This window comes from Streptomyces cyanogenus, assembly GCF_017526105.1.
Taxonomy (GTDB): domain Bacteria; phylum Actinomycetota; class Actinomycetes; order Streptomycetales; family Streptomycetaceae; genus Streptomyces; species Streptomyces cyanogenus.
This window is the reverse complement of record NZ_CP071839.1, coordinates 2565100-2621382: the sequence shown is the minus strand read 5'-3', so window position 1 is coordinate 2621382 and position 56283 is coordinate 2565100. Positions and strand designations below refer to the sequence as shown.

The following is a 56283-nucleotide window of genomic DNA, read 5'->3' as shown; positions in this document are numbered from 1 at the left end:
CGGCCGGGAGAGCCGGATCACCCACGGCGTGACCAGCGTCGAGCACCCGCTGCCCGTCGACGGGCGGACCCTCTTCCACCTGGCCTCGGTCACCAAGACCTTCACCGCGACCGCGCTGATGCGCCTGGCCGGGCAGGACCGCCTGGACCTGGCCGCGCCGGTGCGCCGGTACGTCCCCGAGCTGCGGCTCGCCGACGAGGAGGCCGCCGGGCGGATCACCGTGCTGCAGCTCCTCAACCACACCGCGGGCCTGGACTGGAACCTGGTCGACGCCGACGAGGGCGACGGCTCGCTCGCCGCCTTCGTCGCCCGGCTCGGCCGGCTGCCGCTGATCGCGCCGCCCGGCGCCCGCGCCTCCTACAGCCAGGCCGGCTACAACGTGCTCGGCCGGGTGATCGAGAACGTCACCGGGCTGCCGTTCGAGAAGGCCATGGCCGAGCTGCTGCTGGAACCGCTGGGCCTGCAGGACACCATCTTCGACCTGGACGACGTCGTCGTCCGGCGCTTCGCCGTCGGCCACAACCGCACCCCGGACGGCACCCTGGCCCCGGCCCGCCCCTGGAAGTCCTGGCGGGCCGGGAGCCGGGGCAACAACCCCGGCGGCGGCATCGTCTCCTCGGTGAGCGATCTGCTGCGCTGGGCCCGGTTCCAGCTGGGCGACGGGGACGGCCTGCTGTCCGCCGAGGCGCTGGACCGGATGCGGCGGCCCACCGTCGAGCTGCGCGGCAGCACGCTCGGCGACGCCTTCGGCATCTGCTGGTTCGTGCGGGACGTCGACGGGGTCCGCACGATCGGCCACGGCGGTTCGGGCAACGGCCAGTTCGCCGAGCTGCTGCTGGTGCCGGAGCACCACTTCGCCCTCGTCTCGCTGGCCAACGCCGGCCCCGACGGCCACCTGTTCAACCAGGCCGTGCTGAAGCGGGCGCTGGAGCTGTACCTCGGCGTGGTCGAGCGGGAGCCGGAACCGCTGCACCACGACGAGCGGCGGGCACGGGAGGTCGCCGGGCGGTACGAGATCGACGCCATGAACCTCGACATCGTCGCCGAGGACGGCCGGCTCACGCTCGCCGTCGGCATCAAGCCGGAGATCCGCGCGGCCTCCGACGCGGAGATGCCCCCGGACCATCCGGCCGCCGCGATCGGCTTCCTGCCCGGCGCCGCCGACGAGTACGTCGTCACGGAGGGCGGCCTGAAGGGACAGCGCGGCTTCTTCTCCCGCGGGGCCGACGGCGCGGTGACCGGCGTCGACCTGGCGGGCCGCCTCTTCGGCCGCACGGCGTAGCCGCCCGCAGCGGTGCAGCCGGGGAGCCGCCCGTCCTGGACGCCTCCCACCGGCGCCGCCAGGGAGGCCCCCGTACCGGACGCCTCGGCGGGCCTGCGCCCGTCCTGGAAGCCTCGCGGCGGGCCTGCGCCCGTCCCGGAGCCTCCCGGTGGCCTGCGCCGTCCCGGACGCCTCCCGGCCGGCTTGCGCCGTCCCGGACAGCTCGCGGTGGCCTGCCGCCCGCCGTCCTGGAAGCCTCCCGGCCGGCCTGCGCCGGTCCCGGAAGCCTCCCGGCCGGCCTGCGCCCGCCCCGACACCTCGCGGGGGGCCTGCGTCGTCCTGGAAGCCTCCCGGCCGGCTTGCGCCGTCCCGGACAGCTCGCGGTGGCCTGCCGCCCGCCGTCCTGGAAGCCTCCCGGCCGGCCTGCGCCGGTCCTGGAAGCCTCCCGGCCGGCCTGCGCCGGTCCTGGAAGCCTCCCGGCCGGCCTGCGCCCGCCCCGGAAGCCTCGCGGTGGCCTGCGCCGGTCCTGGACGCCTCCCGGTCGGCTTGCGCCGTCCCGGACACCTCGCGGCCGGCTTGCCGCCCGCCGTCCTGGAAGCCTCGCGGTGGCTTGCGCCGGTCCCGGAAGCCTCCCGGTCGGCTTGCGCCGTCCCGGAAGCCTCGCGGTGACCTGCGCCGCCCCTCGGGGGCCTCCCGGCGGCCTGCGCCGTGCCGGAAGCCTCGCGGTGGGCAGCGCCCTGTCCGGTCGTCAGGCGCCTTCGGGGCGCAGCCCGGCGAGCAGCGCGCGCAACCCCGCCGCATAGCTGCCGTCGGGCGCGGCCGCGTACTCCGTGGCCGCCGACGTGTCCAGACGCGCCCGCAGCCGGGGGAACGCGGCGGCCGCCTCGGCCGCCTGCGCCAGGGTCGCGCGGAACCGCTCCTCGCTGTCGTCCCCCGCCCGCCGCACCTTGCGCGTCAGGGACGCCGTAGCGGACGCGCCCAGCGCGTTGCCGAGCACGTACGTGACCACCGCGCCAGCGGCGCGGTCGGCCTCCTCGGGCGTGAACCCGGCGGTCTCGAAGACGCCGAGGAGGTGGTCGTCGTAGCGCGCCTTGCCGGTGCCGTACAGCAGGTGGGAGCTGATGGCCTGGATCAGCCAGGGGTGGCGGACCAGCATCGCGTACAGGCCGTCGGCCATCGCCGTGGCGGTGCCGCGCCAGTCGGCCGGGCCCAGCGGCGGCAGGCCGACCTCCCGCCACACCGCGTCGGAGACCAGCAGCACCAGGTCGTCCTTGTTCTGGACGTGCCAGTAGACGGCCGTCGCGGCGACCCCGAGCCGCTTGCCCAGACTGCGCATGTTCAGGCCCTCGAGGCCCTCCTCGTCCAGCAGCTCCACGGCGGTCCGGACGATGGTGTCGAGGGTGAGCGTGTCGCGCGGCATGGGCCCACGATAGGTCACCGGCCCACGCCCTGTACAAAGTTCAGGTCGCGGTCCCGGTGCCCCGTCCGGCGTCAGACGACCGCCCCGCGCCCGGGGTCGTCGTCCTCCTCGTCGTCCGTCCGCATCCGCGCCACCAGCGTCGCGAAGCCGCCGAGGAAGCCGCCGATGCCGGCGGTCGCCAGCCACCAGGTCATCTCCCAGCCCAGCAGCACCGCCAGCAGGAGCAGGACGGGACCGCCGACCACCCCCAGCCAGGCGAACCTGGCGGTGGTGTCCGCGGTCGGCAGCGGCGGCGGCTCCGGCGGTACGAAGTGGCCCTCGTCGTCCTCGTCGAAGTCGTCGTCGGACGGCTCGGGCACCGTGTAGTCGCGCGGGCCGACGCCGGGCGCGAAGGAGACGGAGCCGCCCAGCGGACGGGCGGCCGGCCGGCCCGCGGAGTCCTCCGCGTCGCTCCCGGAGTCCCCGTCGGGCTCCGTCACCGGTTCCCGCGCCGGCTCCGGCACCGGCTCCTTCGCCAGGTGCTTCTCCGGCAGCGCCAGGTTCTCCACCGGCTTGAACGACCGGGCACCGGGAGGGTCCGGCTGCTCTTCGCCGTACCCGGCGACGATGGCCCGCCAGGCGGCGTCCTCGTCGAACGGCACCTCCTGCTCGTCCGGCTCGCGGACCTCGTGGCCGTCGCGGACCTCGGAGCCGTCGCGGTCCTCACGGCCCTCGCGGTCCTCACGGTCGGAGTCGTGCTCAGCCAACTGCGGCCGTCCCTTCCTTGCCGACACTGGGTGCGAGCCGGCCGATGAAGGCGAGGCTCTCCTCGAAGATCCGGTCCGCATCCTCGTCCAACGTCGCCACGTGGTAGCTGTGTTCCAGCACGACCTCCGTGACGTCCGTGGACGACACCCGGCTCAGCACCCGCGCCGAGTCGGCCGCCGGCACGACATGGTCCCGGGCGCTGCGCAGCAGCAGCAACGGCTGGGTCACCTGGGGCAGCTCGCCGTCCAGCCGGCGCAGGAACACCCGCAGCGAGTGCGCCGCGTGCAGCGGCACCCGGTCGTAGCCCAGCTCGGCCGCGCCCTCCTTGGCGATGTCGCTGGCGATGCCCCTGGTCGTCCGCACCAGATGCCGGGCCACCGGAAGCGCGTACGCGGACAGGCCGTGCACCCGGTTCGCCGGATTGACGACCACCGCGCCCGCGACCCGCTCGCCGTGCCGGGCCGCGAGCCTGAGGGCCAGCGCGCCGCCCATGGACAGGCCCGCGACGAAGACCCGGGAGCAGCGCTCGGCGAGCAGGCGCAGCTCGCGGTCCACCTCCGCGTACCAGTCCTGCCAGGTGGTCAGCTGCATGTCCTCCCACCGGGTGCCGTGGCCGGGCAGCAGCGGCAGGGACACGGTCAGGCCGTGGGCCGCGTGGTGCTCCGCCCAGGGGCGCAGCGACTGGGGCGAGCCGGTGAAGCCGTGGCAGAGGAGAACCCCCACCTCCCCGCCCTGGTGGCGGTACGGCTCGGCTCCGGGGAGAACTGGCATGTGCTTCACCGTACGCGACCGCACTGACACCGACCAGGGTCGTCGGGCTCATTGACGGTCCCCCGGGTTAAGGTCTCTCCGACGGAAACAGGAGGCACACGGGTGTTGTACGGCACGATGAAGGTCGCCATCGGAGGGCCGCTGAAGGTTGCCTTCAGGCCCTGGGTGGAGGGCCTGGAGAACGTTCCGGCCACCGGCCCGGCCATCCTGGCCAGCAACCATCTGTCCTTCTCGGACTCGTTCTTCCTGCCGATCGTGCTGGACCGCAAGGTCACGTTCATCGCCAAGGCCGAGTACTTCACCACCCCGGGAGTGAAGGGCCGGCTCACCGCCGCCTTCTTCAAGGGGGTCGGCCAGCTGCCGGTGGACCGCTCCGGGGCGCGCGGCGCCGGTGAGGCGGCGATCCGCAGCGGCATAGAGGTGCTGGAGCGCGGCGAGCTGTTCGGCATCTACCCGGAGGGCACCCGCTCGCCGGACGGGCGGCTGTACCGGGGCAAGCCCGGCGGCCTGGCGCGCGTGGCCCTCGCCACCGGCGCGCCGGTCATCCCGGTCGCCATGATCGACACGGAGAAGATCCAGCCGCCCGGCAAGGTGGTGCCGAAGCTGATGCGGCCCGGCATCCGCATCGGCAAGCCCCTGGACTTCAGGCGCTACCAGGGCATGGAGCACGACCGGTTCGTGCTGCGCGCCCTGACCGACGAGGTCATGTACGAGATCATGAAGCTCTCCGGCCAGGAGTACGTCGACATGTACGCCACCGCCGCCAAGCGGCAGATGGCGCAGGCGGCGAAGGCGGTGAAGGAAGCCGGGAAGGCCCAGAGGGCCGGGAAGAAGCAGGACGAGTCCTAGACGGGGGCACAAGGGGAGCCGGGGGGACCGGGGGACATGCCCAAGCGCGAGCGCGTCATGCGGATGTCGGTCGAGCTGCCGTTGTGGCGCGCGCTCGCCGGCTACCGCGTCCTGACCATGCTGTACGCCATCGGCCTGTGCGCCACCGCGTACGACCACTTCGTCCGGCCCTGGGTCGCCGTCGCCTACTACGCCTTCCTGGCGGTGTGGACCCTCGCCACGTTGCCCAAGGTGGCCAACGCGGCGAGCTGCACCCGGCGTTTCCTGGCCGTGGACCTGACCGTCGCTCTCGTCGGCATCCTGCTCACCCCGGTCGCCGACAGCCACGAGCGGATCGCGGGCGGCGGCCCCACGCTGCCGTCGATCTGGACGGCGGGCGCGGTGCTGGCCTTCGCCATCAAGGGCGGCTGGCGCTGGGCGGCCGCCGCCTCCACGGCCGTGGCCGTCGTCAACCTGGTGGAGCGCGGCCGCCCCGCCCGGGACACCGTGCACAACGTGATCCTCGTCTGGGTGGCCTCCATCGCGATCGGCTACGTCGTGGAGGTGGCCCGCGCCTCCGAGCGCACCCTCGCCCGCGCCCTGGAGATCGAGGCCGCGACCCGGGAACGGGAGCGGCTGGCCCGGGACATCCACGACAGCGTGCTGCAGGTGCTGGCGATGGTGAAGCGCCGGGGCGCGGCCCTCGGCGGCGAGGCGGCCGAGCTGGGCCGGCTGGCCGGGGAGCAGGAGGTGGCCCTGCGCACCCTGGTGTCGGGCGGTCTGGTCCCGGTGTCCCGGGTCTCGGAGGACCTGGCGGCCGGCGCCGTCGTCCGCGCGGTGGAGGAGCCGGACCAGGACGAATCGGCCGGCCCCGTCGACCTGCGCTCGCTGCTCGCCCGTTACGCCTGCGCCCGGGTCAGCCTCGCCGAGCCCGGCGCCCCGGTACTGCTGCCGCCGGCCGCGGCCCGCGAGGTGGCCGCCGCGGTCGGGGCCGCCCTGGACAACGTGCGCCGGCACGCCGGGGACGAGGCGCGGGCCTGGATCCTGGTGGAGGACGAGCCGGACGAGATCGTCGTCACCGTCCGGGACGAGGGCCCCGGCATCCCCGAGGGCCGGCTCGCGCAGGCCGAGGGGGAGGGCCGGCTCGGGGTGGCCCTGTCGATCCGGGGCCGGCTGCGCGACCTCGGCGGCAGCGCCGAGATCGTCTCGGTCCCCGGCCAGGGCACGGAAGTCGAACTGAAGGTACCGAAGGGCGCCGTGCGGGCGCGGGGGAAGAAGGCGGAGCAGCGATGACACAGCAGCAGGAACCGATCAGGGTCATGGTGGTGGACGACCACCCGATGTGGCGCGACGCGGTCGCCCGTGACCTGGCCGAGTCCGGCTTCGAGGTGGTCGCCACCGCCGGCGACGGCGAGCAGGCGGTCCGCCGCGCCAGGGCCGCCGCCCCCGACGTCCTGGTGCTGGACCTCAACCTGCCCGCCAAGCCCGGCGTCCAGGTGTGCAAGGAACTCGTCGCCCACAACCCGGCGTTGCGGGTCCTGGTCCTGTCGGCGAGCGGTGAGCACGCGGACGTGCTGGAGGCCGTGAAGTCCGGCGCGACCGGCTACCTGCTGAAGTCGGCCTCCACCGGGGAACTGCTGGACGCGGTGCGCCGCACCGCCGTGGGCGACCCGGTGTTCACGCCCGGGCTGGCCGGTCTGGTCCTCGGCGAGTACCGGCGGCTGGCCGCCGAGCCGATGCCCGCACCGGACGACGACGAGCCGGGGGCGCCGCGGCTGACGGACCGTGAGACCGAGGTGCTGCGGCTGGTGGCGAAGGGCCTGAGCTACAAGCAGATCGCCGAACGTCTCGTCATCTCCCACCGCACGGTCCAGAACCACGTGCAGAACACCCTCGGCAAGCTCCAACTGCACAACCGGGTGGAGCTGGTGCGGTACGCGATAGAGCGCGGTCTCGACGACGAATAGCGCACCGAAATCACCCTTCTCGCCTCTCCCGATGTGACTCGGATCACCACTAGCGTGACTCTCTGTCAGGAAAGCGCGGTGAAGGGACAATTCCATGCGGGTCGGAGTACTGACCGGAGGCGGCGACTGCCCCGGGCTCAACGCCGTCATCCGGGCCATCGTGCGCAAGGGCGTACAGGAGTACGGCTATGACTTCGTCGGCTTCCGGGACGGCTGGCGCGGACCTCTCGAAGGCGACACCGTGCGCCTCGACATCCCCGCGGTGCGCGGCATCCTGCCCCGGGGCGGCACCGTCCTCGGCTCCTCGCGCACCAACCCCCTCAAGGTGGAGGGCGGCATCCGCCGGATCAAGGAGAACCTGGCCAAGCAGGAGATCGACGCCCTCGTCACGATCGGCGGCGAGGACACCCTGGGCGTCGCCGCGCGCCTGTCCGACGAGTACGGCGTGCCGTGCGTCGGCGTACCCAAGACGATCGACAACGACCTGTCCGCCACCGACTACACCTTCGGCTTCGACACCGCGGTCGGCATCGCCACCGAGGCCATCGACCGGCTGCACACCACCGCCGAGTCCCACATGCGGGTGCTCGTCTGCGAGGTGATGGGCCGGCACGCCGGCTGGATCGCCCTCCACTCGGGCCTCGCCGGCGGTGCCAACGTCATCCTCATCCCCGAGCAGCGCTTCGACCTCGACCAGGTGTGCGCCTGGATCACCTCCCGCTTCCGGGCGTCGTACGCGCCGATCGTGGTCGTCGCCGAGGGCGCCATGCCCAAGGACGGCGACATGGTGCTCAAGGACCAGTCGCTCGACTCCTTCGGACACGTCCGGCTCTCCGGGGTCGGCGAGTGGCTGGCCAAGGAGATCGAGAAGCGCACCGGCAAGGAAGCCCGCACCACCGTCCTCGGTCACATCCAGCGCGGCGGCACCCCCAGCGCCTTCGACCGCTGGCTCGCCACCCGCTTCGGCCTGCACGCCATCGACTGCGTCCGCGACGGCGACTTCGGCACGATGGTCGCCCTGCGCGGCACCGACATCGTCCGTGTCCCGATCTCCGAGGCCACCGCCAGGCTGAAGACGGTGGACCCGAAGCTGTACGAGGAGGCCGGGGTGTTCTTCGGCTGACGGCGCCCCGGTCGGCTACACGGTCGTGCGGCGCAGCCGGCCGATCAGCTCCCGCACGACCGCGGCCCCGTTCAGCGTCAGCACCGACTCGGGGTGGAACTGCACGCCCGCGAAGCCGGGACCCCGCAGCGCATGCACCTCCCCGTTCCCCGCCCGGCTCACCTCCACCCCGTGCGCGGCCAGTTCCCTGGCCGCGCCGTCGTCGCAGCGCGCCACGAAGCTGTTGTAGAAACCGACGGTCTCGTTCCGCCCGAACAGGTCGATCCCGGTCTGCGCCCCCTGGTACGGCACCTGCTTACGGACGATCTCCAGGCCCAGCTCCGCGGCGAGCAGCTCGTGCCCGAGGCAGACGCCCAGCACCCCGTGCGGATGGGTCCGGACCACCTCGGCGGCGAGGCCGCGCAGGAACCGCATCTTGGGGTCGCCGAGGTCGCGGGGGTCACCGGGACCGGGTCCCAGGACGACCGGCCCCGCGTGCCCGAGCACCTCCTCCCGCAGTCCGGGCTCGTCGTACCGCCGGACGGTCACGTCGAGCCCGCCCGAACGCAGGACGTGCGCCAGCATCGCGGTGAAGGTGTCCTCGCCGTCCACGACGAGGGCATGGCCGGCCAGGGCGTCGGACCGCTCCTGCATCCGCAGCCAGAACGGCGCGAGCCCGGCCCGGCGCCCGTCCAGCGCGGCCCGCACCCGCGGGTCGTCGGCCAGCCGGGGCCGCTCCCGCTCCTGCCGCGGCCGGGCCGGCCCCACCCCGAGGGCGGCCAGCACGCCCGCCGCCTTCGCGTGGGTCTCCGCGACCTCGCCCGCCGGGTCGGAGCCGCGCACCAGCGTCGCCCCGACGGGCACGCGCAGCCGGCCGTCGGCGGAGATGTCGGCGGTGCGGATCAGGATGGGGGAGTCGAGGGTCTGCGCGCCCCCTGCGTCCCGGCCGAGCAGCGCCAGCGCACCGGCGTAGTAGCCGCGCCCGCCGGTTTCGTGCCGCTCGATCACCCGGCAGGCGTTCTGCACCGGCGACCCGGTGACGGTCGCCGCGAACATCGTCTCCCGCAGCACCTCCCGCGCGTCCAGGGAGGACTTCCCGCGCAGCTCGTACTCGGTGTGCGCCAGGTGCGCCATCTCCTTCAGCCGCGGGCCGACGACGACCCCGCCCATGTCGCCGACGGTGCACATCATCTTCAGTTCCTCGTCGACCACCATCGACAGCTCCTCGATCTCCTTGCCGTCGGCGAGGAACTCCAGCAGGTGCTCCGGCGTGGGCCCCTCGGCGGGATAGCGGTACGTCCCGCTGATCGGGTTCATCACCACGGTCCCGCCGCTCATCCGGACGTGCACCTCCGGGCTCGCCCCGACCAGCGTCCGGTCCCCGGTGTGCACGACGAACGTCCAGTACGCGCCCCGTTCGCCCGCCAGCAGCCGCCGGAACAGCGCGAGTGCGTCCGCGCGGCCGAAGCCGGGGATCGCCCCCTCGTACGTGCGCCGGATCACGAAGTTCGCGCCCTCGCCCCGGCCGATCTCCTCGCGCAGCACCCGCCCGACGATCTCGCCGTACTCCTCGTCGCCGACGTCGAAGCCCCCGCCCTCGACCCGTACCTCGTGCGCGGGCAGCCGGGAGAGCGCCTCGGCGAGCGGGATCTCGTACGACTCCTCGGGGGTCAGCACCAGCAGTGGGGTGCCGTCGTCGCGGACGTCGAAGCCGCGCTCGCGCAGCTGCCGGAACGGGACGAGGGCGAGCCCCTCGTCGGGCAGGTCGGCGAGCCGGTCCCGGCTGGTCACCGGGCCGATCAGCACCTCCACCGGGTGCTCGTCGCGGCCCGGGGCGCGGCGCCGCAGCAGGGCGAAGGGGCGGGGGTCGTGCAGCAGCTGTGCCAGGTCCATGGTTCCTCTTCCGTCGGTGACTCGGTGAGGAGGAACGGCCCCGGAGAAACGCCGAAGGCCGCCCCTCGGGCGGCCTTCGCGAAGTCGGTGGTACGCGCGATCAGTGGGCCGCCGGAGAAGCGGTCCACCACCAGTTCTGGATCGACGGCGCGAACATGCGGGGAACCCTACCGCATGTCCGCACTCTGTATGCCGTGTCTCATCAGCTGAGCACGGGCAGGAAGGCACCACATCACCCCGTAATGTTGGGGTCGTGACCGTGAACGCTAAGACCAGCCCGAGCGCTGGCAACACCTGGCGAGACCTGCCCGCGGCGCAGCAGCCCGAGTACCCCGACCCCGAGGCTCTGCGCGCAGTGATCGCGGACCTCGAGTCGTATCCGCCGCTCGTCTTCGCGGGCGAGTGCGACCAGCTGCGCGCCCGGATGGCGGCCGTCGCCAAGGGAGAGGCGTTCCTCCTCCAGGGCGGCGACTGCGCCGAGGCCTTCGACGCGGTGTCCGCCGACCACATCCGCAACAAGCTGAAGACGCTGCTCCAGATGGGCGCCGTGCTCACCTACGCGGCCTCCGTGCCGGTGGTGAAGGTCGGCCGGATCGCGGGGCAGTACTCCAAGCCCCGCTCCAAGCCGACCGAGACCCGCGACGGCGTGACGCTTCCGGTGTACCGGGGCGACTCCGTCAACGGCTTCGACTTCACCGAGGCCAGCCGCATCCCGGACCCCGAGCGGCTGAAGCGCATGTACCACGCCTCGGCCTCCACGCTGAACCTGGTGCGCGCCTTCACCACCGGCGGCTACGCCGACCTGCGCCAGGTGCACGCCTGGAACCAGGACTTCGTGCGCACCTCGCCCTCGGGCCAGCGCTACGAGCAGCTCGCGCGCGAGATCGACAACGCGCTGAACTTCATGCGGGCCTGCGGTACCGACCCGGAGGAGTTCAAGACCGTCGAGTTCTTCTCCTCGCACGAGGCGCTGCTGCTGGACTACGAGTCCGCCCTGACCCGGGTCGACTCCCGCACCGGCAAGCTGTACGACGTCTCGGCGCACATGGTGTGGATCGGTGAGCGCACCCGGCAGCTGGACCACGCCCACATCGAGTTCGCCTCGCAGATCCGCAACCCGATCGGCATCAAGCTCGGCCCGACCACCACGGCCGAGGAGGCGCTGCAGTACATCGACCGCCTCGACCCCGAGCGGGAGCCGGGCCGGCTGACCTTCATCGTCCGCATGGGCGCCGGCAAGATCCGCGACAAGCTCCCCGAGCTGGTCGAGAAGGTCACGGCGTCCGGTGCCACGGTGGCCTGGGTGACCGACCCGATGCACGGCAACACCTTCGAGGCGGCCTCCGGGCACAAGACCCGCCGCTTCGACGACGTGCTCGACGAGGTCAAGGGCTTCTTCGAGGTGCACAAGGCGCTCGGCACCCACCCGGGCGGCATCCACGTGGAGCTGACCGGCGACGACGTCACCGAGTGCGTGGGCGGCGGCGACGAGATCTTCGTCGACGACCTGCACCAGCGCTACGAGACGGCCTGCGACCCGCGGCTCAACCGCAGCCAGTCGCTGGACCTGGCGTTCCTCGTGGCGGAGATGTACCGGGACCAGTGAGCGGTGGAAAGGGGCGCGGATCACACCGGATCCGCGCCCCTTTCCTCTTTGCGGGGCCCCGGGGGATGAGTAAGGTTAGGTTTGCCTCACCGAGATACGGGACGGCAGTACAGACAGCGATCCCGTCGGGAGGTGAATCCGCGTGTACGTGTGCAGCTGCTTCGGCATCACCGAGGACCAGGTGAAGCAGCACGCGGACAACGGCGCCTGCACCCCTCGCCAGATAGCCTCCGCCTGCAAGGCGGGCACGGACTGTGGCTCGTGCGTCCGCCGGATCCAGGCCCTCCTCGGCCGGGGCGCCTGCCCCCGCCGTGAGCTGGCCGACCAGGGCAGGCCGGCGCTGGCGGACCTCCCCGAGGCGGCCTAGGGCCCGGCGGCCGGGGCTCAGCTGCTCTCCGGCTGCTCGATCAGCTGGGCGATGTACAGCGCCTCGCCGAGCTTCTCCAGCAGCTCCAGCTGGGTGTCGAGGTAGTCGATGTGGTGCTCCTCGTCGGCGAGGATGTCCTCGAAGATGTTGGCGGACGTGATGTCCCCCTTCTCGCGCATCACCTTGATGCCCCGCCGCAGCCGGTCGATCGCCTCGACCTCGATCTGCCGGTCGGCCTCGAACATCTCGCGCACCGTCTGCCCGACCCGGACGTGGAAGAGCCGCTGGTAGTTGGGCAGCCCGTCCAGGAACAGGATCCGGTCGGTGAGCACCTCCGCGTGCTTCATCTCGTCGAACGACTCGCGCCGGGTGTACTTGGCGAGCTTGTACCAACCGAGGTTCTCCTGCATCTTCGCGTGCAGGAAGTACTGGTTGATCGCGGTCAGCTCGCCGGTGAGCTGCTCGTTGAGGAACTCGATGACCTCGGCGTCGCCCTGCATCGCAGCGGCTCCTTCCACACGGGATACGGGAGAGGGTGCGGCGGCATGATTGCACCGGCGGCGAAGATCGTCCAGTAAGTGCGTACTTAGTAAGTACGTTCCGGGTTGGTGCTGATTGTCCGGTTCGAGGCCGGGTGGTCAAGGCACTGCCCGAGGTCTGTCAGGATGGATACATGGGTCATCCGGTGGAGCGAGAGTCTGGGGCAGCGGCCGGGTCCGAGCTTCCGCCGGGTCAGCGGCTCCAGCGGGGCTGGCCGGTCACGCACTACGGGCCGGTCCCGAAGTTCCGGCCCGAACGCTGGGAGTTCCGGGTCTTCGGCGCCACCGCCGGCGGCGACAAGCACACCTGGAACCACGAGGAGTTCACGGCGCTGCCGTACACCACGGTGGTGGCCGATCTGCACTGCGTGACGAAGTTCAGCATGGTCGGCGCGGAGTGGGGCGGCATCCCCGCCCGCGCGATCCTGGACCTGGCCCCGCCGGCGCCGGACGTCACCCATGTGATGGTCTGGGCGGAGTACGGCTTCAGCTCGAACCTGCGCCTGTCGGACTTCGCCTCCGACCGCACCGTCTTCGCCACCCACAAGGACGGCGAGCTGCTCACCGCCGAGCACGGCTTCCCGGTCCGGCTGATCGTGCCCCACCTGTACGCCTGGAAGGGCCCGAAGTGGGTCCGGGGCGTGGAGTACATGACCGCCGACCGCCGCGGCTTCTGGGAGGAGCGCGGCTACCACAACATCGGCGACCCCTGGAAGGAACAGCGCTACTCCTACCAGGAGCAGCCCGGGGACGGCCCCGAACTCTGAGCCCGGCCCCGGGCGCGTCAGTGGTGGTATCGGTGCACCACAGCGTGCCCCTTGCCCCGGCCGATCGTCCACTTGTTGACCGGGACGGTCACCACGAAGGCGATCAGGAGCGAGACCGTGAGCGAGATCCAGAACAGCGGGTCGCCCAGCATGGCGTCCATCGCGGACGGCCAGACCGCGATCACCCCGTTGTCGATCAGCTCCATCACCGCGATGGACAGGGTGTCCGCGGCCAGCGCCACCCGGAAGGCCGTACGGAAGCCGACGCCGGCCCGCAGGACCCCGCGCAGGGTGAGCGAGTAGCCGAAGACGAAGGCCAGCGCGATCGCGAGCAGGGTGGTCGCCAGGTTGCCCCAGCCCAGCGCCGTGCCGACGACCATGCCGAGCACCTCGCCGATGGCGCAGCCGGTGAGGCAGTGCAGGGTGGCCTGCGCGGCCGTACGCCAGTCGGCCCCGCCCGCGTGACCGGCGTGAGCCGTGTGGTGGTGGGCGTGTTCCGCGTGTGTCTCGTGCTGCATGACGTACCCCCATGTCCGGATGACGGTTCCTGCGTCCAGCAGGAACCGTGTACCCCCTGGGGGTATTCCCGGGGGGTTATCCGTCGCGCAGTTTCTTCAGCCGCTCCACGTCCGCCGCGTGCCCCTCCTTGCCGCCGGGCGTCTCGATGACCAGCGGTACGCCCTCGGTCGCCGGGTGACTCATGAGCGCCCGGAACGGGTCCTCGCCGATGTGGCCGGCGCCGATGTTCGCGTGCCGGTCCTTGTGCGCGCCCACCACGTCCTTGGAGTCGTTGGCGTGGATCAGCTTCAGCCGGCCCTCGCCCACGGTCTCCACCAGCAGGTCCAGGGTCTGGTGCATGCCGCTCGGCCCGGTCAGGTCGTGCCCGGCGGCGAAGACGTGGCAGGTGTCCAGGCACACGCCCAGCTTCGGATGGGCGTCCAGCGCCTCGAAGTACGGCCCGAAGTCCCAGGTCCGCGAGCACAGCGAGGCGCCCTGCCCGGCGGTCGACTCCAGCAGCAGGAACGGGGCGTCGTCGTGGGTCAGCTCGTCCAGCAGCGGCAGCAGGTGCGCGCGCACCTGCTTCAGCGCCACCTCCCGGGTCCGCCCGCCGGTCGCGCTCCCGGTGTGCACCACCACCCCCAGCGCGCCGATCTCCCGCCCGCGCCGCAGCGAGTGCCGGAGCGACTCCACCGACCGCTCCACGGTCGCCTCGGTGTGCGAGCCGAAGTTGATCAGGTAGGGCGCGTGCACGTACGCCGGGATCGACTCCTCGGCGCACGCGGCGCGGAACGCCTCGTCCTGCCGCGGGTTGCCGGGCGGAGTGGCCCAGCCGCGCGGGTTGGCGACGAAGACCTGCACGGTCTCCGCCTTCAGATCACGGGCGTACGACAGCCCCACGGAGTGCAGACCGCCGGCCACGGGCACATGACCGCCGACGGGGTTGCGGGGGAGGGAGGGCGGAACAGGGCTCACCCGTTCAGGGTGTCATGTCCGCCCCCGCGCCCGGGCCGCGGTCCCCGGTGAGACCGGTCACCGGATGGGGATGGTCACCGGATGGTGATGGTGATCGTCGACCCCTTGGGCGCCTTGTCGCCGCCCTCCACCGACTGCTTCTTCACGGTGTCGCCGAACAGTCCGAGCAGCCCGCGGTCCTCGTCCACCTCGAAACCGGCGGCCTCCAGGGCCTCGTGGGCGTCGTCCACGCTGTCACCGGTCACGTCCGGGACCTCGATCATCTCCGGGCCCTTGGACAGGGTGAGCGTCACCGTGTCGCCCTCGGCGGCCCGGCTGCCCTCGTCCGGGCTCTGCGCGGCGACCTGGCCCTTGTCGTACTCGGAGTTGATCCGCCCGGCCGCGATCCTCACCTTCAGACCGGCGTCCGTCAGCTCCTGCCGGGCGCTGTCCACGTCGTCGCCGGTGACGTCCGGCACGTCGATCGGGCTGCCCTTGCTCACGATCAGCGCGATCGCCGAGCCCGCGTGCCGCTTGGTGCCCGCCTCCGGCGTCGTACCGACCACCGAGCCCCTGGCCACGTCCTCGCTGAACTCGCGGGTCACCATGCCCGGCTCCAGGCCGTCCGCCTTCAGCCGCGCCCGCGCCTTCGCGAGCGGCTGTCCCTTCACGCTCGGCACGTTCACCGTCTCCGGGCCCAGCGACACGGTCAGCGTCACCGAGTCGTGGTCCCGGATCCGCGCGCCGGGCGCCGGGTCGGAGCCGATCACCGCGCCGCGCTCGACGGTGTCGCTGTACGCCCGCTTGACCTGGCCCACGTCGAGGCCGGCCGCGCTCAGCCGGGCCCGCGCCTGCGCCTCGGTCTGCGCCAGCAGCGGCGGCACCTTGGTGAACTGGCCGGAGTTGATGTACCAGACCCCGGCGCCCACACCGAGGACCAGCAGGACGGCCGCGATCACCGCCAGCACCGCGCGCGGGGGCCGCCCCGGGCGCCGGCGGGGCGCGACGGGCGGGTTCTGGAAGCGGGCGGTGCGGTCGACGCCGTCCACGGGGGCGTCCGCGTCCTCGTCGACGGGCAGCGGCCGGGGCACGGTGAGCGCGCGCGGGATCACCCTCGTGCGGTCCTCGGCGTTGTCGTGCTCCGCGGCCAGCGCCTGCGGCGGCACCGTGTCCAGCTGCTCGTCGGTCAGCGTCAGGCGGGCCTCGCGCACCTGGGCGAGCAGCGCGACGGCGTCGTGCGGCCGGATCTCCGGGGTACGCGCGGTGGCCGACGCCACCAGCTCGTCCAGCACGTACGGCAGCCCGGGCACCAGTGCCGAGGGCGGGGGCACGTCCTCGTGGACGTGCTTGTAGAGCACCTGGGCCGGAGAGTCGCCGGAGTGCGGCTTCCCGCCCGTCAGCATCTCGTACAGGACCACACCGCACGCGTACACGTCGACGCGCGGGCCGGTGGTGCCCTGCTCGATCTGCTCCGGGGCGAGATAGGAGACGGTCCCGAGCACGGCACCGGTCGTGCTGGTCACCGTGTCCACGGAGCGCACCAGCCCGAAGTCGGCGACCTTGACCCGGCCGTCGTCGCCTATCAGCACGTTCTCCGGCTTCATGTCCCGGTGCACGAACCCGGCCCGGTGCGCGGCACCGAGCGCGGCGAGCACCGGCTCCAGGATGTCCAGGGCGGCCCGCGGCTGCACCGCGCCGCGCTCGCGCAGCACGTCCCGCAGCGTGCATCCGGCGATGTACTCCATCGCCAGGTAGACGTACGACCCGTCGGTCCCCTGGTCGAAGACCTGCACCACGTTGGGGTGGTCGAGCCGGGCGACCGACTTCGCCTCCCGGATGAACCGCTCGACGAACGTTCCGTCGGTCGCGAGCGTCGGGTGCATCACCTTCAGCGCGAGCACACGGTCCAGACGGGTGTCCAGGGCCCGGTACACCGTGGCCATCCCGCCGGCCGCGACGCGCGCGTCGACGCGGTACCGGCCGTCGAGCACCTGCCCGAGGAGGGGGTCCTGAAGGGTCGTATCCACGACAGGGGAGTCTACGAGGGAGCGCCGACACGACCGCCCCGCCCACCGGCATCGGGGCGGGACTGAAGCCGACCTGTGACGCGACACACGCATCGCGGCCCCTGTCACGGCCCGCGGTCGCCGACGGCGAGAGCCGCGACGGGACTAGAACGCCGGACGCTCGGGATCCAACCGGGCCAGCCCCTCCGCGGGGGACGACGCCTCGGCCAGGTACCTGCGGGGAATCCGCCCGGCCAGCCGGGCCAACCGTCCCCCTTCCACCGCCAGCCTCATCGCGGAGGCCATCCGCTCCGGCTCCTGGGCCCGGGTCACCGCGGAGGCCAGCATCACCCCCGCACACCCCAGCTCCATCGCCAGCGCCGCGTCGGACGCCGTACCGGCCCCCGCGTCCAGGATCACCGGCACCCGCGCCTGCTCCGCGATCAGCTGGAAGTTGTGGGGATTGCGGATCCCCAGTCCGGATCCGATCGGCGACCCGAGCGGCATGACCGCGGCGCACCCGACGTCCTCCAGCTTCCGCGCGAGCACCGGGTCGTCGTTCGTGTACGGCAGTACCGTGAACCCGTCGTCGACCAGCGTCTCCGCCGCCTCCAGCAGTTCCACCGGATCCGGCAGCAGCGTCCGCTCGTCGGCGATGACCTCCAGCTTCACCAGGTCCGTCCCGAGCGCCTCCCGGGCCAGCCGGGCGGTCAGCACGGCCTCACCGGCGGTGAAGCAGCCCGCCGTGTTGGGCAGCACCCGGATGCCGAGCCGCTCCAGCACCGACAGCACCGAGCCGTGCACGGACGGGTCCACCCGGCGCATCGCGACCGTGGTCAGCTCCGTGCCGGAGGCGATCAGCGCCCGCTCCAGCACCTCCAGGCTGGGCGCCCCGCCCGTGCCCATGATCAGCCGAGAGGACAAGGTCAGGTCACCGAGGACCAAGGGATCGTCGGCCATGGCTCAGCCTCCCTGCACGGCGGTGAGGACCTCGACCCGGTCGCCGTCGGCGAGGGCGGTCGTCGCCCACTCCGCGCGCGGGACGACGGTCTCGTTGACGGCGGCGGCCACCCCGCGCGGCGCCGCGGTGAGGCTCTGCACGAGGGCGTCGAGAGCGGTGCCCGGGGCGATCTCCCGGCGCTCCCCGTTGACGGAAATCAGGACCGGGCTGTTCATGCGGGCTGCTCCAGCTTCTCCACGAGCGCGGCGCCGAAGCGCTGCGGGGCGAACGGACGGGCCTCCTCCGGCAGTTCACCGGCGACCAGGGTGTGCGCCAGCACGTCCCCGGTGACCGGCGTGAGCAGCACCCCGTTGCGGTGGTGCCCGGTGGCCAGCAACAGCCCGGCCAGGCCGGACGGGCCGAGCAGCGGCGCGTTGTCGGGGGAGCCGGGGCGCAGCCCGGCCCGGGTCTCGGTGAGCGGCAGCTCGGTGATGCCGGGCACCAGCTCGTGGGCGTCGCGCAGCAGCTCGTACACGCCCCCGGCCGTGACCGTCGTGTCCCAGCCCAGCTCCTCGCTGGTGGCGCCGACGACCAGTTCGCCGTTCTCCCGGGGCACCAGGTAGACGTGGCTGCCGCGCACCACGGCCCGTACGGTCCGGCTCAGGAACGGTGCGTACCGGCGCGGCACGGTCAGCCGCAGCACCTGCCCCTTGACCGGCCGCACCGGCGGCAGCAGCTCGTCCGGCACGCCCGCCAGCCGTCCGCTCAGGCTGCCGGCTGCGAGCACCACCTGGTCCGCGCCCAGCGCGGTGCCGTCCGCCGTGGTGACCCCGGCGGCCCGGTCCCGCACCACGTCCAGCCGCTCCGCCCACACGCGGTGGAACACCACCCCGGCCCGCTCGCACGCGGTCACCAGGGCCGCCGCCAGCCTGCGCGGGTCGATCTGGTGATCGGCGTCCACCCGCAGCCCGCCGCGCACGCCCGGCGCCAGCATCGGCTCCAGACGCCGGCAGTCCCGCCCGGACAGCCACTCCGAGGCGAGCCCCGAGCGCTGCTGGAGCCCGTGCAGTTCCCGCAGGTGGGCGCGGTCGTCGGCGTCCAGTGCGACGGCGAGGGTGCCGCACCTGCGGTAGCCGAGGTCGTGGCCCGTCAGTTCGGTCAGCTCGGCCGCGAAGTCGGGGTAGCGGCGGGCCGATTCCAGGTTCAGGGCGAGCAGGGTCTCCTCGCCGTAGTGCAGTTCGGTGACCGCGGCCAGCATTCCGGCCGCGACCTGCGCGGCCCCGCCGCCGGGCTCGGGGTCCACCACGGCCGTGGCGAGCCCGCGCTGCGCCGCGCGCCAGGCCGTGACCAGGCCGATGATTCCGCCCCCGATGACGAGGACGTCGGACGTACGTGACGACATGGGCGTCCAGCCCCTCCCTTCGCCGGCATGACCCGGATCAGGTTCGTACGGTCGGAGGCCGCCAGCCTCCCTCTCAGCCCGGTGCGTCCGGGCTCCCGCGAGTGCTTGTACGGTGGCCACCCTAGCCCGCAGCCCTCCGCACCCGTAAGGGAGCCCCGTTCCATGGCCCGGTCGCTCGACGGACTGATCCTCGCCCCGGTGGCGGACCAAGCCCCAGGTCAGGTGGGTACCCGCACCCGTTTCACGTACCACGAGCAGGACGGCGGGATCTGGGCCGAGTACGCGGGCGGCGATGTCGTACGCGGCCATCTGGTGGGCACCCGTGAGGGGGACCGGCTGGACTTCCGGTACGTCCAGCTGAAGACCGACGGGACGACCGCCTCCGGCCACTGCGTGTCCGCGGTCGTCGAACTGCCGGACGGGCGGGTGCGGCTGGAGGAGACCTGGGAGTGGGAGTCCCAGCCGGGCTCCGGCACGAGTGTTGTGGAACAGGTCACCGGGCAGGCCCCCTGACTGACGGATCGTCAATTGTCTATGGTGATCGGGTGAGCGAGCAGACAGCGGAAGAGGGCACGGCGGCGGGGCGGCGCGTGGTCGTCGTCGGCGCGGGCATGGCCGGGGTGCAGACCGCGGTCGCCCTGCGCGAACAGGGCTTCCGGGGCGGTGTGACCGTCATCGGCGCCGAGCCGCACCAGCCGTACGACCGGCCGCCGCTGTCGAAGGCGGTACTGCTCGGCAAGGCCGAGGACTCCGCCTTCGAGGTGGACTTCGAGTCCCTCGGGGTCGAGCTGCGGCTCGGCTGCGAGGTGCTGGGCCTGCGCCCGGCCGAGCACGAACTGGACACCGAGGCGGGCCCCGTGCCCTACGACGTCCTGGTCCTCGCCACCGGCGCCGAACCGATCCGGCTGCCCGGCGCCGAGGGCGTGCCCGGCGTGCATCTGCTGCGCACCCTGGACGACGCCGAACGGCTGCGGCCGGTGCTCGCCCGCCAGCACGACATCGTGGTCGTGGGCGCCGGCTGGATCGGCGCCGAGTTCGCCACCGCCGCCCGGGAGGCCGGCTGCGCGGTGACCGTCGTGGAGGCCGCCGAGCACCCGCTCGCCGGCGCCCTGCCCGCCGAGGTCGCCGCGCCGATGGCCGCCTGGTACGCCGAAGCGGGCGCGGAGCTGCGCACCCGCGCGCGCGTGGAGCGCGTCGAGCCCGGCGAGGTGCTGCTCTCCGACGGCACCCGGCTGCCCGCGGACGCCGTCGTCGTCGGCATCGGCGCCCGCCCCGCCACCGCCTGGCTGGCCGGCTCCGGCGTCGAGCTGGGCCCGCACGGCGAGGTCCTCACCGACGACCGCCTGCGTGCTTCCGTGCCGGACGTGTACGCCGTCGGCGACTGCGCCTCCTTCCCCTCGGCCCGCTACGGCGAACGGCTCCTCGTCCACCACTGGGACAACGCCCTGCAGGGCCCGCGCACGGTCGCCGCGAACATCCTCGGCGAGACCCCGGCGGTCTACGATCCGGTGCCGTACTTCTGGTCCGAGCAGTTCGGCCGGTTCGTGCAGTACGCCGGCCACCACGCCGCGGCCGACCGCATGGTGTGGCGCGGTGACCCGGCGGGCCCGTCCTGGACGGTGTGCTGGCTGCGCGAGGGCCGCCTGGTGGCGCTGCTGGCGGTGGGCCGGCCCCGGGACCTGGCCCAGGGCCGCCGGCTGATCGAGGCGGGCCGGACCATGGACCCGGACGCCCTGGCCGACCCGGGCCGCCCGCTGAAGGACACCACGGCCGGCTGAAGCGCCCGGGGAGGACCGCGGGAAACCGCGTGATCAGCCACGACGGACCCGCGGACGGCCCATGACGGATCGCGGCCTCTCCGGTGAAGCGCCTACGCTTGTCCCCGTGACCGAGATTGACGCAAAGATCGATGCTCTCGTCCCCGCCTGGCTCACCCTCCCCGACATCGCCGACATGCTCGGCGTCGAGGTGACGCGCGTCCGGCAGCTGGTCAAGGAGGGCCAGCTCATCGCCGTGCGCCGTGGTGAGAACAGGGCGCTGCACGTCCCCGCCGCCTTCATCGACGGGGACAAGGTCGTCAAGGGCCTGTCCGGGACCCTGACGCTCCTGCGGGACGACGGCTTCACGGTCGAAGAGATGATCGAGTGGCTCTTCACCCCCGACCCGACCCTGCCCGGCACCCCCGCGCAGGCCCTGAGCGAGAATCGCGGCACGGAGGTGAAGCGCCGCGCCCAGGCGCTCGCCGTCTGAGCCGACCCGCAGCAGGAGGTGGCGTGCGGGCCGGACGCCCGTACGCCACCGCCCCGAGCCACGGGGCACACCGACCACGGGGGGACCCGCGCATGTCCGACACCGCCCGCGCCGCGCTCGCCGACGCCCGCCTGTACCTCTGCACGGACGCCCGCAAGCGCCAGGGCGACCTGCCCGAGTTCCTGGACGCGGTCCTGGCCGGCGGTGTCGACATCGTGCAGTTGCGCGACAAGGGCATGGAGGCCGCCGAGGAGCTGGAGCACCTGGAGGTCTTCGCCGACGCCTGCGCCCGGCACGGCAAGCTGCTCGCGGTCAACGACCGGGCGGACGTCGCGCACGCCGCCCGCGCCGGCGTGCTCCACCTCGGCCAGGGCGACCTCCCGGTTCCCGCGGCCCGCGCCATCCTCGGCGACGGCATCCTCATCGGCCGCTCCACGCACGCCGAGGCCGAGGCCGCCGCGGCGGCCGTCCAGGAGGGCGTGGACTACTTCTGCACCGGCCCCTGCTGGCCCACCCCCACCAAGCCCGGCCGCCACGCCCCCGGCCTCGACCTGGTCCGGCACACGGCGGGCCTCGGCACCGACCGCCCCTGGTTCGCCATCGGCGGCATCGACCTCGGCACCCTGGACCAGGTGCTGGACGCGGGCGCCCGCCGGGTGGTCGTGGTCCGCGCGATCACCGAGGCGGACGACCCGGGCGCGGCGGCGGCGGAGCTCGCGAAGCGGGTGCGGGAGGCCTGCTAGCGCCGGTTCTGTCCACCCACTGGACAGGAAGGCGACAAATCGGGCAAATTACCGAGGTCTGGTTGGGGGACCGCCCACCCCTGGCTAACCTGCGGGTATGGCCCTCGGAACCGCATCCACCAGGACTGATCGCGCACGGACCGTGCGCGACATCCTCGCCACCGGCAAGACGACGTACTCGTTCGAGTTCTCGGCGCCGAAGACCCCCAAGGGCGAGCGGAACCTGTGGAGCGCGCTCCGGCGGGTCGAGGCGGTCGCCCCCGACTTCGTCTCCGTGACCTACGGTGCCGGCGGCTCCACCCGCGCGGGCACGGTCAAGGAGACCGAGCAGATCGTCGCGGACACCACGCTCACCCCGGTCGCCCACCTCACCGCCGTCGACCACTCCATCGCCGAGCTGCGCAACATCATCGGCCAGTACGCGGACGCCGGCATCCGCAACATGCTCGCCGTGCGCGGCGACCCGCCCGGCGACCCGATGGGCGAGTGGGTGCCGCACCCCCGGGGCCTGACCTACGCCGCCGAACTCGTCCGGCTCATCAAGGAGTCGGGAGACTTCTGCGTGGGCGTCGCCGCGTTCCCGGAGATGCACCCGCGCTCCTCGGACTGGGACACCGACGTCGCCCACTTCGTGGACAAGTGCCGTGCCGGCGCCGACTACGCCATCACACAGATGTTCTTCCAGCCGGAGTCGTACCTGCGGCTGCGCGACCGTGTGGTGGCCGCGGGCTGCGACACCCCGGTGATCCCGGAGGTTCTGCCGGTCACCAGCGTGAAGATGCTGGAACGGTTGCCGAAGCTGAGCAACGCCTGCTTCCCGGACGCCCTGAAAGAGCGGATCCTCTCGGCGAAGGACGATCCGGCGGCGGTACGCTCGATCGGTATCGAGTTCGCCACGGAGTTCTGCGCACGGCTGCTGGCCGAGGGAGTGCCCGGACTGCACTTCATCACGCTCAACAACTCCACGGCGACCCTGGAAATCTACGAGAACCTGGGCCTGCACCACCCCCCGCAGGCCTAGACCGGCCGCACCGCGATACGACACACTGCGTAGCGGTCACTGGGAGAGGGGCGTACATGGGCTGGACGGTCCTCTACATCGCGTTCGGCGTCGTCGCGCTGTGGTTGCTGGGCGAGGTACTGCTGCAGTACAAGGCGCGGCTGCGCTGGCGCCTGCTGGCCTTCGCCGGCTTCCTCGGCGTCGTGCTGGGCGTGCTGATGCCGTCCGTCGTCGTGATCGGGCTGGGCGCGATCGCCTTCGCCGTCGGGCAGACCTACGTCACGCTGTCGTTCCGCCGCGGCTTCGCCTCGGGCTGGGCGGTCAAGCGGCCCGACTCCGAGCCCGCCGGCGGCAGCAAGCGCCGCCGCGGCCGGGCGGACCGGCCCGGGCCGGACCCCCGGGACACCGACGCCGGGCCCGCCGGGACGGCCGACGAGCAGGCTGCCGACCAGGACGCGTACGGCTTCGGCCGGACGCACGGCGACTACGACGACGACTACGACCGCGACGACGTCTTCACCCCGGCCGCCTCCCGCACCGCCGAGCCCGCCGCCGCGGAGACCCCCACCGTCTACTCGCCGCAGCCCCTGCCCGAGGACACCGGCAACCACGGCGTCTACGGCGACCCGGCCCACGCGGGCACCGCCGCCCAGCAGGGCTACGCCTACGACTACTCCGGCTACGGCCAGCAGGGGTACGGCTACGACACCGCGGGCCAGCAGGGGTACGCCAACTACTCCGACCCGTACGTCGGCAGCCAGTCCTACGGGTCCTACGACCAGGGGTACGGCCAGCAGTACGGCCAGCAGGGCTACGCCCAGGACCCGTACGCCACCGGCGGTTACGGCCAGACCCCGGCCGGCGGGGTGTGGGTGCCGCAGCAGCGCAGCGACGAGACCTACGGCGGCGAACTCCCGCAGGAGCAGCCGTACCCGCACACCCCGGGCGGCCAGCAGCCGCAGCCCGGCGTCGGGTACGACGAGCAGTACCGCTTCTGAGGACCCGCCTCGCGCGGGCCCGTCACTGCGAGCCGCGGAACTCCGGCCCCTCCACGATCAGTCCGGCCACCAGCGCGCCCGACATACCGGCGTGCGGGAGGCCGCCGCCGGGGTGCGACCAGCCGCCGACGGCGAACAGACCCGGCACCGCCGTGGTGTTGGCCGGATGCAGCACTCCCTCGGCCCCGGCGAGCGCGGGCGGCGGAACGGCACCGCCCGTGGCGCCGGTCTCCCGCTCGGTGTCCAGCGGGGTGCGGACCTCCCGCCACAGCACCCGCTCGCGCAGCCCCGGTACGGCACGCTCGGCGGCCGCCACCAGCCGGTCCGCGAAGGCGTCGGCGGCCCCCGGCGCGGCCCAGTCGTACTCCGCGGCGGACGGCACGGTGGCCGTCAGCACCACGGACTCGTGCTCCGCGTCCGGACGCAGGGCCGGGTCGTCCGGCCGGTCCACGACGACCTGCGGCAGGTCGGGCAGCATCCCGTGCCGGAACAGGTCCAGATCCCCGTCGGCGTCGGCCGAGTGCACCACCGTGCGGTGCACCGCGCCGGACTCCCGCGCCCCGCGCAGCGCCAGGCACACGACCACCCGGCCCGGACAGCGGTCCTCGGGGTCCGGGGGCACGTCCCCGCTGCCGTACAGCTCCCGGTCCGGGAGCAGGCCGCCCAGCCGCCAGGGACCCGCGCCGACGACGAGGTCCGCCTCGGCCACCGTCCGGTCGGCCAGCTCCACCCCGGCCGCCCGGCCGTCCTTCTCCAGCACCCGGACGACCTCGGCGCCGAAGACGAACTCCACCCGGCGCTCCAGGCACCGCTCGTACACCGCGCGCGCCAGCTCCCGCACCCCGCCGCGCACGTACCAGGTGCCGAAGGCGTGCTCCATGTACGGCAGCACGGCCGCGCTCGCCGGAGCGATGCCGGGGTCGACGCCGTACGCGAGCGCGTACCCCTCCAGCAGCTGGGTCAGCCGGGGGTCGCGCAGCTCATGTCTGCCGATCTCGAACAGCTTGACCACACGGTGGGTGCGCAGCAGCCGCTTGTACCGGGTGCCCGGATACGGCTCCTTCTCGACCAGCACCTCCCAGTTGGGCCACAGCGGCTCTTCCAGCAGCGGCCGGCGGGTGCGGTCCCAGGCCTCGCGGGCGCGGACCAGGAAGTCGCCCCAGCGCTCGCCCGCCCCCGCGCCCAGCGCCTGGTCCAGCGCCGCGACCACGCCCGCACGGGAGGCGTTCGGCAGGGACACCTCCGTGCCGTCCGCGAAGACGTGCCGCGACGACGGGTCGACCTGGACCAGCTCGACGCAGTCCTCCAGCGGCTTCCTGCCGGTCTTGAGGAACAGATCGCGGTACACGGCGGGCAGTGTCAGCAGCCCCGGGCCCGTGTCGAAGCGGAAACCGTCCCGCTCGAACCGGCGCACCGCACCGCCGTACGTCTCCGTGCGCTCGTACACCACCACCCGGTGGCCCGCGACGGCCAGCCGGGCGGCAGCCGCCATCGCGCCCATCCCGGCGCCGATCACCGCAATCCGTGCCATGCCTGCGACTTTATCGGCCACCACCGACAACCCGGTCCGCCGGGCGGCCCGGGCACGGGTGCGCACAGCTGAGTACGTGTACTCAGATCGCGAGATGAGTACGTGCGCGGATGGGGCGCGGGCCGCCGGAACGAGAGAGTGGAGGCACGGCAGGGGGCGTGGCCCGGCACCGCCGACACGGGGCGGCGGAACGGCGCCCGCCCACCGGCCGCTCCTTCCGCCGATCCGTCGGCGGAAGCGAGACACGGGGGCCTCGGGGGAAGACCACCACGGGGGTCCGCACGGGGGAGCCCGTACGCGGGGGAGTACGGGAAGGAAGTACGGGGGCACGGGGGAAACACCGGGAGAACGGGGATCACGGGGGGATCCCGGGGGATCCCGGTGGTGCACGGGGGAACGGAAGGCGCCGGTCCGGAAGCGGACCGGCGCCTTCCTCGTGTGCCTTTCGGGCCGTGTGCGTGCGGGCTCAGACCGCGCCGCTGACCCGTCCCTGGAGCAGCCGGGACAGGGCCGCGTGGACGTCGTCCAGGGAGCGCTCCGGCTGGAAGGACTTCCAGTCCAGCGCGGCCACCAGGACCATGCCGACCAGCGCCGCCGCCGTCAGCTGGATGTCGATCTCGTCGCTGAACTCGCCGGCCGCCACGCCCTCGCGCAGCACCCCCTCGACCACCGCGACCGCCTCCTGCCGCACCACCATCAGGGTGGACTGCCAGGCCCGGTTGGTGCGCCACAGCTCGGCGACGTACAGCTGTGTGAAGGCCGGGTAGCGGTCGATGAAGACCAGTCCCGCGCGGACCATCGCGTCCAGCGCGTCCACCTTGCCGCCGCCCTCGCGTGCCGTCTGCTCGGCCGCCTCCTTCAAGGAGGCGGTGAGCAGGCCGACGCCGTGCCTGAGCAGCTCCTCGAAGAGAACGGACTTGCTCGCGAAGTTGTAGTAGACCGTGCCCTTCGCGACTCCGGCCCGCTCGGCGATCTCGTCCACCGTGGTCGCGGAGAAGCCCTGCTCGGCGATGAGGGTGACGGCCGCCTCGTAGAGCTTCTGCCGGGTGGCCTCGCGGCGCGTGCTGCCGCCGGCCTTGGCGCTGCTGCTTTCCATGGCCCTGATTCTCACAGGTACGCGCGTGTGCGGACGCCGCCCCCGGATCACAGGCTCAGCTCCGGGTGCAGCCGGGACGGCGTCCACACCTGCCGGCCGCGGGCCGCCAGGGCCGTCAGCGCGAGGGCGCCGGCGGTGAACGCGGTGAGCACACCGCACGCCTGCCACACCGGGCCGAGCCCGCCGCCCGTGATCAGCCGGCGCAGCGCGTCCACGATGTAGCTCATCGGCAGGAACGGGTGGATGGCGTTGAAGAAGCGCGGGCTGGTCTGCACGGGATAGGTGCCGCCCGCCGAGGTCAGCTGGAGCATCAGCAGCGCGAGCACCAGGATCCGGCCGGCCGCGCCGAAGCGGGCGTTCAGCCACTGCACGATCGCCGCGAAACAGGCCGTGACCAGGCACAGGAAGCCGATCGTGCCGGCCGCCCGCAGCATCTGCAGCCCGATCGCCCAGTGCAGTACGGCCATCAGCGCCACCACCTGGAGCACGCCCACCGCGACCACCGGCAGCCAGCCGGCCAGGGCGATCCGCCAGGCGGAGGAGCCGGCCGCGAGGGCCCGCCGGTTGAGCGGCGGGATCAGCATGTAGGCCACCATCGCGCCGACCCACAGGGACAGCGGGATGAAGTAGGGGGCGAACCCGGTGCCGTAGTTCGGTGCCTTGTGCAGGTCGTGGGAGGCCAGCTGGACCGGGTCGGCCATCACGCCGGTGCGCCGGTCGCGGTCCCGCTTGTCGTAGTCCGGGATCTTCTTCGCGCCCGAGTGCAGGCCGCCGGCCAGCTTGCCGGAGCCGTCCGAGAGCTTGTACAGGCCGCCGTTCAGGGTCTCGGCGCCCGACTTGGCGGTGCCGATGCCCTGGTCCAGCGTGACCGCGCCGGTGTGGGCGGTGCCGATTCCGGTGTGCAGCTTCTCGGCGCCGGCGGCGACCTTCTGCGCGCCGGTGTTCAGCTTGTCGATCTTCTTGACGGCGTCGTCGACGTCCTCGTACAGGTGGGGGGCGCGCGCGGCGAGGGCGTCGGCCTGCTTCTGCAGCGTGCCCAGGTTGTCCCGCATGGTCTTCAGGTCGCCGTTCTGGTCGGCGATCAGCGTGTTGAGGTCGTCGGCGACGGTGGCCACCTCGGCGGCGGCCGTCCTGGCCCGCTTCAGCTCGGGGCAGGCCGGGTCGGGGACGGCCACGCCCTCGCAGCGCTCCTGGTAGATCTTGTCGAGGAGGGCGGAGGACCCGTGGGCGATCTTCGCGGCGGCCGGCGCGCGCTTCACCAGCACGTCCAGGTTGTCCTTCACCGCCTTCGCCGAGTCGGAGACCAGCCGGGCGGTGTCCCCGATGGTCTTCTCGTTGGTCTTCAGGAACGGGCCCGCCTCGGCGTAGACGCCGTTGACCTTGTCGGCGAGCGCCTGGGTGCCGTCGGCGACCTGCCGGGAGCCCTCCTGGAGGTCGCCGGAGCCGGTGTCGAGCTTCTGCAGGCCCTTGGCCAGCTTGCCGCTGCCGCCCTTGGCGTCCTTCAGTCCGTCCGCGAGCTCCTTGGAGCCCTTCTCCGCCTTCCCGATGCCGCTGTTCAGCTTGTCCGCGCCCCGGGCCGCCGTGACGGTCTTGTCGTGGATGTCGGAGAAGGACACGAAGATCTTGTCCAGGAAGCCCCGGGAGGTCTTCGCGGACGCCGCCGAGCGGACCTCGTTGAAGACGGTGCGGGAGATCTGGCCGACGATGTAGTTGTTCGCGTCGTTGGTGCGCACCCGCAGGGCGCCGGTCTCCGGGGAGTCGCCCGAGCTGGAGGCGATGCGGCGGCTGAAGTCGGCCGGCATGGTCAGCGACAGGTAGTAGGTGCCGTCCTCGACACCCGCGCGGGCCTCCTCGTCGCTGACCTCGTGCCACTCGAAGGTCCGGCTGTCGCGCAGCCCGTCGACGATGTCGTCCCCCGCGGTGATCTTCTTCCCGCCCGCCGTGGCGCCCTTGTCGTCGTTCACCAGGGCCACCGGGATCCGGTCCAGACGGCCGTACGGGTCCCAGAAGGACCACAGGTACAGGGCGCCGTACAGCAGGGGCAGCACGAGCAGCGCGATCAGGGCGGCGCGCGGCAGCCTGCCGCGCCCGAAGCGCTTCAGCTCAAGCGCGGCCAGCCTCGGTGAGCGCATCGCCGGCTTCCTCCTTCTTCGGCTCGGGCTTCCCGGACTCGTTCGCGGGTGTGTTCCCGGGGCCGGCCTCGGGCGTGTTCCGAGGCTCGTTCGCGGGTGTGTCCCCGGGTGTGTTGCCGGACCCGTTCTCCGGCCCGGGCTTGTGCCGTTCGGCCCGCGTCCCCCCGGTCCGCACGGTGAGGCAGTCCCCGGGAGCGGCGCGGCACACGGCGACGACCGTCGTCCCCGCGCGCGTGAGGGACCGCAACGTGTCCCAGATCCCCTCGCGTTCGGGAGCCGAGAGCTTCATGTCGATGTCGTCCACGCCGAGCAGCCGGGGCCGCCCGAGCAGGGCCAGCGCGAGCGACAGCCGCACCTCCTGCGGCCGTTCCAGGTCGCGTACGGCCGTCCGGGAGCCCTTCGGCAGGGTCTCCAGGTCGAGTCCGGCGGCGGCCAGGGCCGCGTCGACCCGCAGCCGCGCCTCGTGCGCGCGCTGGGCGCGGGGATGCAGCAGCTCGCGCAGGGAGTCCTCGAACCGGCGCTGCAGCAGGGCCCGTTCGCGCAGGTGCTCGCCGACGGTGAGGGCCGGCTCCAGGTCGGTCACGCCGCTCACGTTGGCCACCGCGCTGACCCGGCGCAGGCCCGCCATGTGCCGGGGAAGTTTGAACCCGGCGACGGTGGCCACTCCTTCGGTGGGCTTCATCCGTCCCGTGAGCGCGAGCAGCAGACTCGTACGGCCGGAGCCGGACGGTCCCTCGATCGCGATCAGTGAGCCGGGCTCGGCCTCCAGGGTGATGCCGTGGAAGGCCCACCCCCGTGGCCCCTTGAGTCCGAGGCCCTCGGCCCTGACGTCCGCGCCGACCGTGGCATCCACTGGCCCCCCTGCATGGAGAATTTGAACTGACTGGTCAGTGCAAAAATACGCCCGAACCCACGATCGAGGCAAAAGCCCAGGTCGGGCCGGATTGTCAGTGGCGTACCGCACGATGGGCACATACGGCATTCGTGCCGTCACCCAGACGACAGGAGGTTCGTCATGGCCCACTCGTCCGCAGCCGCCGCCCCCCGGCGCCGCGCCACCGGCCCTGCCCCCTCACTGACCGGCCCGGCGAGCGACGTGCACCCCGTGCTCCGCCGGGCCACGGCCCCGCCGGCCGCCCTCGACCTGCTCGCCCAGGCCCGGGCCGGACTGGAGGAGGCCATCGTCCTGGACACGCCGAACGAGCGTTACGCGACGGCCCACCTGGCCGCCCTGCGCACCGCCGCCGCCGTGCTCGCCGCCCGCGGCCGGCCCGAGACCTCCCCGCGTCGCCGGGCCCGCATCCGCAGCGCCTGGGAGGTGCTGCCCGAGATCGCGCCCGAGCTGACCGAGTGGAGCGCGCTGTTCGCCTCGGGTGCCGCGCGCCGGGCCCGCGCCGAGGCGGGCATCCAGGGCGCGGCCGGGCAGCGGGACGCCGACGACCTGATACGGGACGTGGCGATGTTCCTCCGCATCGTGGAGCGGATGCTCGTCCTCCAGCCGGTCCTGCCCCAGCCCCGCCAGGACACCGGCGGCGACACCGGCGCCGGCGGGGACGGCCCGGGGAAGGGGGGCGGTCTGCCGGACGCGGGCTGACCACGCACCGTGCGCCGGGCCCTCACGCAGCGTCCCGTGCGGCCGCGCCCGGTGTCCGCCGGGCGAGACGCCGGTGGCCGGACGCCGCCGCGGTGACCAGGCACGGCACGGAAGCAATAGGGTGGAGCTCCCGTGACGTTCGCCCTGCCGAGGAGTCATCTCGTGTCGGACCCGACGCGCCCCCGCGCCTCTCTCCGTACCGCCGTGGTCTGGGAGGTCCTGCAGGACGCCCTCGACCGCCGGGTCAAGGCCACGGGCCGGGACTCGCTGGACGTCCTCGACACCGGCGGCGGCAGCGGCAACTTCGCCGTGCCGCTCGCCCGCCTCGGCCACCGGGTCACCGTCGTCGACCCCAGCCCCAACGCGCTGTTCGCGCTGGAGCGCCGCGCCGCCGAAGCCGGTGTCGCCGACCGGGTCAAGGGCGTCCAGGGCGACGCGCACGGCCTGTTCGACGTGGTCGAGCGCGGCGGCTACGACGCCGTCCTGTGCCACGGCGTCCTGGAGTACGTGGACGACCCGGCCGAGGGCGTCCGCAACGCGGTCGCCGCGCTGCGCTCCGAAGGCGTGCTGAGCGTGCTCGCCGCCGGCCTCGGCGGGGCCGTGCTCGCCCGCGCCCTCGCCGGGCACTTCACCGAGGCCCGGCAGGCGCTCCGGGACCCCGACGGCCGCTGGGGCACCGGCGACCCGGTGCCCCGCCGCTTCACCGCCGAGCAGTTGACCGCGCTCGTCGAGAGCGCCGGCCTGAGGGTCGGCGCCGTGCACGGCGTGCGTGTCTTCGCCGACCTCGTGCCCGGCGTCCTGGTGGACACCGAGCCCGGTGCCCTGGACGCGCTGCTGAAGCTGGAGGCCGCGGCGGCCGAACTGCCCGCGTTCCACTCCGTGGCCACCCAGTTGCACGTGCTCGGCGAGACGACGGATCCCGCGCAGGCCTGAGCGGTCCGCCGGCACCCGAGCGCACCACCGGGGCGAGCCGCTGATCAGCGCCGCGGCAGCGGATGGAGTACGCCACAACCCCCCCGAACGAGGGGTTTGCGCCGTATGATCGAGGTACACCACCCGGCATGACGGGTCGGCCGCCGGGGAATGGAAGCCTCAGCGAGCCGGGACGGCCATGACGGTTCCGGTTGGCCGATTGGCGTAGAGGGGCGGGTTTCACGGGGGCGATTCCCTGCCTATCCTGAAGGGACCCCCCGGGTCGCCCCCGGCGACTGCACGATGAGGAGGACTCCGTGCCGCTCTCGGAGCACGAGCAGCGAATGCTTGAGCAGATGGAGCGAGCGCTGTACGCCGAAGACCCCAAGTTCGCGTCGGCGCTTGAGGGAAACGGGCTGCGGACGTACACCCGGCGGCGGGTCTACCAGGCGGTCGCCGGTTTCCTCGCGGGTATCGCGCTCCTCATGGCCGGAATGGTCGCGCAGCTGATCTGGGTCAGCGTGGTCGGTTTCCTCGTCATGCTGGGCTGTGCCGTGCTCGCCGTCACCGGCTGGCGCAAGGCCCCGAAGCCCGGGGAGCAGCCCCCGGCCGGAATGCGCCGTCAGGTGCGTCCGAGGCGCTCCGTCATGGACCGGATCGAGCAGCGCTGGCAGCGCCGCCGGGACGAACAGGGGCACTGATCCCCCGGCGCCTCCGCGCCGGCCACAGCAGACCAGTGAGGGGCGGCCACCATCCGGTGGCCGCCCCTCACTCGTGCGTTCAGCCCCGCTGCCCGGACGGCCGGCGCACCGCCGGCCGGACCGCCGCGACCCGGCTCCGCAGCGCCGACCAGCGGGCCGACACCGCCCACAGCACCCGGACCGACGAGCGGGGAAGGAACCGCGCCCGCAGCCGCGTCCCTGTGCTCACCCCGGCCCGCAGCCCCTCGGTCACCCGGCGCACGTCCTCCGCCGCTCCCGCCGGCGGGCGCGGCCTGGGCGCGTACAGCACCTGCTCCACCGCGTCCGCCAGCCGGTGCACGGCGGTCCCGGTGGCCGGATCGAGACGCCCGAGCCGGACGATCCGGTCGGCGGCCTTGCGCGGGGTCAGCGACTCGTCCGGCGGGATGCCGTGGTCCCAGGCGCTGTCCGTCAGCTCCTGCCAGGCCGCCAGGGTGTGTACCGCCGCGCCCTCGGCGGTCCGTGCGTGTCCGCCCAGCCGCTGGGCGCGCACCCGCTGCCGCCACAGCCACGGCGACAGCGGAACCGCCGGCACCAGCAGCGCGGCCAGGGCGATCAGCAGCCATCCCCACCAGTCCGTACCGTCGCCGTCCTGCTGCGGGGCCGCCGCGGCGGACGGGCTGTCGCAGGCCTGGAGCTTGCGCAGGTCGCTGCTGCAGCTCTCGCTCGGCGAGGCCGAGGCCGAGGGCGCCGACGACGCGCCCTTGGACGGCAGCGCCTCCTGCGGCAGCGAGCTGCCGGGGGTGTCCGGCTGGGTGTACGACGGTGTGGTGCCGCGGGTCGGGGTCGGCTCGAAGCGGGTCCAGCCCACGCCCTCGAAGTACAGCTCGGGCCAGGCGTGGGCGTCCTTCTGGGTCACCGCGACGGTGCCGTCGGCCTGCATCGTGCCCGGCGCGAAGCCCACCGCGACCCGGGCCGGGATGCCGAGGGTGCGGGCCATCGCCGCCATCGTGAAGGAGAAGTGGACGCAGAAGCCCTCCTTCTGCTTCAGGAAGTTCGCTATGGCGCCGGGACCGCGGCCCACCTTCACCGAGGTGTCGTACTGGAAGCCACCGGTGACGGCGAACCAGTCCTGGAGCTTGACGGCTTCCTCGTAGTGGCTGTTCGCGCCCGCGGTGATCTGCTTGGCGGTGCGCTCCACCACCTTCGGCAGCGAGGACGGCACCTTGGTGTACTCGCTCTGCAGCGCGGCCGGCGGCTGCGGCGCGGTGGCCAGCTGCCGCGGGGTCGGCCGCACGTCCAGGCTGGTCACCTGGTAGCTCGCGCCGCGCGTGGTCTGGCCGCGGTCGCCGACGAGGGTCATCCCGACCGGCTCGTACCGCCACCGGCCGTCGACCTTCACCTCGTTCGGCGGGTAGGGCATCGGCAGCCAGTTCTGGGCGTACCAGTCGGCCGCCCGGACCAGCGTCCGCACCGTGCCGCGCTTGACGTCCGGGTCCAGGCCGATGGGCGTGGGCAGCCTGTCCGGCACGCCGACGATGTGCCGCTGGGCCGGCGTCCAGGTGGTGCCGTCGAACTCGTCCAGCGAGACGATCCGCAGATACAGGTCGGAGATGTCGTTCGTGTCGGTCCGCAGGGTCAGCACCTGGCGGTCGTCGTTCGTGTTCAGGTTGTCGCGCAGCGACACCAGCGGATTGACCGCCGAGATCGTGCCCCCGTCGCCGCGGCCCGGCCCCACGCCGGTGCCGGCCGCGTCCAGCAGGCCGCCGTGCATCGAGGGCAGGGCGAGCGGCACCATCAGGGCCACCCCGAGCGCCACCGCGCCGATCCGCCGCCCGGTGCGCACCGGCGCGACGGCACCGGCCTCCGGGGCGCCCGGGCCGCGGGGCGCGCCGCCGAAGACCCGGCCCCACTGGGCGAGCCGGTCCCGGCCCTCCGCGAGCAGCAGCATCAGATAGCCGGCCGCCGCCACCAGGAACCACAGCCAGCCGGCGCCGCCGCCGGACAGGCCCGCGGCCACCGAGTACAGGGCGAGCAGCGGCAGCCCGGCCGGGGCCGCGCTGCGGAAGGTCACCGCGATCACGTCCACCAGCAGCCCGACGACCAGCGCGCCGCCGATCAGCATCAGCTTGATGCCGTCGGTGACCGGCGCCGGTATCGCGTACCGGCTGACGTCGTCCGCGCCCTGCTGGAGCAGCTCGGCGAAGTACCGGAAGGTGTCCGGGCCGGGGACCAGCCCGGCGATCGCGTGCTGCCGGGCGAAGACCAGGGTCAGCAGCATCAGGGTGACCAGGACCTGCGCCGCCACGGTCAGCAGCCGGCCCAGCGGCACCCGCCGGGCCGCCGCGCCCACCCCGGTCTGCACGGCCACCAGCGGGACCAGCTGCAGCAGCCAGGTCGGCTCGGCGACCAGCGGCAGCAGCGCGCAGGAAGCCATCAGGGTGGCCGCCGCCGCGCACAGCGCCAGTCGTGCCCGCCCGCTCATCCCCGTGCCTCCCCGCTCACGGCGGCCAGGCCGGACCGCTCCCGGTCCGCCTGCCGCCACAGTCCGTCCATCGACGCGCCGCGCGGCACGCTCAGCGCCGTCCAGCCTGCCTCGCGCAGCATCCGCAGCCGCTCCGCGTGTTGGTCGCCCGGGCGGGGCACGTCGGTCGCCTCCCGGGTCCAGACGTCGGGGTCCAGCACGAAGGCGACCGCGCCGCCGCTGCGCCGGCTCATCTTGGCGACCGTCGTCGCCTGTTCCTCGTCCAGGTCGCCGAGGAAGGCGATCAGCAGCCCCTCGTTGCCGCCGCGCAGCACGTCGTACGCCCGGGACAGGCCGGTGCCGTCGGAGTGGTCGACCACCGCGAGGGTGTCCATCATCAGCCCGGCCGCGTCCGCGGTCTCCTGGCCGTTGCCCGCGAACCCGTCGGCGCCCTCGCCGGGCACCACGCTGCCGCCGTCGGTCAGCAGCCGTACCGAGAAGCCGCGTTCGAGCATGTGCACCAGCACCGAGGCGGCACCGGAGACCGCCCACTCGAAGGCCGAGTCCGGGCCCGCGCCCTCGTAGGCACCGCCGCGGGTGTCCAGCAGGACGGTGCACCGGGAGCGCCGGGGCTGCTCCTCGCGGCGCACCATCAGCTCGCCGTAGCGCGCGGTGGACCGCCAGTGCACCCGGCGCAGGTCGTCGCCGTAGCGGTAGCCGCGCGGGATCACGTCGTCCTCGCCCGCCAGGGCCAGCGAGCGCTGCCGCCCGTCGCCGTACCCCTTGGCCTCGCCGCCGAAGCGGACGGGGGCCAGCGGCTCCACGCGCGGTATCACCGTCAGCATGTCGCACGTCGAGAAGGAGCGGGTCAGCTCGCACATGCCGAAGGGGTCCGTCAGCCGCAGCTGCAGCGGGCCCAGCGGATAGCGGCCCCGCAGGTCCGAGCGGACCCGGTAGGACACCTCGCGGCGGCCCTGCGGCTCCACCCGGTCCAGCACGAACCGGGGCCGCGGCCCGAGGACGTAGGGCACCCGGTCCTGGAGCATCAGCAGGCCGGTGGGCAGCCGGGAGACGTTGTCCATGCGCAGGTGCACCCGGGCCTCGCTGCCGGCCGGTACGCGCGCGGGGGCCAGACGGCGGCTCGCGGCCACCCGGTACCGCGTGCGGTACAGCACGGTCGCGCAGATCAGGGGCAGCACGGCGAGCAGCAGACCGACCCGCAGCAGCTCGCTCAGGCCCAGCACGAACGCGCAGATCGCGGCGGCGATCCCGGCCGCGAGGAAGGAGCGGCCCCGGGTGGTGAGACCAGACAGGGCCGTACGGACCCCGCTCGTCTCCCCGCGGTCGGCCTCGGCCGGCGCGGTCCCCCCGGTGCTCATCACAGACTCCGCGGCGGCTGCTGCGGATAGGCCGGGATGGTGCGGCCCAGGCCGCCCAAGCCGCTCTGGTGGCCCGGCGCGGCCGGCACCGGGGTGTGCTGCAGGATCTCCCGCACCACCTGCTCGGCCGTGCGGCGGTTGAGCTGGGCCTGGGCGGTGGGCAGCAGGCGGTGGGCGAGGACGGCGACGGCGAGTGCCTGGACGTCGTCCGGCAGCGCGTACTCCCGCCCCGCGAGGGCCGCGGAGGCCTTGGCCGCGCGCAGCAGGTGCAGGGTCGCGCGCGGGGAGGCGCCGAGTCTGAGGTCGGGGTGGGTGCGGGTGGCGGCGACCAGTTCGACCGCGTACCGCCGGACCGGCTCGGAGACGTGCACCCCGCGGACCGCCTCGACCAGCTTCACGATCTCGTGCGCGTGCGCCACCGGCTGGAGGTCCTCCAGCGGGCTGACGCCACCGTGGATGTCGAGCATCTGCAACTCGGCCTCGACGCTCGGGTAACCCACGGAGACCCGCGCCATGAAGCGGTCGCGCTGGGCCTCGGGCAGCGGGTACGTGCCCTCCATCTCGACCGGGTTCTGGGTGGCCACCACCATGAAGGGGCTGGGCAGTTCGTACGTGTGCCCGTCGATGGTGACCTGGCGTTCCTCCATGGACTCCAGCAGCGCGGACTGGGTCTTCGGCGAGGCGCGGTTGATCTCGTCGCCGATCACGATCTGCGCGAAGATGGCGCCCGGCTTGAACTCGAAGTCCCGGCGCTGCTGGTCCCAGATGGACACGCCCGTGATGTCCGAGGGCAGCAGGTCCGGCGTGAACTGGATGCGCCGCACCGAGCAGTCGATGGACCGCGCCAGTGCCTTGGCGAGCATCGTCTTGCCCACTCCGGGGACGTCCTCGATCAGCAGGTGGCCCTCGGCGAGCAGCACGGTCAGCGCGAGCCGTACGACCTCGGGCTTGCCCTCGATCACGCCCTCCACCGAACCGCGTACCCGCTCCACCGTGGCGGTCAGATCTGTGAGGCTCGCTCGATCGTCATAGGTCGTCACCCGGCCCTCCTCGGCCCGTTCTTTCCGGGCCGATGCTCTCCGTGCGAAACCGGCCCACCCCGAAACACGGACACCACGCGGAAAAAGTTCCGCGCGACGTCACACCCCGCATTCTTGCTGCCGTTACCGATTCGTGTCACTCGCCTGTGGACAACTGCCCGCTCGATGTCGGTCTTACGGTCTTTTCGACCGTGTTTTCGAACCGGGTTCCCGTTGCGGGACGGCAGAACGACGGGATGCCGTGCGGGGTGGCCGGCCGGTATGTTCCGGTCAGGCCGGGTCGACCTCGCGCAGCAGACCGGTGCGCACGTCGAAGACGAAGCCGCGGACGTCGTCGGTGTGCAGCAGGAACGGCGAGGTGCGCACCCGCTGCATGGACTGGCGCACGTCCTGGTCCACGTCGCTGAAGGACTCCACCGCCCAGGCCGGCCGCTGGCCGACCTCCATCTCCAGCTCGGTGCGGAAGTCCTCGGTGAGGGACTCCAGGCCGCAGCCGGTGTGGTGGATGAGCACGATGCTGCGCGTGCCCAGCTTGCGCTGGCTGATGGTCAGGGACCGGATCACGTCGTCGGTGACCACACCGCCCGCGTTGCGGATGGTGTGACAGTCGCCGAGCTGGAGGCCGAGGGCCTGGTGCAGGTCGAGACGTGCGTCCATGCAGGCGACGACGGCGACGTGGAGTACCGGGCGGGCGTCCATGCCGGGGTCGGTGAAGGCCTCGGCGTACTGCCGGTTGGCCTCCACGAGCCGGTTGGTCACGGTGTCGCCGGCGGTTATGGCGCCTTCGGATCCAGTGGGTGCTGCTGCAGAAGTCGTCATACCGACGACGTTACTGGTCACGCAGGGTTCCGGCCTCTCGTGAGAGCGGACAAAGAACGTCATCGCGGTATGTTGTGAGCTAACCCACAGGGAGGGCAGAGCGGGGCCGAACGGGCGGACCGGTCCGAATCGCGGTTCCCGCCGTGCCGGGGTACACGACGCGCAGGCCGGTTGATTGACCAGCGGACAGCGTGGACTAAAGTGACGCGAAAGCGGGAGACGAGTCTCTCCCCGCGGACGAAACCCCCGGAGACCCCGGCACCTGCCCGGACCCGTCTCCCCGCGCGCGCGGCGCGTACGTACGGCTCGGGGGACCGACGGTGCGTACGGCCCGCCGGAACTGAGAGGCCCCCTTGAGCCAGAGTCGACACGTCCCGGTGATGCTCCAGCGGTGCCTGGACCTGCTGGCGCCCGCCCTGGAGCGCCCCGGAGCGGTGGTCGTCGACTGCACCCTCGGCCTCGGCGGGCACAGCGAGGCACTGCTCACCCGGTTCCCCGACGCCCGGCTGATCGGCCTCGACCGGGACAAGGAGGCGCTGCGCCTGTCCGGTGAGCGCCTGGCTCCGTACGGCGAGCGCGCCACCCTCGTGCACGCCGTGTACGACGAGCTGCCCGCCGTACTGCACCGGCTCGGCATCCCGCGCGTGCAGGGCGTCCTGTTCGACCTGGGCGTCTCCTCCATGCAGCTGGACGAGGCCGACCGCGGCTTCGCCTACGCGCAGGACGCGCCCCTGGACATGCGCATGGACCAGACGGCCGGCATCAGCGCCGCCGAGGTCCTCAACACCTACCCGCCCGGCGAACTGGTGCGCATCCTGCGCGCCTACGGCGAGGAGAAGCAGGCCAAGCGGATCGTCGCCGCGATCGTCCGGGAGCGGGAGAAGGAGCCGTTCAGCAACAGCGCGCGGCTCGTCGAACTCATCCGGGACGCGCTGCCGCAGGCCGCCAAGCGCACCGGCGGCAATCCGGCCAAGCGCACCTTCCAGGCGCTGCGCATCGAGGTCAACGGCGAACTGTCCGTCCTGGAGCGGGCGATCCCGGCCGCCGTGAAGGCCCTGGACGTCGGCGGGCGCATCGCGGTGCTGTCGTACCACTCGCTCGAAGACCGGCTCGTCAAGCAGGTGTTCGCGGCCGGGGCGGCCTCCACCGCGCCGCCCGGACTGCCCGTCGTGCCCGAGCGCTACCAGCCGCGGCTCAAGCTGCTCACCCGCGGTGCCGAACTTCCCACCGAGGAAGAGATCGCCGAGAACCGCCGGGCCGCACCGGCCAGACTGCGGGGTGCCGAGCGCATCAGGGAGGACGTCGAGTGAGCGAGACGGGTCGCAGGGCCGGCACCGCGCACCGAGGAAGCGGCTTCCCCCACGCATCGGGGGAGCAGTGAGCAGGAAACCCGAACTGAAGGGGAGGGCCGCCCGGCTCGCCCGGCTCCTCCCGGCCGGCCGCGCGCGGGCGGCGCGTACCCCGTTCGTCCTGCTCGTCGTCGTGCTCCTCGGCGGCGGCCTCATCGGTCTGCTGGTGCTGAACTCGGCGCTGAGCGAAGGCTCGTTCAAACTCGCCGACCTGCAGAAGCAGACGAAGAACCTCACCGACGAGGAACAGGCCCTCCAGCGCGACATCGACGCCTTCTCGTCCCCCGACGCCCTCCAGCGCCGCGCCCGTGAACTCGGCATGGTCCCCGGCGGCGACCCGGCCTTCCTCGGCCCCGACGGCACCGTCAAGGGCGTCCCCGGCGCCGCGCCCGAGCCCGCGGCCCTCATCGCCCCGGCCTCCCCCGGGGCGATGACCCCGGCCGGCGCCCTGGCCACCGTCAACGGCGTCCCCGGCGCCGCGCCCGAGCCCGCGGCCCCCGCCGCGCCGGCCTCGCCCGGGGCGGTGACCCCGGCCGGCGCCCTGGCCACCGCCCCGCCGGCGCCCACCGTGCCGTCCCCGCCCCAGGGACCCCCCGCGGCGCCCGCCCCGGTGCCGCCCACCACCCAGCCCATCCCCACCCCGATCCCCGGCAGGTGACGGAAGTGTCCGACAGGGAAGCGCCGCGCCGCCGGGTGCCCGGCCCCGCCAAGCCTCCGCGGCCGCGGGGTGCCGTCCGGCGGCAGGCCGGGCCCGGTGCCCGGCCGGTCCGCCGGCCCGGCGGGGCCCGGCCCCCGGTCTCGCGCCCCCTCCGGCTCGGCAGCCCCCGGCCCCGGCTGCGCCTGGTCGGCCTCGCCCTGACACTGGTGCTGCTCGCGTTCGTCATCCGGCTGCTCCAGGTCCAGGCCGTCGACGCGAGCGCCTACACGGCACGGGCCGAGCAGAACCGGTACGTGGTGCACACGCTGGCCGCCGAGCGCGGCGAGATCACCGACCGCAACGGCGTCGCGCTCGCCGTCAGCGAGGACGCGTACGACATCACGGCCGACCCGACGATGTTCAGCGCCGAGCAGCTGAAGATCGGCGACGGCCCCGAGAAGGCCGCCGCGCTGCTCGCCCCGATCCTCGGCCAGGACCAGGCCACGCTCGTCAGGAAGCTGCGGCCGGAGAACCGCAGCTCCCGCTACACCCGGCTCGCCGCCCGGCAGACCCCGCAGGTCTGGAAGCAGATCAGGGACCTGAAGACCGCGCTCGCCAAGAAGGCCGGGACCGACCACACCACCGTCAACGTGCTGTCCGGCGTCTTCGCCGACCCCAGCAGCCAGCGCGTGTACCCCAACGGCGACCTGGCCGCCGGGATACTGGGCTGGGTCAACGCCGACGGCAAGGGCGGCGGCGGCATCGAGCAGGAGCTGGACAAGCAGCTGTCCGGCAAGGACGGCAAGGTCCGCTACGCCCAGGCCGGCGGGCGCGAGGTGCCCACCGCCGGGTCCACCGAGACGCCCGCGGTGCCCGGCGCCGACGTCGAGCTGACCATCGACCGCGACATCCAGTGGGCCGCGCAGAACGCCATCACCGAGCAGGTGAAGAAGTCCAGGGCGGACCGCGGCTACGTCATCGTCCAGGACACCCGCACCGGCCAGATCCTCGCCATGGCCAACTCGCCCGGCTTCGACCCGAACGACCTGGCGAAGGCCGACGGCGACGCGATGGGCAACGCGGCCCTCCAGGACGCCTACGAGCCCGGCTCCACCGCCAAGGTGATGTCCATGGCGGCCGTGCTGGAGCGGAACGTGGCGACCCCCCTCACCCACGTCGTCGTCCCCAACCGGCTGCACCGCGGCGACCGGCTCTTCCAGGACGACATCGACCACGCCACCTGGTACCTCACGCTCAACGGCGTGCTCGCCAAGTCCAGCAACATCGGCACCATCCTGGCCGCCGGCGAACTCGGCAAGAGCCAGCCCGCGGCCAACAAGGTCCTCTACTCCTACCTGCGCAAGTTCGGCATCGGCAGTTACACCGGCCTCGGCTTCCCCGGCGAGACCCCCGGCATCCTCGCGCCGCCGCAGAAGTGGTCCACCTCGCAGCAGTACACGATCCCTTTCGGCCAGGGCTTCTCCATCAACGCCATGCAGGCCGCCTCCGTGTACTCGACCATCGCCAACGGCGGTGTGCGCGTCGTGCCGACCCTGGTGCGCGGCACCAAGGGTGCCGACGGGCGCTTCACCCCCGCACCGAAGCCCAGGCAGACACGGGTCGTCAGCGCCAAGACCGCCAAGAGCCTCGCGCAGATGCTGGAGTCCGTCGTGGACGACGAGCAGGGCACCGGCGTGAAGGCCCGCATCCCCGGGTACCGGGTCGCGGGCAAGACCGGAACGGCCAACCGCGTGGATCCGGCCACCGGCCGCTACCGCGGCTACACGTCGTCGTTCGCCGGTTTCGCGCCCGCCGACAACCCGCGGATCACCGTCTACTGCGCCATCCAGAACGCCACCTCCGGCAACTACTTCGGTGGCCAGATCTGCGGTCCCATCTACAAGCAGGTGATGGAGTTCGCCCTGAAGACCCTCCAGATCCCGCCGACCGGGGCGAAGCCCGCCAACCTGCCCGTCGAGTACAAGCCCTGATCAGTGCCACCCTGATCAGCACGGAAACACCAGGAACGAGCTCGTGACAACGATCACCCCCGACGCCGGGAACCACGGGGCCGCAGGCCCCTCACTTCGCTCCGGAGCCGGTACGCCCGGTACGCTCACCGCCGTGCCACACGCTGATCAGTCCCAAAACACCCAGAAGGGCCAACCCGTGACATATCCGGGACTGCCCCGGCCGACGACGCTCCCCGCCACCCCGCTCGCGGAGCTCGCCGACCAGCTGGGTGTCACCGCGCCGGAGCGCGCCGCCGAGATCACGGGTATCACCCACGACTCGCGCGCCGTCCGCCCCGGTGACCTGTACGCCGCCCTCCCGGGCGCCCGTCTGCACGGCGCGGACTTCGTCACCCAGGCCGCGAGCCTGGGCGCCGCCGCCGTGCTCACCGATCCCACGGGGGCCGACCGCGCCGCCGCGACCGGACTGCCCGTCCTGGTCGTCGAGGATCCGCGCGGACGGATGGGGGAGCTGGCGGCCACCATCTACCGCCACCCGGGCCGCGACCTGCTCCAGATCGGCATCACCGGCACCTCCGGCAAGACCACCACCGCCTATCTCGTCAAGGGCGGCCTGGACGTGTCCCGCCCCGCCGGACTCATCGGCACGGTGGAGATCCGCATCGGCGACGAGCGGATCAAGTCCGAGCGCACCACCCCCGAGGCCACCGACCTCCAGGCCCTGTTCGCCGTCATGCGCGAAGGGGGCGTCGAGGCCGTGGCCATGGAGGTCTCCAGTCACGCCCTGGTCCTCGGCCGGGTCGACGGCTGCGTCTTCGACATCGCCGTCTTCACCAACCTCAGCCCGGAACACATGGAGTTCCACTCCGACATGGAGGACTACTTCCGGGCCAAGGCGCAGCTCTTCACCCCGAAACGCAGCAAACTCGGCGTGGTCAACGCCGACGACGAGTACGGCCGCCGGCTCGCGCGGGAGGCGACCGTCCCGGTCGTCACCTTCTCCGCCGAGGGTCACCCCGACGCCGACTGGCGCGCCGAGGACGTCCGGATCGGCCCCATGGACTCGACGTTCACCGTGCTCGGCCCGAACGGCGAGCGCGTCCACGCCAAGTCGCCGCTGCCGGGCCCGTTCAACGTGGCGAACACGCTCGCCGCCGTCGTCGCCCTCGCCGTGGCCGGCCTCGACCCGCAGACCGCCGCCGACGGTATCGCCGCCGTCCCGGGTGTGCCGGGCCGCCTGGAGCGCGTCGACGCCGGGCAGCCCTACCTCGCGGTCGTCGACTACGCCCACAAGACCGACGCCGTCGAGTCGGTGCTCAAGGCGCTGCGCAAGGTCACCAAGGGCCGGCTGCACGTCGTCCTCGGCTGCGGCGGCGACCGCGACGAGACCAAGCGGGCCCCGATGGGCGCCGCCGCGGCCCGGCTCGCCGACACGGCCGTACTGACCTCCGACAACCCCCGCTCCGAGGACCCCCTGGCGATCCTCGCCACCATGCTCAGGGGCGCGGCCTCCGTGCCCGCGCACGAGCGCGGCGAGGTGCTCCTCTTCGAGGACCGGGCCGCCGCCATCGCCGCCGCCGTGGGCCGTGCCCGAGCCGGCGACACCGTGCTGGTGGCAGGCAAGGGTCACGAGCAGGGCCAGGACATCGCCGGCGTGGTCCGTCCCTTCGACGACCGCCAGGTGCTTCGCGAAGCTATCCAGAAGACCCAGGGATGAACTTGTGATCGCCCTCTCCCTCGCCGAGATCGCAGCAGTCGTCGGCGGGCAGACGCACGACATACCGGATCCGTCCGTGCAGGTGACGGGACCGGTCGTCCGGGACTCCCGCGAGGTGGTGCCCGGCAGCCTGTTCGCCGCATTCGTCGGCGAGCGGGTGGACGGCCACGACTACGCGCCGCAGGTCGTCGCGGCCGGCGCGGTCGCCGTGCTGGCGTCCCGGCCGGTCGGCGTCCCCGCGATCGTCGTGGAGGACGTGCAGACGGCCCTGGGCGCCCTCGCCCGGCACGTCGTACGCCGGCTCGGCGCGACCCTCGTCGCCCTGACCGGCTCGGCCGGCAAGACCAGCACCAAGGACCTCATCGCCCAGGTGCTGCGGCGCAAGGCGCCCACCGTCTTCACGCCCGGCTCGCTCAACAACGAGATCGGGCTGCCGCTGACCGCCCTGTCCGCCACCGAGGAGACCAGGTTCCTCGTGCTGGAGATGGGGGCCCGCGGCATCGGGCACATCCGCTACCTCACCGGCCTCACCCCGCCGCGGATCGGCCTGGTGCTCAACGTCGGCACCGCCCACATCGGCGAGTTCGGCGGGCGCGAGCAGATCGCCCAGGCGAAGGGCGAGCTGGTCGAGGCGCTTCCCGCGGAGAGCGAGGGCGGGGCCGCCATCCTCAACGCCGACGACCCGCTGGTGAAGGCCATGGCCGCCCGTACCAAGGCGAAGGTGGTCCTTTTCGGAGAGTCGGCCGAAGCGGACGTACGCGCCGAGAACGTACGACTCACGGACAGCGGACAGCCCGCCTTCAGGCTTCACACACCCTCCGGTGCAAGCGATGTGACCATGCGCCTGTACGGTGAGCACCACGTGTCGAACGCGCTCGCCGCGGCCGCCGTCGCCCATGAGCTGGGCATGTCCGCGGAAGAGATCGCCACCGCGCTCTCCGAGGCGGGCTCCCTCTCCCGCTGGCGCATGGAGGTCACCGAGCGCCCGGACGGCGTGACCATCGTCAACGACGCCTACAACGCCAACCCCGAGTCCATGCGGGCCGCCCTCAGGGCGCTCGCGGCCATGGGCAAGGGGCGCCGCACGTGGGCGGTGCTCGGCAAGATGGCCGAGCTGGGGGACGAGGCGCTCGCCGAGCACGACGCCGTCGGACGGCTCGCCGTCCGGCTCAACGTCAGCAAGCTCGTCGCCGTCGGGGGGATTGAGGCCTCCTGGCTGCAACTGGGCGCATATAACGAGGGTTCGTGGGGTGAGGAGTCGGTGCACGTGTCCGACGCACAGGCGGCGATCGACCTGTTGCGCAGCGAGTTGCGCCCGGGGGACGTCGTACTCGTGAAGGCGTCCCGGTCGGTGGGGCTGGAGAGCGTCGCCCAGGCGCTCACCGAGACCGGTGCCGAGGGTGAGGTTGCCGCCCGATGATGAAGCAGATCCTGTTCTCGGGAGTCATTGGCCTCTTCCTGACGCTGGTCGGCACCCCGCTGCTGATCAAGCTTCTCGCCCGCAAGGGCTACGGCCAGTACATCCGTGACGACGGCCCGCGCGAGCATGCCAGCAAGCGCGGTACGCCGACGATGGGCGGTATCGCGTTCATCCTGGCGACGATCGCCGCGTACTTCCTGAGCAAGCTCATCACCGGTTACCCGCCCACCTACTCCGGCCTGCTGGTCCTCGGCCTGATGTTCGGCATGGGCCTGGTCGGCTTCCTCGACGACTACATCAAGATCGTCAAGCGGCGGTCGCTCGGTCTGCGGGCCAAGGCGAAGATGGCCGGCCAGCTGATCGTCGGCATCGCCTTCGCGGTGCTGTCGCTGCAGTTCTCCGACGCCCGCGGCAACACCCCCGCCTCCACCAAGCTGTCGTTCATCACCGACTTCGGCTGGTCGATCGGCCCGGTGCTGTTCGTGGTCTGGGCGCTGTTCATGATCCTCGCGATGTCGAACGGCGTGAACCTCACCGACGGCCTGGACGGTCTGGCCACCGGCGCCTCCGTGCTCGTCTTCGGCGCCTACACCTTCATCGGTGTCTGGCAGTTCCAGGAGTCCTGCGCCAACGCGGGCACCCTGACCAACCCGGGCGCCTGCTACGAGGTGCGCGACCCGCTGGACCTGGCCGTGGTCGCCTCCGCGCTGATGGGCGCCTGCCTGGGCTTCCTGTGGTGGAACACCTCGCCGGCGAAGATCTTCATGGGCGACACCGGATCGCTCGCCCTCGGCGGTGTCCTCACGGGTCTGGCCATCCTCTCCCGCACGGAGCTGCTGGTGGCCATCATGGGCGGCCTGTTCGTCCTCATCACCATGTCGGTCGTCATCCAGGTCGGCTCCTTCCGGCTCACCGGTAAGCGCGTCTTCCGGATGGCACCGCTCCAGCACCACTTCGAACTCAAGGGCTGGTCCGAGGTCCTGGTCGTGGTCCGCTTCTGGATCATCCAGGGAATCTGTGTGATTGTCGGACTAGGCCTCTTCTATGCGGGATGGGCAGCGGACAAGTGACCTCCTCGGTGCCTTCTGAATTCCAGGGCAAGCACATCACCGTCGCCGGGCTCGGCGTCTCCGGCGTCCCGGCGGCGAAGGTGCTGCACGCGCGCGGGGCGATCGTCACGGTCGTCAACGACGGCGACGACGCACGCGCGCGTGAGCAGGCCGCGGAGCTGGAGGCGCTCGGTATCACCGTGCGTCTCGGCGACGGGGCGACCCTCCCGGAGGGCACCGAGCTGATCGTCACCGCGCCCGGCTGGCAGCCCGACAAGCCGCTGTTCCGCGCCGCCGGGCAGGCCGGCGTGCCGGTCTGGGGCGACGTGGAGCTGGCCTGGCGGCTGCGCGGCCCCGACGCGGCCCCCTGGCTGGCCGTGACGGGCACCAACGGCAAGACCACGACCGTCCAGATGCTCGCCTCCATCCTGAGGGCGGCGGGCCTGCGCACGGCCGCCGTGGGCAACATCGGCGTCTCCCTGCTGGACGCGGTCCTCGGCGAGGAGCGCTACGACGTCCTCGCCGTCGAGCTGTCCAGCTACCAGCTCCACTGGGCGCCCTCCCTGCGCGCCCACTCGGGGGCCGTCCTCAACCTCGCCCCGGACCACCTCGACTGGCACGGCTCCATGGAGGCGTACGCGCGCGACAAGGGCCGTATCTACGAGGGCAACAAGGTCGCCTGCGTCTACAACGTCGCCGACAAGGCCACCGAGGACCTCGTCCGCGAGGCCGACGTCGAAGAGGGCTGCCGGGCCGTCGGGTTCACCCTGGGCACGCCCGGCCCCTCCCAACTCGGCGTGGTGGACGGCATCCTGGTCGACCGCGCCTTCGTCGAGAACCGGCAGAAGAACGCGCAGGAGCTGGCCGAGGTCTCCGACGTCAACCCGCCGGCCCCGCACAACATCGCCAACGCCCTTGCCGCCGCGGCCCTCGCCCGCGCCTTCGGGGTGCCCGCGAGCGCCGTACGGGACGGTCTGCGGGCCTTCCGCCCGGACGCCCACCGCATCGCGCACGTCGCCGACATCGACGGGGTCGCGTACGTGGACGACTCCAAGGCGACCAACACCCATGCCGCGGAAGCCTCGTTGGCGGCATATGAACCGATCGTATGGATTGCGGGCGGTCTGGCGAAGGGAGCGACCTTCGACGAACTGGTCGCCAAGTCGGCGAAGCGGCTTCGCGGTGTGGTCCTGATCGGCGCAGATCGTGCCCTGATCCGTGACGCCCTCGCGCGACACGCGCCGGAAGTACCCGTGGTCGACCTCGGCCGGACCGACACTGGGGCGATGCTCCAGGCGGTGACGGAAGCGAAGCGGCTGGCTCAGCCCGGCGACACGGTGCTGCTGGCCCCGGCCTGCGCCTCCATGGACATGTTCACCAACTACAACCAGCGCGGTGACGCGTTCGCGGCGGCGGTCCGCGAACTCGACGCCTGACCCCGGCCGCCTGCCGGGCGGACCTTGGGAGGGACGCGTGGGACGGTCGACGTGCGACGGAGGCGCCGATGCCCAGTAGCCGTACCGGTAAGCCGCCCGTGCAGCGGGCGTCCAGGCGTCCGCGTCCCGCCGTTCCCCGGCCCACGCGCGAGAACCCCGTCCAACGGCTCTGCACGCGCGCGCGGAGGGCCTGGGACCGGCCGCTGACCGCCTACTACCTGATCGTCGGCGGCAGCGTGCTGATCACCGTCCTCGGCCTGGTCATGGTCTACTCGGCCTCCCAGATCACCGCGCTGCAGCTGTCGCTGCCCGGGTCGTACTTCTTCCGCAAGCAGGCCCTCGCCGCGCTCATCGGCGGCGCGCTGCTGTTCGTCGCCTCCCGTATGCCGGTGAAGCTGCACCGTGCGCTGGCCTACCCGATCCTCGCCGGCGCCGTCTTCCTGATGATCCTGGTGCAGATCCCCGGGATAGGGATGGCGGTCAACGGCAACCAGAACTGGATCTCCCTCGGCGGCTCCTTCCAGATCCAGCCCAGCGAGTTCGGCAAGCTGGCCCTGGTGCTGTGGGGCGCGGACCTGATCGCCCGCAAGCAGGAGAGGAAGCTGCTGACCCAGTGGAAGCACATGCTGGTGCCGCTGGTGCCGGTCGCCTTCCTGCTGCTCGGGCTGATCATGCTCGGCGGCGACATGGGCACCGCGATCATTCTCACGGCGATCCTGTTCGGCCTGCTCTGGCTCGCGGGCGCGCCGACCCGGCTGTTCGCGGGCGTGCTGTCCGTCGCCGCGCTGATCGGTGTGACCCTGATCAGGACCAGCCCCAACCGGATGGCCCGCCTCGCCTGCATCGGTGCGACCGAGCCCAGAACGGGGGTGGCCGACTGCTGGCAGGCCGTGCACGGGATCTATGCCCTGGCCTCCGGCGGACTCTTCGGTTCCGGACTCGGCGCGAGTGTGGAAAAATGGGGCCAACTCCCGGAAGCCCACACCGACTTCATCTTCGCCGTCACCGGTGAGGAACTGGGCCTCGCGGGGACGCTGTCGGTGCTCGCCCTGTTCGCGGCTCTAGGCTATGCGGGTATCCGCGTGGCCGGACGCACGGAGGACCCCTTCGTGAGGTATGCCGCGGGAGGCGTGACCACCTGGGTCACCGCCCAGGCGGTGATCAACATCGGTGCGGTGCTCGGCCTGCTGCCGATCGCCGGCGTCCCGCTCCCGCTGTTCTCCTACGGAGGGTCCGCCCTGCTGCCGACCATGTTCGCCATCGGGCTGCTGATCGCCTTCGCGCGCGACGAGCCCGCTGCGCGGGCAGCGCTTGCGATGCGGCAACCTCGCTTTGGTAGAAAGCGGGCGGGAGGCTCCGGTGCCGAGCGGGGGCCTCGGAGATGGAACACGATGAGACGGCGTGCCTCGGCGGCGCGTTCGTCCGGAGAGCGGTGAATTTCGGTGCATGTCGTACTCGCCGGCGGGGGGACCGCCGGCCACATCGAGCCCGCGCTCGCCCTCGCGGACGCCCTGCGCAGGCAGGACCCGACCGTGGGGATCACGGCCCTGGGCACGGAACGCGGCCTGGAGACCCGGCTCGTCCCGGAGCGCGGCTACGAGCTCGCGCTGATCCCGGCGGTGCCGCTGCCACGCAAGCCCACCCCCGAGCTGATCACCGTCCCGGGCCGGCTGCGCGGCACGATCAAGGCCGCCGAGCAGATCCTGGAGCGCACCAAGGCGGATGTCGTGGTCGGCTTCGGCGGCTATGTCGCGCTGCCCGGCTACCTGGCCGCCAAGCGCCTGGGCGTGCCCATCGTGATCCACGAGGCCAACGCCCGCCCGGGCCTGGCCAACAAGATCGGCTCACGGTACGCGGCCCGGGTCGCCGTCTCCACCCCGGACAGCAAGCTGCGTGACGCCCGCTACATCGGCATCCCGCTGCGCCGCTCCATCGCCACGCTGGACCGCGCCGCCGTCCGCCCCGAGGCCCGCCACCGCTTCGGCCTGGACCCGAACCTGCCCACGCTGCTCGTCTCCGGCGGCTCGCAGGGCGCCCGGCGGCTGAACGAGGTGACGCAGGCGGTCGCCCCCTGGCTCCAGCAGGCCGGCATCCAGATCCTGCACGCGGTCGGCCCGAAGAACGAACTGCCGCAGGTGCAGCAGATGCCGGGAATGCCCCCCTACATCCCGGTAAGTTATCTGGACCGGATGGACCTCGCGTACGCCGCGGCCGACATGATGCTCTGCCGCGCGGGCGCGATGACCGTCGCCGAACTCTCCGCCGTCGGGCTCCCGGCCGCGTACGTCCCGCTGCCCATCGGCAACGGCGAGCAGCGGCTCAACGCCCAGCCGGTGGTCAAGGCCGGCGGCGGACTCCTCGTCGACGACGCGGACCTGACGCCCGAGTGGGTGCAGCAGCACGTGCTGCCCGTGCTCGCCGACCCGCACCGGCTGTACGAGATGTCCCGCTCGGCAAGCGAGTTCGGCCGCCGGGACGCCGACGACCTGCTCGTCGGCATGGTGTACGAGGCGATCGCCTCGCGCCGATAGGACCGTATGACGAAAGGGTAGTGAGCGTGGCCGGACCGACGACCGCCGAGCGCGGTGAACGCCAGCAGGAGTCGTCCGGCCCGCCGCTCGTCCGGAGGCTCGGAGGTCCGCGCCTTCGGGCGATCGTCGTCCTGGTCGCCGTTCTGGTGCTTCTGGGGGCCGGCGGCGCCTGGGCGTTGTACGGCTCGGCATGGCTGCGCATCGAGCACGTCTCGGTGTCGGGCACGCGCGTACTGACCCCCGCCGAGGTCCGCGCCGCGGCGGCCGTGCCCGTCGGGGACCCGATGATTTCCGTCGACACGGGAAGGATCGAAGCCCGACTTCGCCGGAAATTGCCCCGAATTGACACCGTAGATGTGGTTCGTTCCTGGCCCCATGGAATCGGCCTGAAAGTGATCGAGCGCACTCCGGTTCTGCTTCTCCGAAAGGGCGGGAAGTTCGTCGAAGTCGACGACGAAGGTGTCCGGTTCGCTACGGTTTCTCGGGCGCCGAATGGCGTTCCGATGCTGGAATTGTCCGCATCCCGCACGGGTCCGGGCGCCGCGAGCTTCCGGCGGTTCGGTACCGCCCGGCTGGTGCGCGAGGCCGTCCGGGTGGCCGGTGACCTGCCCGGAGCCGTGGCGCGGGCCACCCGGACCGTCCAGGTCCGCTCCTTCGACGCCATCTCGCTGCAGTTGGGCGACGGTCGCACGGTGGCCTGGGGCAGCGGCGAGAACGGCCGCGCCAAGGCACGAGCCCTCACGGCTCTCATGAAAGCAGCTCCCGGCGCGCGGTACTTCGATGTCAGTGTTCCCACCGCCCCTGCGTCATCAGGGAGTTGACGCACATCAGCGCAGGCCAGCACCCTGGTTGGGCACTGCTACGGCTGATCACATAGGGTGAAAAGAAAAACGGGAGGTTCGGCGTGTTCGTTGAACGGGCGCCACTTGTCGACTTAGTGTCCTGTTCAGAAGACTCCAGGGAACAGACACACTGGTAACCCTAAACTTCAGGGTTAGGGTTCGGGTCGGCGCTACGGACCGTCCCATTCGGCATCCGTCGTCCCGGCGCGGGGCACCGCCCGGCGGCGACAACGTAATTCGAGGCGAGAGGCCTTCGACGTGGCAGCACCGCAGAACTACCTCGCAGTCATCAAGGTCATCGGTGTCGGCGGCGGTGGTGTCAATGCCATCAACCGGATGATCGAGGTCGGTCTCAAGGGCGTCGAGTTCATCGCCATCAACACCGACGCACAGGCGCTGTTGATGAGCGACGCCGACGTCAAGCTCGACGTCGGCCGCGAACTCACCCGCGGACTCGGCGCCGGAGCCAACCCGGCCGTCGGCCGCAAGGCCGCCGAGGACCACCGCGAGGAGATCGAGGAGGTCCTCAAGGGGGCCGACATGGTCTTCGTGACGGCCGGTGAAGGCGGCGGCACCGGCACCGGCGGGGCGCCCGTCGTGGCCAACATCGCGCGCTCGCTCGGCGCCCTCACCATCGGCGTGGTCACGCGCCCGTTCACCTTCGAGGGACGGCGCCGCGCGAACCAGGCCGAGGACGGCATCGCCGAACTGCGCGAAGAGGTCGACACCCTCATCGTGATCCCGAACGACCGGCTGCTGTCCATCTCGGACCGCCAGGTCTCGGTTCTGGACGCCTTCAAGTCCGCCGACCAGGTCCTGCTCTCCGGTGTCCAGGGCATCACCGACCTCATCACCACCCCCGGCCTGATCAACCTGGACTTCGCCGACGTCAAGTCGGTCATGTCCGAGGCCGGTTCGGCCCTCATGGGCATCGGCTCGGCCCGCGGCGACGACCGCGCGGTGGCGGCGGCCGAGATGGCGATCTCCTCGCCGCTCCTCGAGGCGTCCATCGACGGCGCCCGGGGCGTGCTGCTCTCCATCTCCGGCGGCTCCGACCTCGGCCTGTTCGAGATCAACGAGGCCGCCCAGCTGGTCAGCGAGGCCGCCCACCCCGAGGCCAACATCATCTTCGGCGCGGTCATCGACGACGCCCTCGGCGACGAGGTCCGGGTCACCGTGATCGCGGCCGGCTTCGACGGCGGCCAGCCGCCGGCCCGCCGGGACACCGTCCTCGGGTCGGCCTCCGGCTCGTCCGGCGCCCGCCGTGACGAGCCCGCTCCGGCCCGGCCGAGCGAGCCCAGCCGTCCGTCCTTCGGCTCGCTGGGCAGCGTCAAGCCGAAGGAGGAGCCGGAGCCGGCGCCCGAGCCGGTCGCCGACATCCCGGTCCCCCCGCCGGTCACGCCGGCGCCGCGGCCCGCCTACTCGGACAGCGCGGCCGAGGAACTGGACGTTCCGGACTTCCTCAAGTGATAGGACAGCGCGAGAGCGTGAGCGGCGCGCACTTCGCCTTCACCGACCGGTGGGGCGGGGTGAGCGCCGCTCCGTATGAGGAGCTCAACCTCGGCGGCGCGGTCGGCGACGCACCCGAGGCGGTACGGGAGAACAGGGAGCTGGCGGCCAAGTCGCTCGGCCTGGACCCCGAGCTGGTCGTCTGGATGAACCAGGTGCACGGCGCCGACGTCGCCGTGGTGGACGAGCCGTGGGGCACGGGGAGGCCGGTGCCGGAGGTCGACGCGATCGTCACCGCCCGGCGCGGACTCGCCCTCGCCGTCCTCACCGCCGACTGCGTGCCGGTGCTGCTGGCCGACCCCGTCGCCGGGGTCGCCGCCGCGGCCCACGCGGGCCGGCCCGGCATGGTCAAGGGCGTCGTCCCCGCCGCCGTACGGGCCATGGTCTCGCTCGGCGCCGCACCGGAGCGGATCGTCGCCCGCACCGGACCGGCCGTCTGCGGCCGGTGCTACGAGGTGCCGGAGCCGATGCGCGCCGAGGTGGCCGCCGTGGAGCCGGCGGCGCACGCCGAGACCAGCTGGGGCACGCCGGCGGTCGACGTGGGCGCCGGCGTGCACGCGCAGCTCGACCGGCTCGGGGTGTGCGACCGGGCGCAGGTGCCGGTGTGCACGCTGGAGTCGGGCGACCACTTCTCGTACCGCCGCGACCGCACCACAGGGCGGCTCGCGAGCTACGTCTGGCTGGACTGATGGGGAATGACGGACCGTAAGACCGAACTCGCCGCGAACCTGGCGAAGGTGGAGGAACGCATCACCGCCGCGTGCAGGGCGGCCGGGCGCGCCCGGGAGGAGGTGACCCTGATCGTGGTCACCAAGACCTACCCGGCGAGCGATGTGCGGATCCTGTCCGGACTCGGTGTACGCCATGTCGCCGAGAACCGCGACCAGGACGCGGCCCCGAAGGCCGCCGCCTGTGCGGATCTGCCCCTCAAATGGCACTTTGTCGGTCAGTTGCAGACCAACAAGGTGCGCTCCGTGGTCGGTTATGCCGATGTCGTGCAGTCCGTCGACCGGTCCCGGCTCGTCACCGCCCTGTCGAAGGAGGCGGTGCGCGCCGGGCGCGAGGTGGGCTGCCTGATCCAGGTGGCGCTCGACGCCGGAGAGAGCGGACGGGGCGAGCGCGGCGGCGTGGCCCCGGCCGGAATCGAAGAGTTGGCCGACCTCGTCGCCGGCGCGCCCGGACTGCGGCTCGACGGGCTGATGACCGTCGCCCCGCTCACCGGGGAGTACGCGGGGCGCGAACAGGCGGCGTTCGAGCGCCTCATGGATTTGTCGACTGACCTGCGCCGAACTCATCCGGCTGCAACCATGGTGTCGGCAGGGATGAGTGCGGACCTCGAACAGGCCGTGGCCGCCGGGGCGACACATGTGCGCGTCGGCACCGCGGTACTCGGAGTCCGCCCCAGGCTCGGGTAACGTCGCCAGGAAGTCGGACCACAGCAGAAAATATGGTCAATGCGCGCCAAGGCGGGCGCAAGGACCACGTGGATCGCGGGCACTTGGCAGTCGTCAGTCGATCCACCACAGAGCGGAGGACTCAGAGCATGGCCGGCGCGATGCGCAAGATGGCGGTCTACCTCGGCCTCGTGGAGGACGATGGGTACGACGGCCGCGGATTCGACCCCGACGACGACTTCGAGCCCGAACTGGACCCGGAGCCGGAGCGGGACCATCGACGGCACGAAGCGTCACACCAGTCGCACGGCGCACATCAGTCCCAAAGGGACGAAGAGGTGCGAATCGTGCAACCGCCCGCTCCTCGCGAACCGGTCGCCCGTGCGACTTCGCTCGCTGCGGAATCCGGACGTCCGGCGCGCATCGCGCCCGTGGCGTCCATCACACAAGAACGCCAGTCCCTGGAGAAGAACGCGCCGGTGATCATGCCCAAGGTCGTGTCCGAACGAGAGCCTTACCGGATCACCACGCTTCACCCTCGGACCTACAACGAGGCCCGTACCATCGGGGAACACTTCCGTGAGGGCACCCCGGTGATCATGAATCTGACTGAGATGGATGACACAGACGCGAAGCGACTTGTCGACTTTGCGGCCGGTTTGGTGTTTGGTCTTCACGGCAGCATCGAGCGGGTGACGCAGAAGGTGTTCCTGTTGTCTCCTGCTAACGTCGATGTCACGGCGGAGGACAAGGCCCGCATCGCAGAGGGCGGGTTCTTCAACCAGAGCTGAGACGTACGACCGGATCGAAGCACGGAAGAGCACGGAACAGGGGAGAGGGAACCACAGGCCATGAGCGTGTTCGCGCAGGTGATCTACATCGCGCTGATGGTGTTCCTCGTCGTGCTCATCTTCCGGCTCGTCATGGACTACGTTTTCCAGTTCGCCCGCTCGTGGCAACCCGGCAAGGCGATGGTGGTCGTACTGGAGGCCACCTACACTGTCACCGATCCACCGCTGAAGCTTCTGCGGCGGTTCATTCCGCCGCTGCGTCTCGGGGGCGTGGCGCTCGACCTGTCCTTCTTCGTACTGATGATCATCGTCTACATTCTCATCTCGGTCGCGGGGAGCTTCGTGAGATGAGGGTGGGGACGATCCGGTCTTGCCGACTGCCGATGACTACGTTGAGGTGAAGAGATGCCGTTGACCCCCGAGGACGTGCGGAACAAGCAGTTCACGACCGTCCGCCTCCGAGAAGGCTATGACGAGGACGAGGTCGATGCCTTCCTCGACGAGGTCGAAGCCGAACTGACCCGTCTGCTCCGCGAGAACGAGGATCTGCGCGCCAAGCTGGCCGCCGCGACGCGAGCCGCCGCGCAGAACCAGCAGAACATGCGCAAACCTCCCGAGCAGGAACAGCAGCATCCCCAGCAGCAGGGCATGCGAGGTCCCGGCCAGCCGGTGCCCGCCGGGATATCGGGCCCGCCGCAGCAGCAGATGGGCGGCCCCATGGGAGGCCCGCCCCAGCTGCCGAGCGGTGCCCCGCAGCTGCCCGCCGGCCCCGGCGGTCAGGGCGGCCCGCAGGGTCCCGGCCCGATGGGCCAGGGTCCGATGGGTCAGGGCCCGATGGGCGGTCAGCCGCCCATGCAGCAGCAGATGGGTGGTCCGATGGGCGGCCCCATGGGCGGTCCGATGGGCGGCCCCGGTCAGGGCCCCGGTGGCGACAGCGCCGCCCGTGTCCTCTCGCTGGCCCAGCAGACCGCCGACCAGGCGATCGCCGAGGCCCGCTCCGAGGCCAACAAGATCGTCGGCGAGGCCCGCAGCCGCGCCGAGGGTCTGGAGCGTGACGCCCGTGCCAAGGCCGACGCCCTGGAGCGGGACGCGCAGGAGAAGCACCGCGTCGCCATGGGCTCCCTGGAGTCCGCGCGCGCCACGCTGGAGCGCAAGGTCGAGGACCTGCGCGGCTTCGAGCGCGAGTACCGCACGCGCCTGAAGTCGTACCTCGAGTCCCAGCTGCGTCAGCTGGAGACCCAGGCCGACGACTCCCTGGCCCCGCCGCGCACCCCGGCCACCGCGTCCCTGCCGCCGTCCCCGGCGCCCTCCATGGCTCCGGCCGGCGCGAGCGCCCCGTCCTACGGCGGCAACCAGACGATGGGCGGCTCGCCCGCTCCGTCCGCGCCGTCCTACGGCGGTCAGCAGCAGATGACCCCGGCCATGACCCAGCCCATGGCTCCGGTCCGTCCGCAGGGCCCGTCCCCGATGGGTCAGGCTCCCTCGCCGATGCGCGGTTTCCTGATCGACGAGGACGACAACTGACGGGTCTGTGAGACCGGTACGACAACGGCGTCGGCAGCGTCCCCAGGGCGGGCCCCCCGGACTTCGGTCACGGGGGGCCCGCCCTTTTTACGCGGGTTGAGCTGCCGGTGCCGGGCGCGGTGAGATCCTTCAGGGCGCACGGAACCGCGCACGGCAACCGGACCGACCGCCACACAGGAAGAAGGGCCCGGCCTCCTCGACGGAGACCGGGCCCTTCTCACACCGCTCGGCGCTTACACCTTGCGCAGTCGGAACGTCAGCGACAGACCCTCGTCGGTGAACGCGGCACCGTAGTTGTCGTCGGCCTCACCCTGGCCGAAGTCGGTGGCCAGCACCTCGTCGGCGATCAGCTCACTGTGCTCGGACAGCGCGGCGACCACCGCGGGATCGGCCGACGTCCAGCGC

54 protein-coding genes and 1 riboswitch (2 of these 55 cut by a window edge) are annotated in these 56283 nt (G+C 72.5%); of the genes, 33 read left to right on the top strand and 21 right to left on the bottom strand.

Features of this window, described 5'->3' with window-relative positions; all coding sequences use genetic code 11:
- A protein-coding gene (locus S1361_RS11710; protein WP_208031793.1) for a serine hydrolase domain-containing protein crosses the window boundary here: on the top strand, positions 1-1282 show its 3' portion. It extends 86 nt beyond the left edge of the window; 1282 of the gene's 1368 nt are visible here — the last part of the coding sequence; the start codon falls outside the window, past its left edge; it ends in the stop codon at positions 1280-1282.
- Between the two features lie 727 nt (positions 1283-2009).
- Here the strand turns inward: S1361_RS11710 and S1361_RS11705 are convergent.
- From S1361_RS11705 to S1361_RS11695, 3 genes are all read right to left on the bottom strand, one after another.
- Positions 2010-2681, bottom strand: coding sequence for a TetR/AcrR family transcriptional regulator (locus S1361_RS11705; protein WP_208031792.1), 672 nt, complete (start codon positions 2679-2681; stop codon positions 2010-2012).
- A gap of 71 nt (positions 2682-2752) precedes the next feature.
- Complete coding sequence (locus tag S1361_RS11700; RefSeq protein ID WP_208031791.1) at positions 2753-3427, bottom strand: hypothetical protein; 675 nt, start codon at positions 3425-3427, stop codon at positions 2753-2755.
- Positions 3420-4199, bottom strand: a complete 780-nt coding sequence (locus tag S1361_RS11695; RefSeq protein ID WP_208031790.1) for an alpha/beta hydrolase — start codon at positions 4197-4199, stop codon at positions 3420-3422. The genes S1361_RS11700 and S1361_RS11695 overlap by 8 nt, the downstream gene beginning before the upstream one ends.
- Positions 4200-4304: 105 nt before the next feature.
- Between S1361_RS11695 and S1361_RS11690 the strand changes: the two genes are divergently transcribed.
- The 4 genes from S1361_RS11690 to S1361_RS11675 all read left to right on the top strand — a co-directional run bounded on the left by S1361_RS11690 (position 4305) and on the right by S1361_RS11675 (position 8117).
- Positions 4305-5048, top strand: coding sequence for a lysophospholipid acyltransferase family protein (locus S1361_RS11690; RefSeq protein WP_208036556.1), 744 nt, complete (start codon positions 4305-4307; stop codon positions 5046-5048).
- Between the two features lie 36 nt (positions 5049-5084).
- Positions 5085-6320 (top strand): MacS family sensor histidine kinase, encoded by a 1236-nt coding sequence (gene macS / locus S1361_RS11685; protein ID WP_208031789.1) that lies wholly within the window; start codon positions 5085-5087, stop codon positions 6318-6320.
- On the top strand, positions 6317-6994 hold the full coding sequence (locus tag S1361_RS11680) for a response regulator (protein ID WP_208031788.1): 678 nt from the start codon (positions 6317-6319) through the stop codon (positions 6992-6994). The genes macS and S1361_RS11680 overlap by 4 nt, the downstream gene beginning before the upstream one ends.
- Before the next feature lie 94 nt (positions 6995-7088).
- Entirely contained in the window at positions 7089-8117 is a 1029-nt protein-coding gene (locus S1361_RS11675; RefSeq protein WP_208031787.1) for a 6-phosphofructokinase, read from the top strand.
- Positions 8118-8132: 15 nt separating this feature from the next.
- Here the strand turns inward: S1361_RS11675 and S1361_RS11670 are convergent, their stop codons facing one another.
- A complete protein-coding gene (locus S1361_RS11670; RefSeq protein ID WP_208031786.1) occupies positions 8133-9989 on the bottom strand; it encodes an anthranilate synthase family protein in 1857 nt (618 codons plus the stop codon).
- Positions 9990-10089: 100 nt separating this feature from the next.
- Positions 10090-10146: a trp operon leader peptide gene (locus tag S1361_RS40295; RefSeq protein WP_079060191.1), complete on the bottom strand. Its 57-nt coding sequence runs from the start codon at positions 10144-10146 to the stop codon at positions 10090-10092.
- 96 nt (positions 10147-10242) lie between these two features.
- Between S1361_RS40295 and S1361_RS11660 the strand changes: the two genes are divergently transcribed.
- Both S1361_RS11660 and S1361_RS11655 read left to right on the top strand, forming a co-directional pair.
- Positions 10243-11595 carry a class II 3-deoxy-7-phosphoheptulonate synthase gene (locus S1361_RS11660; RefSeq protein WP_208031785.1) on the top strand — a complete coding sequence of 451 codons (1353 nt, stop codon included), beginning with the start codon at positions 10243-10245 and terminating at the stop codon, positions 11593-11595.
- A gap of 142 nt (positions 11596-11737) precedes the next feature.
- Positions 11738-11962: a (2Fe-2S)-binding protein gene (locus tag S1361_RS11655; protein WP_208031784.1), complete on the top strand. Its 225-nt coding sequence runs from the start codon at positions 11738-11740 to the stop codon at positions 11960-11962.
- A 17-nt stretch (positions 11963-11979) separates the two neighbouring features.
- Here S1361_RS11655 and bfr read toward each other — a convergent pair whose 3' ends face one another.
- Positions 11980-12462: a bacterioferritin gene (gene bfr / locus S1361_RS11650; protein WP_208031783.1), complete on the bottom strand. Its 483-nt coding sequence runs from the start codon at positions 12460-12462 to the stop codon at positions 11980-11982.
- Positions 12463-12635: 173 nt separating this feature from the next.
- Here bfr and S1361_RS11645 point away from each other — a divergent pair, with 173 nt between their 5' ends.
- Positions 12636-13268, top strand: coding sequence for a sulfite oxidase-like oxidoreductase (locus S1361_RS11645; RefSeq protein WP_208031782.1), 633 nt, complete (start codon positions 12636-12638; stop codon positions 13266-13268).
- A gap of 17 nt (positions 13269-13285) precedes the next feature.
- Here the strand turns inward: S1361_RS11645 and S1361_RS11640 are convergent, their stop codons facing one another.
- The 6 genes from S1361_RS11640 to thiO form a co-directional block, all read right to left on the bottom strand.
- On the bottom strand, positions 13286-13786 hold the full coding sequence (locus S1361_RS11640) for a DUF4396 domain-containing protein (RefSeq protein ID WP_208031781.1): 501 nt from the start codon (positions 13784-13786) through the stop codon (positions 13286-13288).
- Positions 13787-13862: 76 nt separating this feature from the next.
- Positions 13863-14741, bottom strand: coding sequence for a deoxyribonuclease IV (locus tag S1361_RS11635; RefSeq protein ID WP_208031780.1), 879 nt, complete (start codon positions 14739-14741; stop codon positions 13863-13865).
- A 74-nt stretch (positions 14742-14815) separates the two neighbouring features.
- Positions 14816-16747 carry a Stk1 family PASTA domain-containing Ser/Thr kinase gene (gene pknB, locus S1361_RS11630; protein ID WP_208031779.1) on the bottom strand — a complete coding sequence of 644 codons (1932 nt, stop codon included), beginning with the start codon at positions 16745-16747 and terminating at the stop codon, positions 14816-14818.
- A 144-nt stretch (positions 16748-16891) separates the two neighbouring features.
- Positions 16892-17686 (bottom strand): thiazole synthase, encoded by a 795-nt coding sequence (locus tag S1361_RS11625; protein ID WP_208031778.1) that lies wholly within the window; start codon positions 17684-17686, stop codon positions 16892-16894.
- A 3-nt stretch (positions 17687-17689) separates the two neighbouring features.
- Complete coding sequence (gene thiS, locus S1361_RS11620; RefSeq protein ID WP_208031777.1) at positions 17690-17902, bottom strand: sulfur carrier protein ThiS; 213 nt, start codon at positions 17900-17902, stop codon at positions 17690-17692.
- The gene (thiO, locus tag S1361_RS11615; RefSeq protein WP_208031776.1) at positions 17899-19068 is read right to left on the bottom strand and encodes a glycine oxidase ThiO; all 1170 of its coding nucleotides are present in this window, start codon (positions 19066-19068) and stop codon (positions 17899-17901) included. The genes thiS and thiO overlap by 4 nt, the downstream gene beginning before the upstream one ends.
- Positions 19066-19177: riboswitch (TPP riboswitch) on the bottom strand. It overlaps the preceding gene by 3 nt.
- Before the next feature lie 53 nt (positions 19178-19230).
- On the opposite strand from thiO, the gene S1361_RS11610 reads away from it, so the two are divergent.
- The 6 genes from S1361_RS11610 to S1361_RS11585 all read left to right on the top strand — a co-directional run bounded on the left by S1361_RS11610 (position 19231) and on the right by S1361_RS11585 (position 24059).
- Positions 19231-19581, top strand: coding sequence for an avidin-fold protein (locus tag S1361_RS11610; protein ID WP_208031775.1), 351 nt, complete (start codon positions 19231-19233; stop codon positions 19579-19581).
- Between the two features lie 32 nt (positions 19582-19613).
- Complete coding sequence (locus tag S1361_RS11605; protein WP_208031774.1) at positions 19614-20846, top strand: NAD(P)/FAD-dependent oxidoreductase; 1233 nt, start codon at positions 19614-19616, stop codon at positions 20844-20846.
- A gap of 106 nt (positions 20847-20952) precedes the next feature.
- Complete coding sequence (locus S1361_RS11600; RefSeq protein ID WP_058080226.1) at positions 20953-21318, top strand: Rv2175c family DNA-binding protein; 366 nt, start codon at positions 20953-20955, stop codon at positions 21316-21318.
- Positions 21319-21410: 92 nt separating this feature from the next.
- Positions 21411-22061, top strand: coding sequence for a thiamine phosphate synthase (gene thiE, locus S1361_RS11595; protein ID WP_208031773.1), 651 nt, complete (start codon positions 21411-21413; stop codon positions 22059-22061).
- Between the two features lie 97 nt (positions 22062-22158).
- Positions 22159-23082 carry a methylenetetrahydrofolate reductase [NAD(P)H] gene (metF, locus tag S1361_RS11590; RefSeq protein ID WP_208031772.1) on the top strand — a complete coding sequence of 308 codons (924 nt, stop codon included), beginning with the start codon at positions 22159-22161 and terminating at the stop codon, positions 23080-23082.
- 56 nt (positions 23083-23138) lie between these two features.
- Positions 23139-24059 carry an SCO2102 family sporulation regulator gene (locus tag S1361_RS11585; RefSeq protein WP_208031771.1) on the top strand — a complete coding sequence of 307 codons (921 nt, stop codon included), beginning with the start codon at positions 23139-23141 and terminating at the stop codon, positions 24057-24059.
- A gap of 22 nt (positions 24060-24081) precedes the next feature.
- Here the strand turns inward: S1361_RS11585 and S1361_RS11580 are convergent, their stop codons facing one another.
- The 4 genes from S1361_RS11580 to S1361_RS11565 all read right to left on the bottom strand — a co-directional run bounded on the left by S1361_RS11580 (position 24082) and on the right by S1361_RS11565 (position 29671).
- Entirely contained in the window at positions 24082-25590 is a 1509-nt protein-coding gene (locus S1361_RS11580; protein ID WP_208031770.1) for a phytoene desaturase family protein, read from the bottom strand.
- Positions 25591-26056: 466 nt separating this feature from the next.
- Positions 26057-26686 carry a TetR/AcrR family transcriptional regulator gene (locus S1361_RS11575; protein WP_208031769.1) on the bottom strand — a complete coding sequence of 210 codons (630 nt, stop codon included), beginning with the start codon at positions 26684-26686 and terminating at the stop codon, positions 26057-26059.
- Positions 26687-26733: 47 nt separating this feature from the next.
- Positions 26734-28818, bottom strand: a complete 2085-nt coding sequence (locus S1361_RS11570) for a YhgE/Pip domain-containing protein (RefSeq protein ID WP_208031768.1) — start codon at positions 28816-28818, stop codon at positions 26734-26736.
- Positions 28790-29671 (bottom strand): ATP-binding cassette domain-containing protein, encoded by an 882-nt coding sequence (locus S1361_RS11565; protein ID WP_243769143.1) that lies wholly within the window; start codon positions 29669-29671, stop codon positions 28790-28792. Before S1361_RS11565 ends, S1361_RS11570 begins: the two co-directional genes overlap by 29 nt.
- A gap of 162 nt (positions 29672-29833) precedes the next feature.
- Between S1361_RS11565 and S1361_RS11560 the strand changes: the two genes are divergently transcribed.
- The 3 genes from S1361_RS11560 to S1361_RS11550 all read left to right on the top strand — a co-directional run bounded on the left by S1361_RS11560 (position 29834) and on the right by S1361_RS11550 (position 32025).
- The gene (locus tag S1361_RS11560; RefSeq protein WP_208031766.1) at positions 29834-30412 is read left to right on the top strand and encodes an SAV_6107 family HEPN domain-containing protein; all 579 of its coding nucleotides are present in this window, start codon (positions 29834-29836) and stop codon (positions 30410-30412) included.
- Between the two features lie 162 nt (positions 30413-30574).
- The gene (locus S1361_RS11555; protein ID WP_208031765.1) at positions 30575-31345 is read left to right on the top strand and encodes a methyltransferase; all 771 of its coding nucleotides are present in this window, start codon (positions 30575-30577) and stop codon (positions 31343-31345) included.
- A 296-nt stretch (positions 31346-31641) separates the two neighbouring features.
- Positions 31642-32025, top strand: a complete 384-nt coding sequence (locus S1361_RS11550; RefSeq protein WP_208031764.1) for a DUF3040 domain-containing protein — start codon at positions 31642-31644, stop codon at positions 32023-32025.
- A gap of 79 nt (positions 32026-32104) precedes the next feature.
- On the opposite strand, the gene S1361_RS11545 is transcribed toward S1361_RS11550, so the two are convergent.
- The 4 genes from S1361_RS11545 to S1361_RS11530 form a co-directional block, all read right to left on the bottom strand.
- A complete protein-coding gene (locus S1361_RS11545) occupies positions 32105-34489 on the bottom strand; it encodes a transglutaminase TgpA family protein (protein ID WP_208031763.1) in 2385 nt (794 codons plus the stop codon).
- Positions 34486-35847 (bottom strand): DUF58 domain-containing protein, encoded by a 1362-nt coding sequence (locus S1361_RS11540; RefSeq protein WP_208031762.1) that lies wholly within the window; start codon positions 35845-35847, stop codon positions 34486-34488. Before S1361_RS11540 ends, S1361_RS11545 begins: the two co-directional genes overlap by 4 nt.
- The gene (locus S1361_RS11535; protein ID WP_208031761.1) at positions 35847-36887 is read right to left on the bottom strand and encodes an AAA family ATPase; all 1041 of its coding nucleotides are present in this window, start codon (positions 36885-36887) and stop codon (positions 35847-35849) included. The genes S1361_RS11540 and S1361_RS11535 overlap by 1 nt, the downstream gene beginning before the upstream one ends.
- Before the next feature lie 270 nt (positions 36888-37157).
- Positions 37158-37706, bottom strand: a complete 549-nt coding sequence (locus S1361_RS11530) for a beta-class carbonic anhydrase (RefSeq protein ID WP_208031760.1) — start codon at positions 37704-37706, stop codon at positions 37158-37160.
- Between the two features lie 353 nt (positions 37707-38059).
- Between S1361_RS11530 and rsmH the strand changes: the two genes are divergently transcribed.
- The 16 genes from rsmH (at position 38060) to S1361_RS11450 (ending at position 55878) form a co-directional block, all read left to right on the top strand.
- Positions 38060-39016, top strand: a complete 957-nt coding sequence (gene rsmH / locus S1361_RS11525) for a 16S rRNA (cytosine(1402)-N(4))-methyltransferase RsmH (RefSeq protein ID WP_208031759.1) — start codon at positions 38060-38062, stop codon at positions 39014-39016.
- A 67-nt stretch (positions 39017-39083) separates the two neighbouring features.
- Positions 39084-39713 (top strand): cell division protein FtsL, encoded by a 630-nt coding sequence (gene ftsL, locus S1361_RS11520; protein WP_208031758.1) that lies wholly within the window; start codon positions 39084-39086, stop codon positions 39711-39713.
- Between the two features lie 5 nt (positions 39714-39718).
- On the top strand, positions 39719-41683 hold the full coding sequence (locus S1361_RS11515; RefSeq protein WP_279577609.1) for a peptidoglycan D,D-transpeptidase FtsI family protein: 1965 nt from the start codon (positions 39719-39721) through the stop codon (positions 41681-41683).
- 43 nt (positions 41684-41726) lie between these two features.
- Complete coding sequence (locus S1361_RS11510; protein WP_208031756.1) at positions 41727-43382, top strand: UDP-N-acetylmuramoyl-L-alanyl-D-glutamate--2,6-diaminopimelate ligase; 1656 nt, start codon at positions 41727-41729, stop codon at positions 43380-43382.
- Positions 43383-43386: 4 nt separating this feature from the next.
- Positions 43387-44802 carry a UDP-N-acetylmuramoyl-tripeptide--D-alanyl-D-alanine ligase gene (locus S1361_RS11505; RefSeq protein WP_208031755.1) on the top strand — a complete coding sequence of 472 codons (1416 nt, stop codon included), beginning with the start codon at positions 43387-43389 and terminating at the stop codon, positions 44800-44802.
- The gene (gene mraY, locus S1361_RS11500; protein WP_030347870.1) at positions 44802-45872 is read left to right on the top strand and encodes a phospho-N-acetylmuramoyl-pentapeptide-transferase; all 1071 of its coding nucleotides are present in this window, start codon (positions 44802-44804) and stop codon (positions 45870-45872) included. The genes S1361_RS11505 and mraY overlap by 1 nt, the downstream gene beginning before the upstream one ends.
- Entirely contained in the window at positions 45854-47287 is a 1434-nt protein-coding gene (gene murD / locus S1361_RS11495; protein WP_425086601.1) for a UDP-N-acetylmuramoyl-L-alanine--D-glutamate ligase, read from the top strand. The genes mraY and murD overlap by 19 nt, the downstream gene beginning before the upstream one ends.
- 68 nt (positions 47288-47355) lie before the next feature.
- Entirely contained in the window at positions 47356-48723 is a 1368-nt protein-coding gene (gene ftsW, locus S1361_RS11490) for a putative lipid II flippase FtsW (RefSeq protein WP_208031754.1), read from the top strand.
- A gap of 6 nt (positions 48724-48729) precedes the next feature.
- On the top strand, positions 48730-49818 hold the full coding sequence (murG, locus tag S1361_RS11485; protein ID WP_208031753.1) for an undecaprenyldiphospho-muramoylpentapeptide beta-N-acetylglucosaminyltransferase: 1089 nt from the start codon (positions 48730-48732) through the stop codon (positions 49816-49818).
- Positions 49819-49844: 26 nt separating this feature from the next.
- Entirely contained in the window at positions 49845-50639 is a 795-nt protein-coding gene (locus S1361_RS11480) for a cell division protein FtsQ/DivIB (RefSeq protein WP_208031752.1), read from the top strand.
- A 279-nt stretch (positions 50640-50918) separates the two neighbouring features.
- Positions 50919-52130, top strand: a complete 1212-nt coding sequence (ftsZ, locus tag S1361_RS11475) for a cell division protein FtsZ (RefSeq protein WP_208031751.1) — start codon at positions 50919-50921, stop codon at positions 52128-52130.
- A complete protein-coding gene (gene pgeF, locus S1361_RS11470; protein WP_208031750.1) occupies positions 52127-52858 on the top strand; it encodes a peptidoglycan editing factor PgeF in 732 nt (243 codons plus the stop codon). The genes ftsZ and pgeF overlap by 4 nt, the downstream gene beginning before the upstream one ends.
- A 6-nt stretch (positions 52859-52864) precedes the next feature.
- Complete coding sequence (locus S1361_RS11465; protein WP_208031749.1) at positions 52865-53584, top strand: YggS family pyridoxal phosphate-dependent enzyme; 720 nt, start codon at positions 52865-52867, stop codon at positions 53582-53584.
- A gap of 128 nt (positions 53585-53712) precedes the next feature.
- Complete coding sequence (locus S1361_RS11460; protein WP_208031748.1) at positions 53713-54354, top strand: cell division protein SepF; 642 nt, start codon at positions 53713-53715, stop codon at positions 54352-54354.
- A gap of 60 nt (positions 54355-54414) precedes the next feature.
- Complete coding sequence (locus S1361_RS11455) at positions 54415-54705, top strand: YggT family protein (RefSeq protein ID WP_030347861.1); 291 nt, start codon at positions 54415-54417, stop codon at positions 54703-54705.
- Between the two features lie 54 nt (positions 54706-54759).
- The gene (locus S1361_RS11450; RefSeq protein ID WP_208031747.1) at positions 54760-55878 is read left to right on the top strand and encodes a DivIVA domain-containing protein; all 1119 of its coding nucleotides are present in this window, start codon (positions 54760-54762) and stop codon (positions 55876-55878) included.
- A 233-nt stretch (positions 55879-56111) separates the two neighbouring features.
- Here S1361_RS11450 and ileS read toward each other — a convergent pair whose 3' ends face one another.
- Positions 56112-56283, bottom strand: partial view of an isoleucine--tRNA ligase gene (ileS, locus tag S1361_RS11445; protein WP_208031746.1) — the 3' portion only. The gene runs 2972 nt beyond the window's last position; 172 of the gene's 3144 nt are visible here — the last part of the coding sequence; the start codon falls outside the window, past its right edge; its stop codon occupies positions 56112-56114.

What these genes read in the sequence shown, in the direction of transcription:
- S1361_RS11705 (WP_208031792.1), bottom strand. Translation starts at nt 2,681, where the DNA reads ATGCCGCGCGACACGCTCACCCTCGACACCATCGTCCGGACCGCCGTG.
- S1361_RS11695 (WP_208031790.1), bottom strand. Translation starts at nt 4,199, where the DNA reads ATGCCAGTTCTCCCCGGAGCCGAGCCGTACCGCCACCAGGGCGGGGAG.
- macS (WP_208031789.1), top strand. Translation starts at nt 5,085, where the DNA reads ATGCCCAAGCGCGAGCGCGTCATGCGGATGTCGGTCGAGCTGCCGTTG.
- S1361_RS11680 (WP_208031788.1), top strand. Translation starts at nt 6,317, where the DNA reads ATGACACAGCAGCAGGAACCGATCAGGGTCATGGTGGTGGACGACCAC.
- S1361_RS11675 (WP_208031787.1), top strand. Translation starts at nt 7,089, where the DNA reads ATGCGGGTCGGAGTACTGACCGGAGGCGGCGACTGCCCCGGGCTCAAC.
- S1361_RS11670 (WP_208031786.1), bottom strand. Translation starts at nt 9,989, where the DNA reads ATGGACCTGGCACAGCTGCTGCACGACCCCCGCCCCTTCGCCCTGCTG.
- bfr (WP_208031783.1), bottom strand. Translation starts at nt 12,462, where the DNA reads ATGCAGGGCGACGCCGAGGTCATCGAGTTCCTCAACGAGCAGCTCACC.
- S1361_RS11645 (WP_208031782.1), top strand. Translation starts at nt 12,636, where the DNA reads ATGGGTCATCCGGTGGAGCGAGAGTCTGGGGCAGCGGCCGGGTCCGAG.
- S1361_RS11640 (WP_208031781.1), bottom strand. Translation starts at nt 13,786, where the DNA reads ATGCAGCACGAGACACACGCGGAACACGCCCACCACCACACGGCTCAC.
- S1361_RS11625 (WP_208031778.1), bottom strand. Translation starts at nt 17,686, where the DNA reads ATGGCCGACGATCCCTTGGTCCTCGGTGACCTGACCTTGTCCTCTCGG.
- thiS (WP_208031777.1), bottom strand. Translation starts at nt 17,902, where the DNA reads ATGAACAGCCCGGTCCTGATTTCCGTCAACGGGGAGCGCCGGGAGATC.
- thiO (WP_208031776.1), bottom strand. Translation starts at nt 19,068, where the DNA reads ATGTCGTCACGTACGTCCGACGTCCTCGTCATCGGGGGCGGAATCATC.
- S1361_RS11610 (WP_208031775.1), top strand. Translation starts at nt 19,231, where the DNA reads ATGGCCCGGTCGCTCGACGGACTGATCCTCGCCCCGGTGGCGGACCAA.
- thiE (WP_208031773.1), top strand. Translation starts at nt 21,411, where the DNA reads ATGTCCGACACCGCCCGCGCCGCGCTCGCCGACGCCCGCCTGTACCTC.
- metF (WP_208031772.1), top strand. Translation starts at nt 22,159, where the DNA reads ATGGCCCTCGGAACCGCATCCACCAGGACTGATCGCGCACGGACCGTG.
- S1361_RS11585 (WP_208031771.1), top strand. Translation starts at nt 23,139, where the DNA reads ATGGGCTGGACGGTCCTCTACATCGCGTTCGGCGTCGTCGCGCTGTGG.
- S1361_RS11580 (WP_208031770.1), bottom strand. Translation starts at nt 25,590, where the DNA reads ATGGCACGGATTGCGGTGATCGGCGCCGGGATGGGCGCGATGGCGGCT.
- S1361_RS11575 (WP_208031769.1), bottom strand. Translation starts at nt 26,686, where the DNA reads ATGGAAAGCAGCAGCGCCAAGGCCGGCGGCAGCACGCGCCGCGAGGCC.
- S1361_RS11570 (WP_208031768.1), bottom strand. Translation starts at nt 28,818, where the DNA reads ATGCGCTCACCGAGGCTGGCCGCGCTTGAGCTGAAGCGCTTCGGGCGC.
- S1361_RS11560 (WP_208031766.1), top strand. Translation starts at nt 29,834, where the DNA reads ATGGCCCACTCGTCCGCAGCCGCCGCCCCCCGGCGCCGCGCCACCGGC.
- S1361_RS11545 (WP_208031763.1), bottom strand. Translation starts at nt 34,489, where the DNA reads ATGAGCGGGCGGGCACGACTGGCGCTGTGCGCGGCGGCGGCCACCCTG.
- S1361_RS11540 (WP_208031762.1), bottom strand. Translation starts at nt 35,847, where the DNA reads ATGAGCACCGGGGGGACCGCGCCGGCCGAGGCCGACCGCGGGGAGACG.
- S1361_RS11530 (WP_208031760.1), bottom strand. Translation starts at nt 37,706, where the DNA reads ATGACGACTTCTGCAGCAGCACCCACTGGATCCGAAGGCGCCATAACC.
- mraY (WP_030347870.1), top strand. Translation starts at nt 44,802, where the DNA reads ATGAAGCAGATCCTGTTCTCGGGAGTCATTGGCCTCTTCCTGACGCTG.
- murD (WP_425086601.1), top strand. Translation starts at nt 45,854, where the DNA reads ATGGGCAGCGGACAAGTGACCTCCTCGGTGCCTTCTGAATTCCAGGGC.
- ftsW (WP_208031754.1), top strand. Translation starts at nt 47,356, where the DNA reads ATGCCCAGTAGCCGTACCGGTAAGCCGCCCGTGCAGCGGGCGTCCAGG.
- S1361_RS11465 (WP_208031749.1), top strand. Translation starts at nt 52,865, where the DNA reads ATGACGGACCGTAAGACCGAACTCGCCGCGAACCTGGCGAAGGTGGAG.
- S1361_RS11460 (WP_208031748.1), top strand. Translation starts at nt 53,713, where the DNA reads ATGGCCGGCGCGATGCGCAAGATGGCGGTCTACCTCGGCCTCGTGGAG.
- S1361_RS11455 (WP_030347861.1), top strand. Translation starts at nt 54,415, where the DNA reads ATGAGCGTGTTCGCGCAGGTGATCTACATCGCGCTGATGGTGTTCCTC.
- S1361_RS11450 (WP_208031747.1), top strand. Translation starts at nt 54,760, where the DNA reads ATGCCGTTGACCCCCGAGGACGTGCGGAACAAGCAGTTCACGACCGTC.